Genomic DNA, 57,671 nt, shown 5'->3' with positions numbered 1-57,671 from the left:
AGCCCGGCGTTACCTTCACCTCAAAGAAGATCTTGCAATGGGCCGTTGTTCTTTTGGGCTTCGGGATGAACTTATCCGAAATACTTCGTCTGGGCGCGCAGTCGCTTCCCGTGATCGTCTCTACGATCGCAACGTCGCTTATCATTTCATTTATTCTGTATAAAGCGCTTAAGATGTCGCCGCGTATCTCCACGCTGGTAGGCGTCGGTTCTTCCATCTGCGGCGGCTCGGCGATCGCCGCGACAGCGCCTGTCATCGGCGCAAACGACGAAGAGATCGCGCAGTCCATTTCCGTTATTTTCCTGTTCAATGTAGTCGCCGCTCTTATTTTTCCGACGCTCGGCGGCGCGCTCGGCCTCTCGAACGAGGGCTTTGGGCTTTTTGCAGGAACGGCGGTAAACGATACTTCTTCCGTGACCGCCGCGGCAACTGCGTGGGATGGGATACACGGCAGCAACACACTCGATCAGGCCACTATCGTCAAGCTCACGCGTACACTCGCCATTATACCGATCACATTGGTGCTTGCTTTCGTGCGTACCCGGAAAGAAAAAAAGCTGGACGCAGCGTCCGGCTCCGCGTTCAGCTTCAAAAAAATATTCCCGTGGTTCGTCCTGTTTTTTGTGCTGGCTTCCGTCGTAACGACCGTATTTTCCCTGCCCGCTTCCGTCACCAGCCCGCTGAAAGAACTCAGCAAATTCTTTATTATCATGGCTATGGCGGCGATTGGCCTCAACACCAACATCGTCCGTCTTGTCAAAACGGGCGGAAAACCGATCTTTATGGGGCTTTGCTGTTGGATCGGCATTGCCGCAGTCAGTCTCGGCATGCAGCACGTTCTTGGGATCTGGTAATCATTTTCCGAGCCTCCGCCTTGCTTCCTCCCGGCATTTCTCGCGATGCTGCAGCTGCAGACCGATATGCCCCACCCCAAAAACGGCGGCGAACAAAACCAGCCAGACTACTTTTCCATAAAGTCCGAGCAGGAGAAACGCCGCCGTCGGAAAAACCGCAAGCGGAACCGGTATGCCGCAAAAACTGCGGTACATATTGATCTCCCTCATCCTGCTCCGAAAATAACGGACCCAACAGAACTCATAGAGCGCCATGACGGCAAATGCCAATATCAGCCACAGCGTCCACGGTGTAAACGGCGCGAAGTTAAAATCGCTGAACATCAGCGCGCTGATCGTGCATCCCACTTGCCCTATCCGCTCTAAAAGTAAAAAAATACCGCTTTCAAAGTCCGTTTCATATTCAACGGGGCGATGCCTGTTCCAAAAAAAATTTGGAATGAATACAAGCAGCAGAAAAATAAGTCCTACGTATGAAAACCCCAAATGGCCAAACATGACGGCTCCCCCATTCTACAAAAACAGCTCCGGCTCCCGCCGTCTTGTCAATCCCTCTTCAAGCTGTCTCAAATGCTCCAGATATCCCGGTTCGTCAAAATATTTCGCCCCTGCCGGGCACTTTTTTACACATGCTCCGCATTTGATGCATATCCCGGTGCATTCCCGTATATTTTCATGCCGAATACTTCCCATCGGACATACGTCCGCACACAGCCCGCAGCCATTGCAGGAGCTGCCCGTGCGCGGCTTTACCCTGCGGATATCGATCATTCCCTTTTCGCCGCGCGGCTGATAATAGCCGCGGTATGGAAAGGGCATCCCCGGGAGCTTCGGCCCCAAAAACGTTTCCTGCTTCAGCTTTTCAAAGATACCATCCGCAAACCGCTTCGCACATTCTATATCCTTTTCATCCGGCCGCCCCTTTGCGAGTCTGCGGGAAAACGCGTGCTCCCCGATAAACGCCGCGCCCGCGATGGGCATAAAACCGTTATTCCGGAGAATATCCCGCAGCTCTATAAGCGCGTCGTCAAAATCCCGGTTTCCGTAAACCACAATGGGAACGGCGAGCGCGCCGTTTCCGGAAAGCGTATCCAAATACCTCAGCAATACATTGGGAACGCGGCCCGCATAAACAGGCACGCCGAATAGAATGATATCCTCTTCCGCAAACTCCGGCCATCCGCACCGTGCGGCGGGCAGCGTAAAGTCAAACGCGCGTTCCTCCGCTTGCAGACGGCGGCAAAGCGCCTGTGCAACAGCCGCTACAATTTTTTTCGTCGTGCCTGTCGCGCTGAAATAAACGGCCCATATCTTCATCGCATTCCCTCATAAAATCAGCATTGCATCTCCAAAGCTGAAAAAGCGGTAACGCTCTTCTACTGCCTGCCGGTAAACATCCAATGCTTTTTCCCTGCCCATCAGGGCGCTCACGAGCATAATCAGCGTTGACTTCGGCAGGTGAAAATTTGTAATGAGCGCGTCTACGATTTGAAACCGGTAACCCGGATAGATAAAGATATCCGTATCCGCGCTTTCCGCCTGCACAAGGCCGCCCCTTGCCGCACTTTCGAGCGTCCGCACCGAAGTCGTCCCAACAGCGATCACCCGCCGTCCTTCCCGTTTCGCAGCGTTGATGATCTCAGCTGCCTGCGGACTCACGCTATAATACTCCGAATGCATCACGTGCTGCTCTACCGTTTCTTCTTTCATCGGCCGGAACGTTCCAAGCCCTACATGAAGCAGTATCTTAACGATAGCAACGCCCATTTCCTCTATTTTTTTTAAAAGCTCCGGCGTAAAATGCAGCCCCGCCGTAGGTGCGGCTGCGCTGCCGTCCTCTTTCGCATATACCGTTTGATAACGCTCTTTCTGTTCGAGCCGTTTTGTGATATAGGGCGGGAGCGGCATATTGCCATATCGGTCGAGCAGCTCTTCAAATACGCCCTCATACCGGAATTTCACTTCGCATACTCCATCCTCCTTTTTGCACAGGAGTTCGGCTGAAAGCTCCGGCCCAAAATCCACGACGCCGCCCGGCTTCAATTTCTTCCCCGGGCGCATGATGACTTCCCACGTGTCGAGCGCGAGCCGTTTCAACAGCAAAAACTCAAAATCCGTTCCGCTGCCCCGTTTTTTTCCATATAGCCGCGCAGGCAGAACCTTGGTCTCATTTAAAACAAGCACGTCTCCCTCTCGCAAATATTCCGTCACATCATAAAAATGCCTGTGTATGACCGCTTCCGTTTCCCGGTCATACACAAGAAGCCGCGAATGATCCCGCGGCTCGATCGGTGTCTGCGCGATCAGTTCTTCCGGTAAATCGTAATCAAAATCAGATGTCTTCATATCCTATGCCTTTAAAACAGCCTTGTCTGCCCTCTGTTCTCTGCACTGCGGGGCAAGGGAAGCCCCATGTGCCTATATGCGTTTTCCGTCGCGCAGCGGCCGCGCGGCGTCCTCTGGATAAAGCCAAGCTGAAGCAGGAACGGTTCGACCACGTCCTCTATGGTTCCCGCTTCCTCCCCCGTAGTTGCCGCCAGCGTATCGAGCCCCACCGGACCCCCGCCGAATTTCGTGATGATCGCATCGAGGATCAAACGGTCGGAATGGTCCAATCCCAATTCGTCTACTTCAAGGAGCTGCAGGCCCTGATCTGCCGCATCCCGCGTGATCACCCCTCCGGCGCGCACATCCGCGAAATCCCTCACCCGCCGCAAAAGACGGTTGGCGATACGCGGAGTTCCCCGTGACCTCCGCGCGATTTCCGCGGCGCCCTCCTCATCTACATCGATCTCCAGTATTTTGGCGGAACGCTTTACGATCGCCGTGAGCTGCCCCGCATCATACATCTGCAAGCGTCCCAAAACGCCAAACCGGTCGCGCAGCGGCGATGTCAGCATGCCGGCGCGGGTCGTCGCCCCCACGAGCGTGAACCGCGGCAGGTCGATGCGCATAGACCGTGCGGACGGTCCTTTGCCAAGAATGATATCGAGCGCATAATCTTCCATCGCCGGATAAAGCACCTCTTCCACGCTGGAATTCAGGCGGTGTATCTCGTCTATAAACAGTACGTCCTTATCCGAAAGGTTCGTAAGCAGCGCCGCAAGGTCTCCCGGTCGTTCGATCGCCGGGCCGGAGGTGATGCGGATATTAACGTTCATCTCCTGCGCGATAATGTGGGCGAGCGTCGTCTTCCCGAGACCGGGCGGACCGTACAAAAGCACATGATCGAGCGCTTCACCGCGCTTTTTGGCAGCTTCGATAAAAATCGCCATCTTTTCCTTGATCTTATCCTGCCCGATATATTCTTTCAGAGACTGCGGCCGCAGCGTTACGTCTGCAGTCACGTCTTCATTCAGTTTCATACCCGAAACGATGCGGGATTCCTCTTCCATGCTTTTCTCCTGCCTTATAGACTTATTGTTATTATACACCTTCCTATGTTTGAAAGGAACCTGCTGTTTGTTACAGAAATATCCCCGGAAGCGCTCATTCCTTCCGGGGATATTCCGCTGTTCCTGCGTTTCCCTCAAGCCTGTAAGCGAATCTGATAGGCTGCATCAAGCAGTTTATCCCGTTCCGCTCCCTCTGTCATAACAAGAACGTATGTGGCATCTTTTTTAGCATCATACCACACCGCATATCCCATTTCGCCTTCCGTATAGCTTAGCTGAACCCCATTCTCCGGAATGTCTTCGGGGGTAATTTCCTCTATGTGCTCTAACTCGCCATATAATCCAGCCAATGTCTGTCCGTCCGCTTTTCCGGGCATACCGCGATAAAGATACGCATCTCCTTTCCAGTGGAATGCAACCTGAGCGGTCTTATTCTCTTCCATGACAGAATATTCCGCATCAGAAGCGTCCTCGGGAAGCACGCTCATCGCGATGCCGGTTTTGTCCTGTACCTCCTGCGCATCCGCCGCTTCTGTCCACGGGTTCGCGATCTGTGCACTCTCTTCTGCAGGCTGCGCGGCACAGGCCGTAAATGCCATGGCAAATATTACCGCCATCAGAACTATTGTTATTTTTTTCATTTCCTGTTCCTTTCTGCCCCTGCTTATTTTCCCATCCTCTTGAGCGCAAGGCCTACCAAATCCTCCGCTGTATCTCCAAGGCTGCGGACCGCAGCGATCGCCGCCACAGCTTCCTGCCTGTTGTATCCAAGACCAATCAGCGCAGCGGCCGCTTCCGCAGCGGCATCCTGCGCGATCTCCGTCATATCGGGGCCGCCGCCAACGGCGTCCTCGAAATCCACTTTTTCTTTCAGCTCCAGCACAAGCCGCTGCGCTGTTTTTTTGCCGATCCCCGGCACGTTGGTAAACGCCTTATCGTCATTTGCGATCACGGCTGCCGCGATATCGTTCACGCGCATCACAGAAAGCACGGAAGCCGCCGCTTTCGGGCCTATCCCGCTGATCGAGAGCAGCTTTTCAAACATCGTTTTCTGTTCCTGCGTAGAAAACCCATAGAGGGTCATATCGTCCTCCGCCACTTTCAAATAAGTATATAATCTTGCTGTTTCGCCCGTTCTGATTGCATTGAGCGAAAACGTATCCGTAAAGATCCGGTAGCCTATCCCGCCGACGTCAAGCACCGCATAGGCTGCTGCTTTCTGCACTACTTTTCCCTCTATATACGCATACATAAAGATTTATCCTCCGCTTAAAACTGCGCTCTTATTTGATTTTGGTATTGAGCAGCCCCGCCGTATGCGCGCTGTGCGCATGGCAGATCGCCACCGCCACCGCGTCCGCCGCGTCGTCGGGCTTCGGTATATCCTTTAGAGATAAAATCGTTTTTACCATCATCTGCACTTGATTTTTGTCTGCCCGCCCATAGCCCACTACAGCCTGCTTGATCTGCAAGGGCGTATATTCGTAAAGCTGCTCCGTCCGCTCCGAAGCGGCCACAAGCGCCGCTCCGCGAGCCTGCGCAACGTTGATTGCCGTCGTCACGTTTTTGTTAAAAAACAATTCTTCAAATGCGATGCTGTCCGGCCGATACATATCGATCAGCTGAATGATCCCATGGTTGATCTGCTTTAAACGGATCGGGAACTGTTCTTTCGCGTCCGTCAGGATCGTACCGTAATCGATCAGCTTCAGTTTCACTTTTTCATCGCAGCTTATCACGCCGTATCCAACCGTTGCAAGCCCGGGATCGATTCCCAAAACGATCATACCGTCTCCTCTGTTCCTTTCAATTGTTTTCTTTATACAGTATACATGATTCCCTCTTTTTTCGCAATTTTGCGCTCAAAATAAAAAATTTGAATTTTCCCAAATTTCCTATTGCATAATTATTCATTTTTATGTATAATTATAAACATCGAATGAATGCAACGCACCTGTGTGCGCGGAAAAGGAGTTTTGGATATGAATGCAAAAAAACAGTATAACAAAGTAGTTCTCGCTTATTCGGGCGGCCTCGATACATCTATCATCATCCCGTGGCTCAAAGAGACCTATGGGGTGAAGGATGTGATCGCGGTCTGCGGCAACGTCGGGCAGGGAAAAGAGCTTGACGGCCTGTATGAAAAAGCCATCAACACCGGCGCATCGGACGCTTATATTGAAGATCTCACGGAAGAATTCATCACCGATTATGTCTATCCCACCATGCAGGCGGGCGCAGTATATGAGGGAAAATATTTGCTCGGCACCTCTTTTGCACGTCCGGTCATTGCAAAGCGCTTGGTCGAGATCGCCAAAGAAGTAGGCGCGGATGCCATCTGCCACGGCGCGACCGGCAAGGGTAACGATCAGGTGCGGTTTGAGCTTACGGTAAAAGCGCTTGCTCCTGATATCGACATCATCGCCCCGTGGCGCATCTGGGATATCAAGTCCCGCGAGGAAGAGATCGAATATGCACAGGCTCGGAATATCCCGGTTCCGGTCGATAAAGAGCATAATTACAGCATGGACGCCAACATTTGGCATCTTTCGCACGAAGGCTCCGACCTCGAAGACCCGTGGAACGAACCGAAGGACGACCTCTACATGATCTGTAAAACGCCGGAAGAGGCGCCTGACAAGCCGTGTTATTTTACGATCGAATTTGAGCAGGGTATCCCGGTCTCCATCGACGGACAGAAATACGGTCCTGTGGAACTCATCACTAAGCTGAACAAGCTCGGTGCGGAAAACGGCGTGGGGATCGACGACCTCGTGGAAAACCGCCTCGTAGGCATGAAGAGCCGCGGCGTATATGAAAATCCCGGCGGACGTATCCTCTATACGGCGCACGCAGGCCTTGAAATGCTGACGCTCGATAAGGATACCATGCACTATAAGGAAGGCGTCGCTGCGAAATATGCAGAGCTCGTATACGACGGCAAATGGTTCTGCCCGCTGCGCGAGGCGCTGGCGGCATTCGTGACCGAAACGCAGAAAACAGTGACAGGCACAGTACGTATGAAGCTTTATAAAGGCAACTGCACACACGTCGGCCTCAAATCTCCCTATTCGCTGTACAGTGAAGAATTTGCTACGTTCGGCGAGGACGAGGTGTATGACCACAAGGACGCGGAGGGCTTCATCAACCTGTTCGGCCTGCCGCTCAAGGTGCGTGCACTCGCGCTCAAGGATAAAGATGTTTAAACCGTACATCCTATCCTCCTTATGACCGCAAAGCAAAAGCCGGTATCTGCAAGGGATACCGGCTTTGTTGTTCCTTGAGGGCATTTACGAAAACTGGCTGTTATAGAGGGCAGCATATACGCCGCCTATCTTCATCAGCTCGTCGTGTGCTCCCTGCTCTACAAGGTCCCCGTCTTTCAGGACGAGAATCAGGTCCGCATCGAATATCGTAGACAGCCTGTGGGCGATCTGAAAATTGGTCCGTCCCTCCGTCAGCTTTTTCATCGCATCTGTCATCAGCTTTTCTGTGCGCGTATCAACGGAGCTCGTCGCCTCATCCAAGATCAGTATTTGCGGGTCAGCACAGAATGCGCGTGCGATCGTGAGCAGCTGCTTCTGCCCCGAAGAAAGGTTCCCTGCGCTTTCATCGATGACCGTATCGTAACCGTCCGGCAAAGTGCGGATAAAATAATCTGCATTTGCCATCCGGCACGCTTCCTCCACCTCTTCGTCCGTGGCTTCCGGCCGTCCATATCGAATGTTATCACGAATACTGGCCGAATAGAGCCACGTATCCTGAAGCACCATGCCAAACAGACTGCGAACGTTTTGGCGCGTCATTTCGGCGGCATCCACGCCGTCGATTCTGATCGCGCCGCCATTCAGATCGTAAAAACGCATCAGCAGGTTAATGAGCGTCGTTTTTCCAGCGCCGGTCGGTCCGCATATCCCGACCTTTTGCCCATGCTTTATTTCCGCGTTCATGTCTGTGATCAGAATACGGTCGGGCGAATAGCCGAATTTCACATGCTCAAATGTAATATTCCCCTCAGTTTTTTCGATCCGGACAGCATCCTTCCGTTCTTCGGGTATTTCCGGCTCATCCAAAAATTCAAATACACGTTCTGCCGCTGCAAGCGTACTCTGCATCATATTGACAATATTGGACGTCTGGATGATGGGCTGTGTAAATTGCTGCATATATTGCAAAAATGCTTGGATCGCGCCAATGGTGAGCGAGCCGCCCGCTGTCAGAAGTCCGCCGAGAATACAGATGCCTACATATCCTAAATTCCCGACGAGATTGGTCGCCGGCATCATAATGGAGGATGCGAACTGTGCACGCCGCGCATTTTCGTTAAGCGTATCATTCATTTCGTCAAATTCCCGTTCCGCGCGCTTCTCTCCGCCATACAGCTTTAAGACGTCATGGCCTGCGTAATGCTCCTCTACATAGCTGTTTACAGCTCCAAGCCCCTCTTGCTGGCCTTTAAAAAATGTCTGGGACTTCTTTGCGATCCGCGAGCAAACGAACAGCGCAACAGGCAGAACTACGAGTGCTATCAGCGCCATCTGCCAATTGAGCGTAAACATCATGATCACAATGCCGATGATCGTAAAAAGCGCCGTCAGAAGCTGCGTCATGATCTGCTGAAGCGAGGTCGATATCGTTTCGATATCCGTTGTTGTACGGGATAATACGTCCCCGTGCGTATGCGTATCATAATAGTTGAGCGGAAGCCTCTGTATTTTCCGGTCTACATTTTCCCGCAGGTCAAACATCGCGCGCTGCGCCACCTGCGCCGTAATCTTCTGCTGCAAATAGGTAAAAAGTGCCGAAAGTCCATAAATAGCGACAAGGATCATCAGTACCATCTTCAGTACCGGCATATCGCCCTCATTGAGGGGCGGCCCGACATAATTTCCCTCCGCATCGACATTTTCACGGATCTCTTCTACTCCCGCCAATCCCGGGTCGTTGACATCCAGATCCAATACGCCCGTTTGGTTATACTGCGCGCGCATAGTGATCACATTGGTCGCCGTTCCCAGAACACGCGGGCCGGTGATCAAAAAAATCACGCCTACGACCGCGCAGATCAGCAGCAGGGCAACCTTTTTTCTATATGGCTTCAGATAGCCAATCAGCCGTTTTGCAGCCGAAGTGTTTTCCGGTGACTTTTTTGTCATTTCTTTTCACCTCCCTCGGCCAATTGTGTTTTTGCGATCTGTGCATAAACACTGCATCCCGCGAGCAGTTCTTCATGCGTTCCTTCTCCGATGATCCTGCCTTTATCCATCACGAGTATTTTGTCCGCGTTCATGATGGTTCCTACCCGCTGCGCTACAATAATGACCGTCGCGTTTTGCGTATTCTCACGGATTGCCTGACGCACAGCCGCATCCGTTTTAAAGTCCAGCGCAGAAAAGCTGTCGTCGAATACAAAAATATTCGCGTCTGTCGCCATCGCGCGGGCAATGGCAAGGCGCTGGCGCTGTCCGCCGGATACGTTCGTTCCGCCCTCTGCGACCGGATCGTCGTATCCAAGCTCCTTACGCGAAATAAAATCGTCTGCCTGCGCAATCTGTGCGGCGCGCTTCACCTGCCCGCCGCTCATGTTTTCGTTTGAAAACGCAATATTGGAACGAATTGTTCCCGCAAATAAATTAGATTTCTGCGGAACGTATCCGATCCGTTTCCGAAGCTCTGTGAGGTCATATTCCCGCACATCTATGCCGTCCACCAGAACCGTTCCTCTCTCCGGGTCGCGCAGACGCGGTATCATACAGATCACAGACGATTTTCCGCTTCCCGTTGCGCCGATCAGCGCCGTTGTCTGTCCGGGCATTGCGGTAAAGCTGATATTCGAAACTGCCGGAATGTCTGAATTTCCATAACTGAGCGTCACATCACGAAATTCAACTATTCCCGTTTTCTTTTCCGGCACCTTAGGCTGCTCCGCATTCGTGATGGCTGGTTCTATCTCCAGCACCTCTACGATGCGCTCCGCGCATACGCTGGCCCGCGGCATAAGCGCAAAAATAAGCGACATCATAACGAGCGCATACATGATCAGCATCAGATACTGAATAAGCGCCATCATATCCCCTACCTGAATAACACCCATCGATATCTGCCTGCCCCCAAACCATACGACCGCTACCGTTCCAAGGTTTATGATCAGCATAAGAAGCGGCATCAGGGTGGATACCTTTACCTGCGATCTTGTGGAAGCCTGCGTCATATCCTCGTTGGCCTCCTCAAAGCGTTTTTCCTCACGTTCTTCAGCCGTAAACGCGCGTACGACGCGTACTCCGGTGATATTCTCCCGTATGATCAGGTTTACCTTATCCAGCTTCGCCTGCATTGAACGGAAGATAGGAAAAGCGCTGCGGAGCACCATCACCAAAAATACCACGATGATCGGCATACAGACGACCAGTACCATGGCCAGCTCAGCGTTTTTCTGAAATGCAAGCGTGATTCCCCCAATACACATGATCGGCGCTAATATGATCACCCGGAACAGCATGATCGTAAAGTTTTGGACCTGTAGGATATCGTTTGTAGAACGTGTCGTCAGGGACGACGTTCCGATCCGGTCAAATTCCTCCAGCGTGAACCGGTCGATATGGCGGAACAGCTTTTTACGCGTGTCCGTGCAGAACCCCACCGCGGCTTTAGAAGCAAAATATCCTACTCCAATCGCCGATGCGGAGCCTGCAAGCGTAATGCAGATCATAATGATCCCGGCCGTCACGATAAAATTCATGTCCCCCTGTACAACCCCTCTGTCGATGATAAGAGACATCATAGACGGCAGCATCAACATGGAAAACGCCTGTACGAAAAGCAGCAGGACCATCAAGATCAATTGCTTCGCATACGCTTTCAATCCCTTGTAAAGCTTCAGCATACTGTCCTCCTCTATTTATTTCTTATAATATATCCGGCATAGAATATCCATGTAAAAGCATGAGCGCAAGATAACAGACGGCCGCTCCGACGGCGAGTACGATGCCGGTCACCGAACAAATGCGCTTTCCTTTTTCCGGGCTCCTGCGCCCTTTATTTCCAAGGATAATGGCGGCGGCCGCACAAATAAAGCCTGCCCAGAACCATATTCCATCCAAGAGTACGGTGTACGCCAGCACGCCAAGCGCTACATTTATGCCGGACCATATCTTCATTCCTTTTGTCTGCATGATCTATCCTTTTCAACGGTCTCATCAAAACCATTGGTTCGCGGCTTTATAAAAGCGTTTTGAAACAAGAAACGGCGATGCGCCTTGCCGTCCGGGCATCGCCGTTTTTTCATCCTTTTTTGTCAGGCTACATGGCAAAGCTGTCATCATTTTCTGCAAGCGAGCTTTCCCGAGCATGCCTCCGCAAAGAGTGCTATGCCCCCTACGATCAAATAGATGGCAAAAATCCATTCCATCGTAAACCACCCTGCAATCGGAGCACAGATGATCAGAATACCGAGAATGAGGTTGATGATACCGCTTGCAAGGATCCAGCCTGCTCCCGGCTCTCCCTCTTTCTTAAATGCACCGTATGACGAGATCTGGGTGATTCCTCCGAAAAGGGCAAAGAACCCGATAATAAAGGAGAATGTAGAGATCATATTGATCCTCCCATACATTCCTCCCAGTGCTTCCACAAGTATCAAAATACCGAGAAGCGTAAAAATGATGCCGTTCGCGATCGTCCAGCCATTACGATAGTCAGCAGGCGTGCGGACATAGGCAACGATATCAAAAACACCGTAAATAATGAATCCGATCGTTACAAGATATGCGATCCCAAGCCCCATGATAAGCGGCGCACAAAAGATCAATATCCCCAATACCACCATGCAGACCGCAATCACGATACCAGCCGTTTTATTGCCTCCTGACATTTTGCGCACCATTTCATTCATCCCGGTACGCGCTTTCCTCTTCTCTCCCTGACTGTTTTCCATAACTTATGATACCTCCCTGTATTAAGATTGATATAACTTAAGAGCACAGCATAGGCCGGACATATCTTTTTCCATTTGCTTTCGTACTCTTTTCGGGCTGTTTTCCCTTTTGCCGTTCGTCTTAAAAATTTGAAGTTTACCGGCGCGTTCTATTATAGCAAACCTTGCGCCATCTGAATGCCTGCAGAAAAAATATGACGATTAGCGGACATTTCTCCGCCTGCATCATGGGCCGTATTCTATTACAGGCAGGGGCATGCGCCTATATCGGTATCTGCCTTTCACGTTAAACGATCATATTCTTCAAAGAAACTGCGCATATTTTAGAAATAAAGCTTTTTCCGCCAAGCCCAGCTCTCGTTATCCCTTTACAAAACGTGCTTCTGCAGGGGCACAGCCATTTTTTATTCCTTTCCAAACCTGTTTTCCGGCGAGGCGTTTGTTTTTTAAATATCAAATCGTCTTCCGGAACGGAGACACGTATACCGTTTTTTTTGCTCCGTTCAAGAGCCTATTTTTACAGCCGATTTATTTAATTTCCATTTTTTCTTTTCCGCATATTGACATCTTTGGTTAGCGATGGTAAACTGACATGTGGAAAAGGGTTAGGGAACGCTAACCCATATATTGGTCCATACTATTAGCTTGTGCTAATCGGAAGGAGTGTTTACTATTATGCCTCTTACACTTGCCCCAGCGGGAAAAAGGGCTTTTATCTGCAAAATCAAAGGCAAAGACGATGTGCGTCATTTTTTGGGGAGCCTTGGCTTTGTAGAGGGCGAGCATGTGACCGTCGTTTCCGAAATGGGCGGAAACATGATCGTAAATGTAAAAGATACGCGTATTGCGATCAGCAAAACTATGGCCAACCGGATCATGGTAGCGGAAGCATAAAAATTTTTGCCTGAAACGCCTTTGCGTTCGGAAGTATTGTATTTTTGCGCCTTTTGCGGCGCATACCGGAAAGGAGGAGCGATATGAATCAGGATGTATCCGGAGAAAAAACTCTGCGCAACACGCCGTGCGGACAAACGGTGACGATCACGAGACTGACGGGCTCGGGCGCGGTAAAACGCAGAATTATGGACATGGGCCTTACGAAAGGTACACAGGTCTACGTCCGCAAGGTTGCCCCGCTCGGGGACCCGGTGGAGATCACTGTACGCGGCTACGAGCTTTCTATCCGCAAGGCAGACGCTGAGATGATCCATGTAGGCTAACGTTTTCTAAAAACGGCAGGGTTTCCCCTGCATTTTTTAAGAAGCACTGTTAGCTTCAACTAACTTTTGAAGAGGAGGAAGCAAATGAAACTTGCATTAGCAGGCAACCCAAACTGCGGCAAGACCACGATGTTCAACAATTTGACGGGCGCGTCGCAGTACGTCGGCAACTGGCCGGGCGTAACGGTTGAAAAGAAAGAAGGTAAATTAAAGGAGCATAAGGACGTTATCATTACGGACCTGCCGGGCATCTATTCCCTGTCCCCCTACACACTCGAGGAAGTCGTCGCACGAAATTATTTATTAGAAGAGAGTCCCGACGTTATCATCGACATCGTAGACGCAACAAATATCGAGCGTAACCTGTATCTTACCACGCAGCTTTTGGAAACGGGCGTTCCCGTCGTCATTGCGCTCAACATGATGGACGTCATCAAGAAGCGCGGCGATAAGATCGATATAAAAAAGCTGAGCGAAAAACTGGGCTGCCCCGTTGTCGAAACGTCGGCCCTCAAGGGAACCGGCCTTTCCAAACTGATCGAGACTGCGCTGTCTCTTGCCAAAGCAGTCGAGATACAGCCTATCGTCCATAAATTTGCGGCCGACGTAGAGGCTGCTCTCACCGACATAGAGGGCATTCTTGACGGCGTGGTTGAAAAGAAAAATCTGCGCTGGTATGCCATCAAGCTGTTCGAGCGTGATGAAAAAATAGAAAAACATTTCAAATTCAAGGCAGATACTCGTCAAAAAATCGACGAGATCATCAAATTATGTGAAAACCAATATGATGACGACAGTGAAAGCATCATCACCAATGAGCGTTATACTTATATCCACGGTCTGATGCGTGAATGCGTGAAAAAGCGTGCGGAGCAAATGACGATTTCTGACAAGATAGACCGCGTCGTCACCAACCGTATCGCGGCGATCCCGATCTTCATCGGCGTAATGTTTTTCGTGTATTTCATATCGGTAAGCTGGCTTGGTACTATCGTTACAGACTGGACAAACGATGTACTGTTCGGCGAATATATCTCTGGCTGGGCAACGAGCGGCCTTGAGGCCATCGGCGCGGCCGATTGGGCGCAGAGCCTTGTAGTAGACGGTATCATCGGCGGCGTCGGTGCGATCATCGGCTTTGTACCGCAGATGCTGATCCTGTTCATCCTGCTCGGTATTTTAGAGGACTGCGGCTATATGGCGCGTATTGCGTTCATCATGGACCGTATCTTCCGTCGTTTTGGCCTTTCGGGCAAATCCTTTATTCCGATGCTCGTCGCTTCGGGCTGTGGTGTTCCCGGCGTTATGGCAAGCCGTACCATCGAAAATGAGTCCGACCGCCGTATGACGATCATGACGACCACTTTCGTGCCCTGTGGTGCGAAGCTTCCCATCATCGCCCTTATCGCAGGCGCGATGTTCCCGGAAAATTCATGGTGGCTGGCGCCGTGCGCATACTTCCTTGGCATTGGCATGGTCATCATCTCGGGTATTATCCTGAAAAAGACAAAGCCTTTCGCAGGAGAGCCTGCTCCTTTCGTCATGGAGCTCCCGCAATACCGTGCTCCGGGCGCAAAAGGCGTTCTGATGCACATGTGGGAACGCGGAAAATCGTTCATCAAAAAAGCCGGTACGATCATCTTTGCTTCTACAGTCGTTATCTGGCTGCTCAGCAATTTCAATGCATCGTTCGAGATGGTAGACATCAATGACAGTATGCTTGCCTCGATCGGTAACGCGATCGCTCCGGTCTTTGCGCCGCTCGGCTTCGGAGACTGGCAGTCCTCCGTGGCGACGATCACGGGCCTTGTGGCCAAAGAGAATGTCGTGGCGACGATGGGTGTCCTGCACGGTATCCCGGACGCAACGGAAGAAACGGTGGCTCTGCTCCAGAGCGTGGCCGGCAGCTTCACAGTCGTAAGCGCGTTCTCGTTCATGGCTTTCAACCTGCTCTGCGCTCCCTGCTTCGCGGCGATCGGTGCGATCAAGCGCGAAATGGGCAATGCAAAGTGGACATGGGCGGCGATCGGCTATCAGACTCTGCTCGCTTATGTCGTTGCTTTCATCATCTTCCAGCTCGGCAGCGTGTTCGTTCTCGGCCAGCCGTTCGGCGTGGGTGCTGTGATTGCCATTGCACTGATAGCGCTTATTATATGGCTCATGGCCCGCAAGGGTTACGATCCTTCCAAGAACCGTTCGCTTTCCGCTGTGGAAGCACGTAACTAAGCTTATACCTTATAATAGATTCTCCTAAACCTCGGGCCGGACCTCCCGGCCCAAACAAAAGGCCCCCTATCCGGAGGCCTTTTCCTTTATTTCTTATGTTCTTTCCGCACAATGCGGCGCACATTTATCTGTGGTGCTTCTCTACATATTCCTTGATTTGACTGAATGTGCGGCTGCTGATGATATGCTCGATCCGGCAGGCATCCTGCTCTGCGATATCCGGCTCTACGCCAAGCGTCTCGATCAAAAATTCCTGTATCAGCGTATGGCGCTCATAAATCTCTTCCGCCTTTTGCAGCCCCTTTTCTGTCAGCTCGATAAAGCCGCTCTTATCCATCGTGATATAATCCTGCTTTTTTAAAATACCCATCGCCCTGCTGACACTGGGCTTTGAATAATCCAGCCTGTTTGCAATATCAATAGAGCGTACACAGCCGAACTTTCTTTGCAGAAGCAGGATCGTCTCCAGATAATTCTCTCCAGATTCGCGCATTCCCTATCCCCTCCATGTGTTTGCACCGCTGCCGCGGAGATTATTGTTTTTATTGTAACATACGCTTTGACCGCGTACAAATAAATTTTTCAAATATGCTTGACAAACGGTCGTCCAGATGATAAACTTTAAGCATAAGTTAGTTAATGCTAACTTATATTGTTCGGCAGAGGTTAGCTTAAGCTAATCACCCGAAGTTCACTCCATTAGGCAATGATGGAGCAGGAGCATAAGACATAACGAATGCTCCGCAAGAAAACATACGTTCCCCATACGTACATACTCCTGCAATGTTTTCCGCTGAGCTGTGCATCTCCCGACCTCCGATGCATCGTTCAGCGAAAACAGAGGAGGAAACGGGAACAAAGGAGCTGTTCAAATGAGTTTTGGAGATATTTTCGTGATTGTAGTCGTTGCTGTATTATTTGTACTCGCGGTTCGCGGAATCGTTCGCAGTCAAAAAAGCGGCGGGTGCTGCGGCTCCTGCAAAGGGTGTTCGCATCAGGGTTCTTCTTCCTGTCAGTGCGACCACACACATAAAATTTGACCCCCCATTCTTAAATACAGACCTCCGGAAAAGCGGCCTATAAATACGGCCGCTTTTTCAATCGTTTTTTGGTACTTGACAGTAAAAGTCTCCTTTGCTATAATGCATACGCTGACAACTTGATAATGCAGTGGCGTTATACCGCCGGGTATGCCGCCACGTTGATTGCATCGATTCTTTTTCGTATTGTTAGGCCTGCGGATACGCGCAGGCCTTTTATTTTGCAGAGGTCCGGACGGACGATAGGAGGAAAAATGGAACACACGGCTATTTTAAACAGAAATATTTATAAGACATTCTTCCAATATGTTTCTCTGAATATTCTGAGCATGCTCGGTATTTCATTGTATATCCTTGCCGATACGTTTTTTGTGGCAAACGGCGTAGGCGCGGACGGTTTGGTTGCGCTCAATTTGGCTCTTCCCATTTACAATCTGATCAATGGTACCGGCCTTTTGATCGGCATTGGCTCGGCTACTCTTTTTTCTATTGCGGCGGGAAAGGGTGAAAGCCAGCCGGGGGTCCGCATCTTTACACAGGCTTTCATCCTTGCGGTGTCGGCAGGCGTCATTCTGACGTTATGCGGCATCTTTCTAAACCGTCCTATCGCTGAAATGCTGGGAGCTCAAGGAGAGCATATCATTTCCATGACCGCAACGTATCTCCGCATGCTGATGCTCTTTTCCTGCGCGTTCATCGTCAATAACCTGCTCGTTGCTTTCGTGCGTAATGATGGAAATCCCCGTCTTGCTATGGTTGGAATGCTTGGAAGCTGTCTGTTTAATATCGTATTCGACTATATTTTTGTCTTTCCTCTGCACCTCGGCATCTTTGGCGCAGCCCTCGCGACCGGTATCGCTCCCATTCTGAGCATGATCATTCTTTCTGCACATTTTATACGCAGAAAAAATCATTTCAAGCTGCAGAAAGTGCATTTTCGCGCCCGCGAGCTCGGCAATATCGTTTTTACGGGCCTTCCCTCTTTTATTACCGAGTTTTCATCCGGCATCATCATCTTTCTGTTCAATATCGTCATCATGGGAATAGCCGGAGATATCGGCGTCGCGGCTTATGGTGTAGTAGCCAATCTTGCTCTTGTCTGTATTGCGGTCTTTACGGGCATCGGTCAGGGTATCCAGCCTGTCGTCAGTGTAAACTATGGCGCCTCCCGCATGGGCAACGTTCTCCGCACCTACCTATGCGGAGTAGCCCTTGCATTTGTTCTCAGCCTCCTTTTTTATCTCGCAGCGCGTTTATTTCCCAGCGAGATCGCTTCGTTGTTCAACAGCGGAGACAACGAGCAGCTTCAGACGCTTACACAAAACGGCCTTACGATCTATTTCCTTGGTTTCCTATTTGCAGGGATAAATATTGTCACGACGTCATTCTTTGCGTCTATCGCACGTCCCCGCCCCTCTTTTCTGATTTCTGCGCTGCGCGGCTTCGCTCTTGTCATCCCCCTTCTGTTCCTTTTATCTGCGCTTTTCGGCATAGAGGGCGTGTGGATGACCATACCAGCCTGCGAGCTTCTAACGTTTATGTGCTGTATCGTATTCATAGCTCTCTTTTTCAGGAAGCACCGGGTTTCGCTTGGGCATACGCGCCTGTATCATTGACTTTATCTTTTCGATTTGCTACGATTTAAAATAGCTCAAAGCATGGAAGCATCAGCCGCATCGGTGCGGCAGATAGGCCCTCATTCCGAGAAGCGAGGTAACAGTCATGGCGCAATGGGATTCCGCTTTATATCTGAAATACCGTCATGAACGGACACAGCCGTCGCGCGACCTTGCCGCACGGCTTCCTGCAAAGGGGATCGCGCGTATATTGGACGTCGGCTGCGGCCCCGGCAACAGTACTCATGTGCTGCGCAGGCGTTATCCGGAGGCCTGTATTCTCGGTATAGATAGTTCGGAGAATATGATCGGCAAAGCCCGGCAGTCCTATCCGCAGGAAAACTGGCAGGTCTGTACGGTCCCGGACGGCCTGCGGCGGCTCCCTCATGATTTTGACCTCGTATTTTCCAATGCATGCATCCAGTGGATCCCAGACCATGCCGCTCTGATTTCCTCTTTACTGGGATCATTAAGGCACGGCGGTATTCTCGCGGTGCAAATGCCTATGAATTTTAAGGAGCCCGTCCACCGGATCATCGAGGCCGTGATACGCTCCAAAAAGTGGGACCGTTTCCTATCCTGCAAGCGTATTTTTCATACGCTTGCTCCTGAAGAATACTATTCGCTTCTCTCCGGTATCTCTTCTGAATTTTCTATATGGCAGACCACCTATTACCATATTATGGATTCCATAGAAGATATTATGGATTGGTACCGCGGAACCGGCCTGCTGCCCTATTTGGAGCAGCTTAAACCCGCACAGCGCATCGATTTCGAGGCGGATATCCGTATGCGGCTTCTTCAGGAATATCCACCGCAGCCGGACGGCAAGGTCATCTTCCGGTTCCCCCGTTTCTTCTTTACTGCTGTAAAATAATGTAAAAACCTAAAAAAGTATGGAGTTCCGTACTCTTTTGGGTTTGCTGCCTTTCTTTGCCGGTAAATGGTTACTGGAGTTTCCCATATTCGTTGCAAAGCGGATAGAGCAGTTCTTCGTCTTCTTCTATTTCTGCAAACCGGGAAACCTTTTCATAGAAATAGTTATCCGTATTATCATCGTTAACGGAAGACACTTCTCCTACAATAAGGTCTCCAGCCCCCTGCTTCGCGCCGAATATATGATACATACGCGGCGTGATCGAAACGCTCCCGCCCGGCTCTACAGTAAATTCTTCTCCAGCATTTACTGTTTTCAATATCCCATCCATCAGCACATTAACTGGTTCCTCCCAGTTCGGCTTCCCGTCCGGCAGGGCGTTATAAAGCTTCATATACATTACTCCACCGCCCCGGTTTATAATATCCTCTGTTTTCACGGCGTGGAAATGCATGGGAAGGCGCTGGCCCTCATGCAGCGGAATCACTTTTTCCGCATAAGGAGTTCCAATCTCCTGCCCGACTGCTCCATTCCTGATCGTAAAAAGAACGCTTCCTACTTTCATATAGTCGTTCATTCCATAGTCCGTAATATCCCAGCCGCGCATTGTTTTTAAAATCACATCAATATCTTCCTTGTTTTCACGCCACTCTTTTACTGTCCAGTCCGCGAATTCCGGCAAATAAAAACAATGTTTTTTCAGAATCTCCTTAGCCCACCTGATCTCCCGCTGTATTTCCGACCGTTTCATATTAAAATCCCTCCTCGATCTCTTCCCCGCGCAGGCAGCGCAGTGTATTCACCATAGTCAAATACCCCTCCTTTGGCACATAATCCGGAATAGAATTGCCGGAGCCAAAGGCGATCCCGCCTTGTTTTCCCGCGTTTTCACGGAATACATTTTCTACATAGCCGCGTATTTCCTCCAGAGACTCCCGGCACAGCACATCGGTGTCGATCCCGCCGAAATTGCCGATTTTCCGTCCATATTTTTCGACCCACACATGGAACGGGGCGATCGCATCCTCGTTGGAATGCTTAGCGTCGATTCCCGCTCCGCAGATCAAATCATCCATAACGTCAAAAATGCATCCGCAGCTGTGCAATAAAAATGGTTTTTCAAACGCATGTATCTGTGCAATCAGGCGCTTATACTGCGGTATCAGTAATTTTCTGATATCCGGGGCGGAAAGCAGCGTCTGCGAACGGAATCCGAGGTCGTCGCCAAATCTGCAAACACAATAGCTGTCTGAAAAGCATTCCAAAAATCTCTTCCAAATTTCCATCATCAGATCGGCCGTTTTTTCGAATATCCCGCAATACAGCGCCGGGTCGTCAGCCGCTATATAGCACAGGCCTTCATATCCGCATAGGTCCTGTACGATCTCAAACACCCCATTTCCGGGTCCGCCGATCGCCTTCATACCGTCCGGCATAACCTTTCCGAGGGTCTGAAAGTCGTTGGAAAACGCCTCAAAATAACGGTCTGCAAGTATATCCCATGGATAATTTTTGAACTCTTCAAAGCTCTTGATGGCCGGATCGGCATGGCAATATAACGCCCCGCCGCCCGGCAGTATCTTTGTAATACATTGCTCGAACGAAACCGTGTCATAACCCATCTTTAGAAAAAAACGGGTGTACTGTTTAAAATATTCTTCCTTCCTCTCGTTTTTGATCAGCGAGGCAAAATCAGCTTTTAAAACCGCTTCCATTACTTCATCCGCAATGATATGGTCATACAGCGGAATACGTTTCGGTTTTTTGTTTGTCGCTGCATCGACAATATTATGATAGTCCGGCTGAAACTTCATTTTTCCCTCCTTTGATTGCTTGAATGGTTTTCTTCCCCCTTATTATTTCTCATGCTTACGGGGTATTTATTCCGCAGCCGCTTCGCTCATAGCGACCACATTTTCTATGCTGACATTTTCAAGAAGTGCTTCATGACTGGGAGATACGATATAACGGCTTCCAAAAATATCTTTCAGCCTGTGCACTTCATCCTTTACTTCCTGCGGCGTTCCAAAGGGAAGCAGCTCCTGTGTATCAACCCCGCCGATGAATACCAAATCGTTTTTAAATTCTCTCGCGAGCTTTTCCGGCTGCATATTCGCCGCCTTCGCTTGGAGCGGATGGAGCGCGTCGATCCCAAGATCGATAAGCCGCGGGATAATGTCAAAAACCGCTCCGCAGGAATGCATTGTTACCCTTAAGCCATAAGATTTCATCTGTTCGATCAATTTTTTCATGAACGGCGCAATAAATCTATCAAAAAATTCATTGCTTACGAGAAGCGAAAGCTGACTGCCGAGGTCGTTTCCGAAAAACGCCGATGTCAGCCGATTTCCCATGGCGTCAAAACACCGTTTGTTTGCCTCAAGATAAAATTCTGTGATGCGCTCCGTTGCCGCTAATACGACGTTTGGATCCGTGTGCATTTTAATAAAATAATTCTCCATACCAAAAAAGTCGCAGGCAACGTGGAAAAACGGGCACCACATCCCACCGAAAACGGCAAGCCCCGTTTCAGCCGCATAATCGATATTGCGCATCGTTTGCGTAAAATCCAGATACTTCGGGTCGGGCCAGTCAAAAGCCTCTACTTCCGCAACATCTTCCGTTTCTGCAAAAACGCCGTTCTGCCCGAGACTCATTCTTTTTTCACGAAAACAATCCCACATCGGTTTTCCATCCGGATGCCGCCATGCACCCGGGTCGGTCTCGGGGGAAAACCACAGCAGGTCGCTGTTCAGGGCTTTTGCAAGCTCTATATCTGCCTTTCCGATCTTTTCCGTGGTCAGTACGCTGTTCTTCAAATTCCGTTTTTCGATTTCCGTCAGCGCTTCCTCTCTGATGTCAAAATAAGTACAATAAAGCCGCTTGGCTTTTTCTGAAGGGTTTCCCAGCCAAAAACCGTTATTTTCCGGCTGCCTATCCCGATAGATCGATTCGACTATTTGTTTTCCTCTCATAGTGTGCATTCTCCTCCCACTGAGGTGAGCCGTCATTATTTCAAGGTCCAAAAGCTATTCTAACGGATCTGCGCTACTTACGCATCGCTTATACCCGAGGCCGCTATGGCCGCATAATCTCCGATCGCTTCTCCAAGCTGCGCCGGAACGATCCGGCACACAGAGAGTGCGCGTTCCAGTGCTTCATCTTTCAGGACTGCTTCCATCGGCGGTACAAGAAGATCGTGGCACCGTCCGAATATCCCTCCAAGCACGATTACTTCCGGATTCAGGCAATCTACCAATATGGAAAGCCCTCTTCCCAGATATTCGCCGGCCAGCCGGAATGTTTTGCATGCTGCTGCATCTCCTTTCCGGGCTGCTTCAGCGACCTTTTTAACATCTATGTGCTCAATGCTGTCCAAGCTTTCACAGTATGCAGTGCTCCGCCCGCTTTGCAGATGTTCCCGCGCTACCATACCTGCAAGCTGGGCAATGCCGCCGCCGCTGCAAAAGCCTTCCATAGAGCCCGCCTTTCCATAGCCGACCGGGCCGACTGCGCTTAGACGTATATGACCGCATTCGCCCGCCATATCGTTCGTTCCGCTGTACAGCCTGCCGTCCAGTATCAATCCCGCTCCGCATCCGGTTCCAAAGGTAATAAAAATTGCATTGTTCGCGTTTTGCGCCGCGCCAAACCGCCATTCTGCCAGCGCCCCCGCATTGGCATCGTTTTGTATTCGTACCGGCGCCCCAAAATGGCTCTCTATTCGTTCTGCAATAGGAATACGGTCCCATCCGGGCAAATTAGGCGGCGAAAGTATTACGCCTCTTTTGGAATCGAGCGGGCCCCCGCAGCTGATTCCGGCCGCATCGATATCTTTGTGTGTCAAACCATTATTTTGCAGAATCGCTTCCGCTTCTTCGAGCATCACGCTAATCGCGTCGTCTGCCCCGCTTGTATCCTTCGTCCAAAAAAAACTGCGCCCTAAAAAATCCACGTTTTGTCCTGACACCCGGCCAAGCAGGACAGCACATTTCGTTCCTCCTATATCAAACCCTAAAATGTTTTTCATATATCGTCTTTCTCCCAAAAATGGGCCTCGATCATCCGGCACAACGCATGGTAAACAGGAAGATGCAGTTCTTGTATCAAATAGGTTTCCTTTTCCGGTACGCAGACCGCCGTGTCTCCGATCTCTTTCAGACTTCCACCTGTCTTACCTGTCAGACTGATGACTTTCATGCCTTTCGCTTTCGCTACTTCTGCTGCAAGCGTTACATTCTTCGCATTGCCGGAGGTTGAAATTCCAAGCAGAACATCGTTTTTTCTTCCGTAACCATACACCTGCTGTGCAAATGTGAGCTCCGGGCTGACGTCGTTGGCAAACGCCGTACTGAGCGATGCATTCTCCACCAACGCATAAACAGGAAGCGCCCCTTCCAGAAATTCTCCGTATCTTTGCGCCTCCTTCGGATAGAGCCGCGCAAACTCCTTTCGAAACGCCTCATCTGTTTTTCGCGGCAGGATAAACCGTTTCATCAATTCGCCGGCAATGTGCAGTGCGTCCGCCGCGCTCCCGCCGTTTCCGCAAACAAACAATCTTCCGTCACTTTCAAAACAGTTTATCAGTATCTCATAAGCTGCGAGAAGCTCTTGTTCATTCTCACGCAGTACAGGGTATCTTTGAAGCAGCTGGTCCAGTATATTCCGTATAGATCCTTTCCTGCTCATTTCATTGTTTCCTTCCATATTTTCTTGCTGCATGAAACATCGTTACAATATTTTCCGGCGGAACATCGTCCTGTATGTTGTGCGCCGCCGCAAAAATATATCCTCCATCCCGATCCAATATCTCGACCGTTTGATGGACAGACTCATCAATCTGCGCCGCCGAGCCGAAATTCAGTAACTCCTGTGTATCGATCCCGCCATGGAATACGATCTGTTTTCCGTAATTCTGTTTCAGCCAAGAAGGAGACATTTCCTCCGAAACCGGCTGGATCGGATTTAATATCTCAACGCCGATTTCGATCAGGTCACCGATGATCTTGTAGACGTTTCCGCACGAATGATGCAGAAAATATGCATCGGTATAACGTTTTGTATAGTCTATTCTTTCTTTCAGATAAGGCTTGACCAGTTTTTGAAAGGTTTGCGGCGGCATAAAAAGATCACTCTGCATCGCAAAGTCATCTCCGCTCGAAGTATAGTGGATATAGCCGCCCAATGCTCCATAGTAAAGATCGATCACCTTTTTCTGGTATTCCAGTATTTTATCGAACAGCTTTCTGACAAAGCCTTCATCAAGGAAAAGGCGCATCAGAAAATCGTCAAATCCGCATAACCAACAGCCTAATTCAAATATCCCGTAGACCGGATGCTCCGCGCAGACCACATATTCCCCGCTTTCCCACAGCTTTTTTGCTTCCGCCGCCATAGCGCCGATGAGGCTTCGGTCTATACTTTCGGCGTCCGGGAAAAAATAAGAATCCAAATCATCTGCCGATGCTCCTTTCAGCGGCGGATCCACTACATCCCAATACGTTCCGGTAAATTTGCGCTTGATCCCCCATTCGTCAATATAAGTATCTTCCGTCAGAAACCGGAACTGCGAGTGTTCCGGATGCAAAATTTCGCCTACGGAGCGCGTATCAATATCCATACACTGCAAAATCCTCTCGTCGATTCGGCCGATTTTTCCAAAAAGATACCGTTCCTTCGGCCGATTCGTAAATCCAAACAAATTCATTAAATTTTCATGGCTTTTTCCTTCCAGTCCCGAAAGCGGATTCCCGCCTAAATCCAGTACCAGATCCGACGGCTTTCTGTGCCGCATCGTTTCTCTGAAGTTTTCTATCCGTGACATTTTTGCTCCATTTCTCTTTCTGCTTTTTCCGGAATTAAGGTACACAAAACCAATATGCGTTTCCCGCGCATATTTTTCCGATAGATGCTTTACTGTTTATTTTGTTTTATCGCTGCAATATTTTTCAAAATAGGCTTCGATCGCCAAGGCGACTGCGCCCAAGGCTTCCATTGGTTTTTCTATCGTTCCGGCAAGCACTTTTATATTTCTGCTTTTATCCATAAAAATATTCTTCATCATTGTTTCGCTTGTGCTTTGAACATACAGCGGAAACCTTCGTTCCAGTTCGCCTCCAAGTATGATCGCTCCCGGATTATAAATATTCACGACGTTCGCTAATCCGATCCCCAGCCAGCTGCCGACTCGTTTTAACACTTCTTCCGCAACGGGATCGCCCTGTCCGGCGGCATCCTCGATCGTCTGGAGGCCATAGCCTGCCCCCTCCGCGCTCCCATTCATCATCTTTTCACGCCTGTATTCTTTCAGCAGAGCGTTGATGGAGCAATAGCTTTCCAGACATCCCCTGTTTCCGCAATAGCAATCCCGTCCATTGAAATCAATGGACATGTGCCCAAGTTCTCCTGCGACTCCGCTGTTTCCAACGTCCAGTTTTCCGCCTTTTACCCGTCCCATGCCGATTCCATAATCGGCAAAAATATATAAATAGTCGTCAAGGCTCTTGCCGATCCCATATTCCAATTCTCCCAGCGCGCCGAGCTTTGCTACGTTCTCCACGACTGTCGGCCATTTGAAATGCCCCTTCTCCTTAAAAAAGTCCATCCTTTTTGTGGCCCAATAGGAAAACACATCGTCGCTTGCCTGTTCCGTATATTTAAAGCCCATACCGGGCGTTCCGATCCCAGAATAGGAGATATCATTTTCTGTCAGCCCGCTCATCCGCACAGCTTCTTCCATGCATTGCTCCAGCTGTGCCAATATTTTATCTTCTCCGCCCGAATAATCGATATCGCGCCGATAAGACGAGAGAATGTCTCCTGACATATTCGCAACAATGCTTTGTATGTTTTTCTGGATAACAGTTCCTAAAAAATATCTTCCATTCGGAACAATGCTTAAAAGATTCGGTTTTCGGCCGCCTGTGGAAACCCCTTTGCCGACTTCGCACACAAGACCATCCTGAATCAGTTCTTCCGATATGCGCATGACTGTCGGCATCGTAAGCTTCACTTCCCTTGATATCTCCGCGCGGGAAATCATCTCGCTTCTTTTGATCGTATTCAGGACATTTTTCTTATTGATCGATTTAATAAGTCCTGAGCTTCCAACCACAATGTTGCTTTTTCTTTTTACCATATCGTATTTTTCCGCCCATCGATATCATGATTCTATCCTCAGTATAGCACCTTTCGGCGCTTGTTTCATTATTATTTGAGTTTTATCCTTCCTCCACGATCTTCATCGCTGTTTTCTCCCAGCGGTCGATGTGCGACAGATGATAGGAGACCGTACTCACATCTTTCAGGATAATCTCCACAGGTGTTCCGTTTTCTTTTGCCGCGCAGATCGCTCCCCGAATATTTTTTTCCACACATTCCTCGTCAAATTCCCCTGTCGCAATATAAGACGGATTACTCTTGAAAGACATTACATAATCTGCTCCCATGTGTTCCGCACTCTTGTTTGCGTCCGCCCACGGGCTGACGGATATCTTTCGCACATTACTCAGCTTCCGCACAATATCTATCTTATTCTCCAGCGGCTCACAGCATCCGTAATACAGAAGCCCGAATTTTTCATAAAGCGGCTTTACGAGCTCTATTTCAAACTCATTATGCATATCCGGCGAAACCGTTGAGAATATCTGCGCCATACCGAATGCCCATACATTCTTTGCCATTGCTTTTTCCCCCTGCTGCTTTGGGAGGTCATCTGTATAGGCGCCCGTGCAATGGACATATTGTGCCTCTGGATCCAGAAGCCCCTGTTCTTCGCACTGAGTAAGCGTTGCCTCTGTCAGTTCTACAAATTTTCTGACGATATCCTTCACAAAATCCGGCCGGTCGATAATGTCCCACAGGATCGCTTCAGCAGGCTTCATCTGCGCGATCCTATCCCATACGCCCGCATGGATCTGTACGCCTGAGAACCGCACCGGGAGTATCCCGTCAAAAATTTCGCTGCACCGTTCAAAATGCTCCTCGTCCAGTTTATGGTCTACCCATATTTTATCTGCTTTCAGCATTTCCAGCTTTTCCGGCGTATCGATCTGATCTACATATTTATGGGAAACGATGTCGTTGGATTCGTCCGTTTGCCGCACATCCTCCATGATATGGATCCCATAATCGAGATTGTGTATTTCGTGCGGGATATCCAATCTGTTTTCCACCACCATATCGCATGGAAAATGCCGCCAGCGATAGAGCATTTGCAGCAATCCCGTTTCCACCGTCCGTAAAAACTCATCCTCACACCGGTTTTTCAGTTCATCGCTTTTGCCAAGCTCGTGCCATGGAAGCTGATCGATATATACCATTGGCCGGACTGGCTCAAGGTCATTATTTTTCCGCCACAATTCCTTCTTCTCATTCTGCACCGGCAAATGGGCGATCTCGGCGATCTTCTTTCCGAGCTCCTTTAATATTTTCGCATCATTGTTCATGCCTCACTACCCCACTTCTGTATAATTTCACAAATGTCAAAGATCAATGGATGGCTTTCTCCAGCAGCGCGGCTTCGGAAGCTTCTTCCCTGTTAAACTCTCCTGTGATTTTGCCACTCTTCATGACATATACTCTATCGCACATTCCCAGTATTTCCGGAAGCTCGGACGAGACCATAATGATCGCGAGGCCCTGCCCGGCAAGATCGTTCATCAGCGAATAGATCTCCGCTTTTGCTCCAACATCGATCCCCCGCGTTGGTTCGTCGATCACAAGTACTTTTAGATTTCTTTTCATAAGCCAGCGGGCAAGCAAGACCTTTTGCTGGTTTCCGCCCGAGAGCTTTGGAATAAGCTGGTTCATCGTGGGCGTTTTGATTTTCAGACGCTGTATCATATCCCGAACCACATCTTCCTCTCCCGTTCTTGAAATACTGATCCCTTTTGTCACTTGATTCAACGAAACGATCGTCATATTGCTTTTTACGCTCATATTCGGCAGGATACCGCCTTTTCTTCTATCCTCTACCACGAGGCCCATTCCCGATTCCCGGGCAATCAGCGGAGAATTCGGCGGTATTTCCTTTCCATCCAATACTACGCTGCCTTCTAACCGTTTATCCATGCCGAGAAGCGCCATCGTCATTTCTGTGCGGCCCGCCCCCATCAATCCGGAGAAGCCTACAATTTCTCCGCGTCTCACATGGAATGAGATATCCGTCACTTTCTCTGTTGTCAGTCCCTTTACGTCAAGCAGCACTTCCCCCAGATTTGCGTTACGGTCCGGGAAGATATCTTCCATCTTTCTGCCAACCATCATTTCGATCAGCTGTTCTTCATTCAACTCTTCCGGATATTTCGTTCCTACGACTGCGCCGTCCTTAAATACTGTGATTCGGTCGGCGATCTCAAAAATCTCATCCAGCTTATGTGAAATATAGATGATAGAAACTCCTTTTTCCTTCAGCTGTGCGATGATCTTGAACAGGCTTTCCACTTCTTTCGGGCTCAACGCAGAAGTCGGTTCGTCCATAATAATAATTTTAGCCCCCAAGGAAAGCGACTTTGCGATCTCAACGAGCTGCTGTTCCGCAATACTGAGATACTGTACTTTTGTCCGCGGACTGATCGAAAGCCCTACCATTTCCATATATTTTCGCGACTCGTCATAAAGCTTTTTCCACTGGACCCGGCCGCCCTTTGCGGGAAGACGTCCGAAAAAAATATTTTCCGCCGCCGATAAACTTGATACAAGATTCAATTCCTGATAGATGACGCTGATTCCCTCTTTGATCGCGTCAAGGGGATGACATATCTTCGCTTCTTTCCCATTTATAAGATATTTTCCACGCGAGCGCTGATAGACTCCCGAAAGTATTTTGATCAGCGTCGATTTCCCCGCGCCGTTTTCACCGACCAGTGCATGCACCTCTCCCGCATAGAGGTCGAAGCTGACTCCCTTCAGCGCATGTACGCCCGGAAAAATCATATGCATATCCGCAATTTCAATGACAGGTGTATTTTTCATGCCGCTATTCCCTCTTTTTTCAGATGGTCTTTCTGCTCCTGTACAATTTTCTTTGCCAGCCGCGCTTTACGAACTTCGTCAAGATAAACGGCCAGAATAATCACGATACCTCTTGCGATATTCTGCCAGAAGGATGAAACGTCCAATAGGGTAAGTCCATTTTCCAATACCCCAAGGATCAGCATGCCGATAAACGCGCCTCCAATACCGCCAATCCCTCCGTTCAGTGAAACACCGCCCAAAATGATTGCGGCGATCACCGTCATTTCAAAACCGTCTCCGGCAGATGGCTGTGCCGATGACATCCGTGAGGCAAGCAATACGCCTGCAAGCATAGTGAGTACACCGCTGATGATATATACCGTGATCCTCATGCGGTCCACCGGCAGTCCGGCTAATTTCGACGCTTCCTGATTTCCCCCAATCGCATAGATATAGCGGCCGAATGTCGTATGCCGCAGGATATACCAGATCGCTACAAACAGTATTGCCATGATGATAACACCATTCGGGATCGGCCCTACATAACCTGTACCCAAAGTTTGGAAATCCGGATAAGCTGCCTGTATGGAAACCGCGTCCGTAGTGACCATTGCTACCCCCCTCCAGATCGTCATCGTGCCAAGCGTTACGATCAGAGAATTCATTTTTCCTTTTGCCACTAAGAATCCGTTAAGCGCTCCAACACCGGCGCCTGCTGCAAGCGCCGCAAGAACGGCAAGTGCAATGCTGCCCGTTGCATTCAGCGTAACAACCGAGCAAAGGCCTGCGATCGCCTGCTGCGAACCGACCGAAAGATCGATCTCGCCAAGCAATATTACCATCGTAAGCCCGAATCCACAGACCGCCGTCAGAGATACCTGCCGGAGCATGTTCATAATATTCCGTTCCGATAAAAATACCTGCGATGTCAGCGACATAATGACGCACAGTACGATCAGCGCGATGACAAGGAAAAGAATATCAGAATCCTTTATTTTTGAAAATACACTTTTCGCTGTTGTTTTTTGGCTGTTCATATTTTCATTCCTTTCAGCGGGCTGTTGCCGATGCCGGAACAGCTATTGCCCGGCACCGGCAAGCCCCATTTCTATTGCGATTCTTTACTCTTCAATCAGCGCTTCGATCGCTTCAAAATTGGTGATATATTCCCCGTTTTCTTCCGTGTAATAATCCGAAAAATTGTCGAGTGTGATAATCGTCGAACCAGACCATGTCCGTTCAGAAACCTCTCCTCCGTTCACGACTTCATAAGCCGTATCGACCAACCTCTGCCCCATGAAATCCGGGAACATTGCCACAGCAGCTTTATACGGTCCATCGGCAAGAAGCGCCGTACGGCCTGCAACGCCCTCGAAGCCAAAGCCGATCGCCGTCAGCTTGCTTTCATCAAGTCCCGCTTCCTTATAGGCCGCCATGCCGCCTGTCGTCGCGTTATCGTTGATTCCGAAAATCACATTGATCTCCGGATGTGCCGTGAGCGCATCCTGTGAAACTTCAAGTGACGTCTCCTTCTCCCCTTGTCCATCTACTTCCTGCGCAATCTCATACTGGATACCTGATTCATCCAATGCTTCCTTGAAGCCCTGTACACGCTCCCTGCAATCTTCATTTTGCGGCATGCCTACTACTAATATCTTCGGATCAATATTGTTTTCCGTCGCGTATTCTGCCAGCCATTTTCCTGCCTGACGGCCACCTTCCACGCTGTCAATTCCAACTGTTGTTGTAGCTCCTTCCACTACGTTGGATTCGCAAATAACCGGTACCCCCTGCTCCTTGGCTGCATTAATGACCGTTACAAGCGATTTTGCGTCAACCGGAGTAATCAAAAGCGCATCAACGCCAGATGTCAGCATATTCTCCAACTGCGTAACCTCTTTGCCCGCATCCATCGCAGCATCTGCCGTAACCAGTTCTATGCCAAGTTCTTCTGCCCGCTGCTGTGCGCCCTTTACAATGTTCTGATACCATTCATGAGACATATCGCTGGTAACATAACCGAATTTCAGTGTTTTGCCGTCCGCTCCGTTTTCCTCCGAAGTTCCGTCAGAAGCAGCCTCCCCTGCCGCTTCCGACGGAGTCGACGTATCCGTACCGTTACTTTCCTCCGCCGGAGCCGCAGAACATCCGAAAACCGTTACCATCAGAAGAACCGCTAAGACTAATACCAAGACTTTTTTCATAATTTTCCCTCCCACATGTTATTTTTTCTGACACTGAGCTGTGTCTTATATTGATTAACCGGCTTCGCCGGTATCATCCGTTCGTTCCCGTTTCTCAAAAAAGCATCACGAAATACACCTATACAGGCCTGATTTTCAATTATTGTCTGCTTTGCGTGCGAAGGACCTCCATGCCTCAGATGCGTATATTGGTTTATTTCGGCATTTTTTTGATAGATTTTTGACCACAAAAAAACATGCCTAAAAAGCATGTCAAAACACTTATCTATCAGTAATAATATTGGACAATATCTCTGGTCAAAAATCTATAATTTATAATTCAATATAAATATTTAAGGACTTATTTCCTTTCAAATTTTATTTTTCACTTGCTTTTTTGAATTTGTAAGCTTTGTTTCACTTTACTTTTTAATATTACATAACTAAGTTGTATCTTAATAATATCCTATACATTTTTAAATGTCAATCATTTTTTGTAAAAAAATAGTATTGGTTTAAATATTCTATGCTGAATAAAAATATTATAAAGAGAATAATCCAATCGAAATGTGCCTGTTTTCTGAAAAATAGACGCCTTGACAGGCGGGAGACTATATCATCCGCTTTTTATTTTGCTATTGCCCTCAGACAAAAAAGCCCTGAGTTCAGGGCTTTTTTGCTGATATATGTGTTTCCGGGCACCGCAGCTTCCATCAATCCTGCGACCCTTGCACAAAGGGTATATCGTGCGCTACATCCTCTATGCTCCAATTATCCGTATTTGGGATATCCTGCGGTTCGATATCCGGCCGTTCCTCCGGCAGCGCGGCAAGCACAAGCCGCTCACGGATAGAAGCCGTCACATCATCGTCCGGGTCGCCGTCTCGAACGACACATTCCGTTCCCGGTGCAATATTGAACCAGATCCATTTTGCATCCGGAACTGTCAGACGAATACAGCCATGGGAATCTGCTGTTCCGAGCTTTTCCCATACCTCCTCAATATAGGTAGAGGTATCAAATTCCTCATATAGGATCGTATGGAAATAGATCGCGCCGCGTATCTGCGACCAATACTGTCCGTACGTTTTATCCCGTGCAAACTGGCTGAAGCGTACGCGGTAATTGTCCATTTTAAATGTGCCCTTGGGCGTGCAGTCGTCTTTCCCTGTAGAGCACAGCATATATCTTACCGGAACCGTATACTCTCCGTTCTCATCCTTCGTATAAACCATTGTGACCTGATGTTCAATATCTACGATGATTTTATAGGTTCCCGGCTCCGGGTATCCCTCTGGATATTGATCGCGCGTGCCGTCGTCGCTCATGACCAATTCTTCAAAGCTCATCCCTACCGTAGGGGCAAGCAGCGAAAATGGTTCACATTCCGCTGCATTTCCGGAATAAAGAAGCTCCTGTGTTTCTTCCCCCGCGATCCCATCCGCCTGCAATCCATTTTGGCGCTGGAATGTCACGACTGCGGCGCGTGTCAGCGAGCCATAATAATCCGTTGCTTTGTCCTGCGCAAGATATCCAAGCTCCATCAGCGCTTCCTGAAGCTTCCGTACTGTTTCTCCCTGCGCCCCTTCCCGAAGTTCCGTATAGGGCGTGGGCGTCGGAGACGGAGCCGCCGTGGCTCCCGGCTCTTCTGTCCTCTCGGGTGACGCAGACGGCCTCGGCGCTTCAGACGGCGCAGGTTCGCTTTCCCCCGCGCATCCCGCGGCAAAAACAGCGAAGCAGACCAGTGCGGCAACGAAACAGATCACCTTCTTCGGGCTCATTCTTTCTTCCTCCCCGTCCTGTTCATCTCACATAGTCTGCTCATAAATCTCCAAGCAGCATTTTGGCCTGCCGTATATGCTCGCGCACCATATCCGGAGCCGGTCCTCCCGGTACGCTGCGCATATTGACGCATGTTTCGAGACTGATCGCCTCATAAATATCCTCCCGCGCGTCTGGCGCAAACTGTCTGATCTCATCCAGCGAAAGCTCGTCAATCGCTTTTCCGTGCTGCTCGCAATATAAAACCAGATGCCCTACCACTGCGTGCGCGTCCCGGAACGCCATTCCGTTTTTCACAAAATAGTCCGCTGCATCCGTAGCGTTCGTAAAACCAAGTCCCGCGCCCGCTCTCAGACGCTCTTTGTTCCATTCCGCCGTCTTCAGCATGCCGTTCATCACTTCAAGGCATGCTTTTAAGGTATCTGCCGCGTCGAAAGTGCATTCCTTGTCCTCCTGCATATCTTTGTTATAAGCGAGCGGCAGCCCTTTCATAACTGTCAGCAGGGTCATCAGATCGCCGTATACTCTGCCCGTTTTCCCACGGATGAGCTCCGCCATATCGGGATTTTTCTTCTGCGGCATGATGCTCGAGCCGGTGGAATAGGCGTCCGAAAGCCGGAGCGTTCCATATTCGTTCGTGGAGAACAAAATAATCTCCTCGCACAGCCGCGAAAGATGCATCATGCAGACTGACGACGCCGAGAGGTATTCGATTGCAAAATCGCGGTCCGAAACGGCGTCGAGGCTGTTACGCGTGATACCGGACATACCAAGCTCCCTTGCCGCCATTTCCCTGTCGATCGGATAGGTGGTCGCGCATAGTGCGCCTGCGCCGAGCGGCAGAACATCGGTACGTTTTTTACAGTCTACAAAGCGTTGGATATCCCGGTAGAACATTTCAAAATATGCCATCATATAGTGTCCGAGCGTCGTCGGCTGCGCCTTTTGCAGGTGCGTATACGCTGTCATGATAGTATCCGTATTTTCCTCCGCGATGTCCACAAGCGTACCGCAAAGCTGCGTCAGCTTCCCGATCGTCTCGTCTGCCATACGTTTCATATATAATCTGAAATCCGTGGCGACCTGATCGTTCCGGCTGCGGCCCGTATGCAGCTTCTTGCCCGTGTCGCCGATCCTTTCCGTCAGCAGCCGCTCCACATTCATGTGGATATCCTCATCGTGCACCGAAAATTCCACCCGGCCGGCATCGATATCTTCAAGAATAGATTTCAGCCCTTCTACGATCTGCTCTGCATCCTCTATTGGAATGATCCTCTGTGCACCAAGCATTTTTGCATGTGCAATGCTGCCCATGATATCCTCGCGGTACATGCGGCTGTCAAAGCCGATCGAGGACTGGAAGCCCTCTGCAAATTCGTCCGTACTCTGTTCAAACCGTCCGCCCCATAATTTAGCCATGAATGATCACTCCCGCTCTCTTGATTAATATGGTTTATTATAACATAAAATGCTCCTATGGTATAGAAAAGCCCTTTCTTATCCGTCATGCCATATATATCTTCCTGCTTCACGTTTTTGATCAATGTTCATGCAAGGTATAAATATTAATCAAAAAAGCCGCTTTCAGCGGCTTTTTGTTTTGTCCTGCTATCAGTGTTTTCGTGCGATCTTACCGGAAACCGCCTCTGCCAAAAGCGCGGTCCCTGCCACGATCAGATAAACGCCGAGTACGATCGCAACCGAAACAAGACCGGTAAATGGAAGAAATACCATCAGTATACCGACTGCTGCATTCAATATGCCGCTTGTTAGAAGCCAGCCCGTATCTTTCGCATCCATTTTTTTGAATCTTCCGTATGAAAAAAATCCCATGATACCCCTATATAGCGCAAAAAATCCAAGTACAGTCGTGAATATCCCCATCATGGTGATTTGACTGGCCACATCTCCCATAGAAAACGCTACGATCACCGCTCCCATGAGAATAAATATCACACCACTCGCAAGGGTAGCCTCATTGCGGAAAGACTGCTCTGTCCGAAAAAAGGCTATCACTTCGTATATCCCCATGAGTAAAACGCCTATGGCGACCGTGTAGTTGACCGCAAAGCTTACGCTTTCCGGCATAATCAGCAGCCATATACCAAGAACGATCATACAGCACGCTATCACGCAGCCCATGATCTTATGCTGCCGAACTCTTTTTAAAAATAACTTTTCCGCTTCCGGCTCTAAATCCGGTATCAAAGTTTCATTATCCATTTTGTCGTACCTCCTACCGTATCTGTCCGTCTCCATCGATCACATATTTTGTCGTGGTAAGCTCCGCAAGCCCCATCGGTCCGCGCGCGTGGAGCTTTTGCGTAGAAATACCGATCTCCGCGCCATAGCCGAATTCAAATCCATCAGTGAAACGAGTGGAGGCGTTCACATATACTGCCGCCGCATCTACATCCGCCTTAAAGCGCTCTGCATTGCGGTAATCGTTTGTCACGATTGCTTCCGAATGCCCTGTTCCATGAAGATTGATATGCTCGATCGCCGCGTCTACATCGTCCACGACCTTTACGGAAATAATATAGTCGAGATACTCCGTATCATAATCTTCAGGAGCGGCTGCCGCTGCGCCGTATTTCCGGCACATTTCATCCCCGCGTATTTCCACCCCTTTATCTTTTAGGGCGCGGAACACTTTGGGTAAAAATTCCGCCGCGACCTCCCTATGTACAAGCAGGCTTTCCGCCGCATTGCACACTGCCGGGCGGGAGGTTTTCGCATTGACCGTGATAGAGACCGCCATATCGAGATCTGCCGTTTTGTCCACATAAATATGGCAGTTTCCTACTCCCGTCTGGATAACGGGAATCGTGGCGTTCTGTACCACCGACCGGATCAGCCCGCCGCCCCCGCGCGGAATGAGCACGTCAATCAAATCGTTCAGCTTCATCATTTCGGCAACAGCCTCCCGTGACGTATCTGTAATAAGGCCAACTGCCCCTTTCGGCATGCCTGCCGCCTCGCCTGCGCGTATCAGAATATCCGCGATCGCCGTGTTGGAATGGATCGCCTCGCTTCCCCCCTTTAAAACGACGGCGTTCGACGTTTTGAGGCACAGGCCGACCGCATCCGCCGTAACATTCGGGCGCGCTTCATAAATGATGCCAATCACGCCCATCGGCACGCGCTGCTTCGCGATCAAAAGCCCGTTCGGGCGTTTCGTCGCATGAATGATCTCGCCGATCGGGTCGGGCAGCTCCGCAACGTCCCGAAGTCCCTGCGCCATTGCCTGTATCCTCTTTTTATCGAGCGCCAGACGGTCAATGAGCGCAGGCGTCCTGCCTTTTTCGCGTGCCGCATCTACATCAAGCGCATTTTGCTTCATGATCTCTTCCGTATGGGACAGGAGTCCCGCCGCCATTGCCTCGAGTATCCTGTTCTTTTCTATTGTATTCAGACGGTTCATCGCTGATTTTGCGGCTTTTGCCGCTTCCGCTACCTGTATTACCTTTCCCATCATAGACACCCCTTTTCCGTTTTTTTCAGTATAACACAATGCTCCCGGCCGATACAAGCACGCCGGCAGCTACGCTTTTATTGTTCCTTCTTCTCAAAAAGGACTGTTTGACCCCGTGTAAGCGGCATAATCATCCGCCCGCGGAAAGGAGCCAGTATCCTTGATGTCCGCAATGCATGCGCCGCTTTCGCTCCTGCACTGCCATAATGCATGGGAATCACCATTTTTGCACCCACATGCTCCATAAAATATTCGATCCCGAGCAGCATGCTCTCCTCCAGCCGGGGATCGACGGGAATAAACGCGATATCGATGCGTTTTCCCTGTAAACGTCCGATCTCCGCTTGATAGGCACGGGCCATCTCCGCGTTCCATTGCGGAGCTTCCCCTTCCCAGTGCCACCAGTTGAGATCGCCCGCATGATAGACTGTAAGCCCGTCCGTCTCTACAAGGAACGCAACCCCTTCGTCCGTAGACCGCAGCGTTTCTATCGTCATCCCGTCAAGCGTATGGGTCTCATGCGGAGCAGCCATGAGCGTGCCTGCATGCGGAGCAATATCGTCAGAAAGTATATAGCGGATATCTGCTATCTTCTCTTCCCAATTGAAAACCGCAGGATCATAGTGGTCTCCGTGGGCATGGGAAACAAATACGGCGACCTGCTCGTCCGCAAGCTCCTCCGGAGCGATCACGCCGCCCGCAAGTCCCTGCTTTCCATTCCCCGGCCTCTGGTTCCAGCAGTCGAAAATCAAAAACCGGTGTTTCTCCCTTACGGCGAAGCCGCTGTTGTCAAGATAGGTGATCTGCGCCTGCATAGACTGTTTCCTCCTTATGTCTCCTATTTATCATGATAACCAAAAAACCGTCCTTGCCGGACGGTTTTTGATTTTTTATTTTTCTGCCTGCCATTTTGCGCGGCCATGCGTATAGGTCGGCAGAAGCAGAGGCGATACCTTATCGCTTACGATACCGGCCTCCTCCATTTCTTTTGCATAGGCTTCTATATGCCGGAGCGTCAGCTTGCCGTTCTTTACGGTTTTCGCTTTAGCCGAAGCATTCTGCCCCGCGTTCCGACCGAACACGATCACGTCCAGCAGAGAATTGCCCATCAACCGGTTCCGGCCGTGTATCCCTCCTACAGCCTCGCCCGCAACGAACAGGTTCTCTACACCGCTCTGGCCGTCCACCGTGATATCGATCCCGCCGTTCTGATAATGCAGCGTCGGATAGACGAGGATCGGTACCTTGCGCATGTCGATATCGTATTTCAGATACATACGGAGCATCGCCGGGATACGCTTTTCAAGCGTGCCCTCTCCGTGGATCATATCGATCATCGGCGTGTCGAGCCATACGCCGCAGCCCTCCGGCGTTTCCACGCCCTTTCCACGCGCCTTGCATTCGCGAATGATAGAAGCGGCCGCAACGTCGCGCGTTTCCAGCGGATGCATGAACGCCTCGCCCTCCGAGTTGATGAGCATCGCGCCGAGCGAACGCACTTTTTCCGTCACGAGCGCACCGAATATCTGTTCCGGAAACGCTACGCCCGTCGGATGGTATTGCAGGGTGTCCGCATATAGAAGCTTCGCTCCCACACGATAGGCAAGAATAAGCCCATCCGCCGTTGCCCCATAATGGTTTGAAGTCGGGAAGCCCTGATAGTGCAGCCGTCCCGCGCCGCCCGTCGCGAGTATAACGGTCTTTGCGCGTGCGATCCGGTATTCACCCGTTTCCATGTTCTGCAAAACGGCGCCTGCCGCCCTGCCGTCCTCGTCCAAAATCAGCTCTACCGCCGCCGTAAAATCAACGACGGGAATTCCACGGTTCCACACCTCGTCACGCAGTACGCGCATGATTTCCGCACCTGAATAGTCTCGCGCAGCGTGCATGCGCTTGCGGGATGTACCGCCGCCGTGCGTCGTGATCATCGTGCCGTCCGGCGCTTTATCGAACATCACGCCGAGGTCGTTGAGCCATTTGACTGCCCTCGGCCCCTCTGTCACAAGCTTTTTCAGCAGCTCCGGTTTATTGGCATAGTGTCCGCCGCCAAGCGCGTCAAGATAGTGGATCGCCGGGGAATCGTTTGCCTTATCGGCCGCCTGTATACCGCCCTCCGCCATCATGGTGTTCGCATCGCCAATGCGCAGCTTGGTCACGACCATCACGTTCGCGCCGCCGTTATGCGCTTCGATCGCTGCGGACGCACCCGCGCCGCCGCCGCCGATGATCAGCACGTCCACATCATAGTCAGGACGCTCAAGGTCGAACTCCAACCCTTGGACGCGGCTGTTCGCCTGAAGCAGCGCCGCAAGCTCTTTCGGCACCTTATCTCCCTTATTCGGCCCGATCTGAAGAACATCAAAGCTGTCCATCTTATAATCCGGATGGAATTCTTCAAGCAGCCTATCCTTTTCGTCGGCGGTCATCCTCCTCGGTTCCATGCCGATCCTCTGTGCTCTCGTCGCCTCGACTTTCTTTGCCGAAGCAAGCATTTCCGGTGTAAACATGTATCCGCCTCCTTAATCTTCGTCCGTCGGCGCCGTCGCCGTATCGCTCTCGATTTCCCTATGGTTGTAGAGTTCCTTCAGCTCCTCGATGGGCTTTGCCGCCACATCCTCCAAAAGCTGTGTAAAATCTCCGTGCTCAATATCGCGTACGCGCTGCGTCAAGTGCTTCGCTTCGGGCGCGATATATTTTCCGGTCAGCCGCCGGGCGAGCAGGGCTACCTGCGGGTGAGATATTTCCGCCGGGCAGCGCGCACTGCACGCTCCGCACATTACGCAGTCAAACGAAAGCTCCGCGCATTTCTCATATTCCCCGCGCTGGGCGTGTGCGATATACTGCATGACCTTCAAATCCTGTGTGCAGGCCTTTGTGCAGGCGTTGCACCCAATACATTTATAAATTTCCGGATAAAGCTGCATCATGATCTGCTCGTCCGGGCGTACCTCTTCCATATCGTAAAGCGGCTTTACGATCGGAAAATACGGCAATGTCGCAACATACATCCCATCCTCCACCGTCGTCTGGCACGCAAGGCAGAATTTGAGCGTATTGTCTCCTTTGATGCGGTAGATCGTCGTACACGCGCCGCAGAAGCCGTTGCGGCAGCCACACCCGCGCACCAGCTTATATCCTGCGTATTCCATCGCACCCATGATCGTAAGGCCCGCTGGAACGCTGTATTTCTTTCCAAACAGGAAGACGTTCACCATTTTCTCCATAACCTTCTCTGTCTCTCCTCTCAATCAGTATTCGTCCGGCAGCTCTTCAAGCTCGTCACAGCGGAAAACCGGGCCGTCCTTGCATACATATTTGGAGCCGATGTTGCAGCGTCCGCATTTACCGACTCCGCATTTCATTCGCAGCTCCATCGTCGTATAGACCTGCTTTTTATCAAAACCGAGCTCTGAAAGCGCGCCCAGAACGAATTTGATCATGATCGGCGGTCCGCATACGAGCGCCGTTTTATCCGTAGAAAAGCCGAGCTCCTTCACATAATTCGGAACAAAGCCGACGTGCCCGTCCCAGCCTTCCTGCTCCCTGTCGATCGTAAGATATACGTTCACGCCTTCCGTGTTCGCCCACTCGTTTCTGATTTCGTCGAAATCCACTAAATCGTCTTTGGAGCGCGAGCCGTAAACGATATCTATCTTCCCATAATTTTCACGGTAATGCCGTACATAATTGATGACCGACCGAAGCGGCGCAAGGCCGATCCCCCCCGCAATGAACAGCAGATCCTTTCCCTTGAGCTCCGTTTCCACCGGAAACGCATTGCCATACGGCCCGCGTATCGTGATCTGCTGCCCTACGTCCATCTGGTGCAGCCAGTCTGTCAGACAACCGCATTTTTTGATGCTGAATTCCATATATTCCGTATTGGTAGGCGAGGAAGTGATGGAAAACATCGCCTCTCCCACCCCCGGAATGGAAAGCATCGCGCACTGTCCGGGCATGTGCTGAAAGACAACGCCGCCCTCCGGCGCCACTGCGCGGAACGTTTTTACGTCCGGCGTATCCTTTCTGATATCCGTAATGACCCCGATCTTTGGGATCAATGTGTCCTGTCTCATACTCATCTCTTACTTTCTCGCCTCCGCTCCCAAAGCCTTTGCCACTTTCACGATGTTCATGGAAATCGGGCATTTCGCAACACAGCGTCCGCATCCTACGCACGAATACATCCCGTCGTTGTTCGCCGGAAAATATACGAGCTTGTGCATGAACCGCTGACGAAAGCGTTCTACCTGACTTTTGCGCGGATTTCCGTGCGCCATACGCGTAAAGTCCGAATACATGCAGGAATCCCAGCACCGGTAACGCCTGATCTCCTTTCCGGTATCAAAATCCCGGATATCGTAGCATTGGCAGGTCGGGCATATATAAGTACATGTTCCGCAGCCGAGACACGCGCGAGAAAGCTCCGCCCACTGCTCAGAGCCAAACAGCTTTTCCGTCGCGTTTCCGTCGATCCCCGTCAAATCGAGGTCCTTTAGGGGAAGCCTTTCCATGGTTTCTTCAAGCGCACGGACCGCCGGCTCGATCTCTGCGTCGTTCGCCTCCTCCAAAGGCGTGAGGCCTGCCAAAAATGCCTCTCCTTTTTCTGTGACCGCTTTCAGATAGAGAAAGCCGCCTGATAGCCATGTGGAAACGTCTCCTCCCGGCTGTGCGGGATCGATCCCAAACACGGAACAAAAGCAGGTTTCCTCCGGCGCAGTGCACGCAAGTGTGATCACGACGCCATTTTCCCGCCGCGCCCGGTAATACGTATCTACCGGCTCGGAAAGAAATACCCGGTCCAAAACCTCCATCGCGCGGGCATCGCACGCACGTACCCCGAAAACGGCAAACGGTTCATCCGGCGTGTCCGGCGCATCGATCTCTATCTCTTTTCCCTTCATTTTGAAAGCGACAATATCTTCGCTCTGCGGGAAAAACAGGTCTTTCGGAGATTTCACGGTATGAAGGGCGTCAATGTCCACATCAGCGCCTTCCTGCCATCTTCCGAAATTGACCGCTCCTCTTTTCTTCAAAGGGAGATATAATGCCCGCTCTGCAGCCATTGCGGAATAAAACTCCGAAATGCGGTCCATCGCTATTTTCTGCATCAATTCTTCCCTCCTTCCATTTTGCCCGGTTCCACGTCGTCCTGCGTATAGCTTACGAGAGGCCACGGAGAGCTGTCGTCCGCCCCCGCCTGATATTCGCCGTAATTTTCATTGATATCTTTTATGAATTTGCGGTTCAAAAGATGCAGCGGTATTCCCTGCGGACATACGCGGCTGCACTCTCCACAGTCTGTGCACCGCCCCGCCACATGGAACGCGCGGATAATATGGAACATATTTTCTTCAAACGTATCTACATTCGCTTTGCTGCTGACGCCCGACGCATCGTTGTCGAACACGCACTTCAGACAGGAGCATGCGGGGCATACGTTCCGGCACGCATTGCAGCGTATGCATTTGGAAAGCTCGCTGCGCCAAAACTCAAACCGTTCGTCCGGCGTCATCTGCATAAGCTTTTCCACCATGCCAAAACGGTCGTGCTTGCGCAGCTCTACCGGCGCCGGATCTTCGACCGTATCGTCCGCCGCCATATATTCCGGTCCCTTGCAGGACAGGCAGCGTTCCAGCAAGACGTCGTTTAATTCGCATTCCTTTTCTCCGTACATCGTCTGCACGGTCAGCCTGCCGCCGTCCTCAGCGATGCTTTCGATCCCTTTGATGCCTTTCACATTCAGCTTTTCCACATCTGCTATGCCGTGGCACGGAACTCCCAGCACATAGACCTTCTCCCGGTCGATCCGGTGCTCCTTTATGAGCTGGTTGAAGCTATACGTATCGCAGGGCTTCAAAAGTGCCAGTACTCTGCCCTCTTTTTTACTTTCCGCAATGAGATATTTGCTCAGATTCGCGCCGCAAAAGCTGTTGTACACGAGGCGGTCAATATCCTCTTCCGTAAAAACAGCCGGCGTGTTGTCATAGCAATATTCGCCTTTTTCCCAACCGAGCACCCTGTCTACCGTACCGTCCGCAAGCAGGGCGCGCGCCTTTTCCTTGATTGCCTTTTCTACCGCTTGCATCTCAGGTCCTCCAGTCTCTTGTTCTCACCCAAATGATAAATCGTTTCTACAAATTCGTTCATGACCTGCGCGAAACGCTGTCCTTCCGCAGCAGACACCCATTCCACCCGCGTGCGCCCCTTTTCGATGCCGAGGTATTCCAGCATGCTGAATAAAAGCGCCATGCGGCGGCGCGCATAATAATTCCCCGTCGAATAGTGACAGTCGCCCGGATGGCACCCGTTGATGATCACACCATCCGCGCCGCGCTGGAACGCCCGCAGGATAAACAGCGGATTCACCCTGCATGAGCAAGGCACGCGGATGATTTTCACATTCGCCGGATAATTGAGGCGGCTCGTTCCTGCGAGGTCCGCGCCGGCATAACTGCACCAGTTGCAGCAGAATGCGACGATCAAAGGCTTAAACTCGCCCGTTTCCTGCTTTTCTATCTGCATATCGCGTCCACCTCCGCCATGATTTGTTGATTGGTAAAGCCCTTGAGGTCCATTGCTCCGGACGGGCACGTTACTGTGCACGCGCCGCAACCCTGACATACGGCCTCATTGACCTGCGCCACTCTGCGCGTCTCGCGCACGCCGTGGTCGTTGATTTCTTTTTCCACATATTCGATCGCGCCGTACGGGCACACATTTTGGCAGGCCGAGCAGCCGTTGCACAAAAGCTCGTTGCTCCCTGCCACGCACGGGTTGCACGTCAACTTGTCCTTGGCAAGCAGGCCGATCACCTTTGATGCCGCGGCGCCCGCCTGCGCCACCGTTTCCGGGATATCCTTCGGCCCCTGACATACGCCCGACAGGAACACGCCCGCCGTCGGGCTTTCCACCGGCCTCAGCTTGGGATGCGCCTCCGTGAAAAAGTCGTTGGTATCCATGCTCGCCGTCAGCATCGTTGCCAGCGGCCGTGCGCTCTTATCCGGCTCGATCGCCGCCGCGAGGATCACCATGTCCGCATCGATATGCATCTGCGTACCGCTGATAAGGTCGGACGCCTGCACCTTGAGCACGCCGTCCTCCTCCGCGACCTTCCCGACCATGCCCTTGACATAATTCACGCCATACTGCTCCACTGCGCGGCGCTGGAACTCATCGAAATTTTTGCCCGGCGTCCGTACGTCGATATAGAATACATAAACTTCTGTATCCGGATATTTTTCCCGTACAAGCATCGCGTGCTTTGCGGTATACATGCAGCATATTTTGGAACAATACGGCTTTCCGCAGTCTGTCGTATCGCGCGATCCTACGCATTGCACGAACACCAGCGTTTTCGGATGCTTGCCGTCCGACGGACGGAGCAATACGCCTTTCGTCGGCCCTGCCGCATTCATCAGCCGCTCAAATTCAAGACTCGTCACTACGTCCGGGTTATCCGCATAGCCAAACTCGTCAAAATTCTCCAGTGAGATCGGGTTGAAGCCTGTTGCAGCAATGATCGCTCCATACTGCTGCGTAATGATCTCATCCTGCTGCTCGAAATCGATCGCATGCGACGGACAACTCTTTTCGCACAGTCCGCATTTTCCCGTTTTGTAATGGATGCATGCTTCATGGTCGATCACAGGTATATTAGGCACTGCCTGTGCAAACGGCACATAGATCGCTCCGCGCGTATTCAGCCCCATATTGAATTCGCTCTTTGCTTTCCGGGACGGGCACTTTTCCGTGCACACACCGCAGCCTGTACACAGGTCTTCCTTTACATTCCGCGCTTTTTTGCGGATATCCACCGTAAAGTTACCCACAAAGCCGGATATCTTTTCCACCTCGCTGTAGGTATACAGATGTATTTTTTCATGCTGTGCAGCGTCCACCATTTTAGGCGTGAGGATGCAGGCTGCACAGTCGAGCGTTGGAAACGTCTTGTCGAGCTGCGCCATTTTTCCGCCAATAGTCGGCGACTTTTCGACAATATCTACCTCGTAACCTGCGTCTGCAATATCGAGCGCCGTCTGAATGCCCGCAATACCGCCGCCGATCACGAGCGCCCGTTTTACGACGGGACTCTCCCCTGCCGTCAGGGGCGCGTTCAAATTCAGCTTGGCGATCGCCGCCTTTGCCAGTATGATCGCCTTTTCCGTGCCCTCAGCCTTATCTTTATGGATCCACGAGCACTGTTCACGGATATTTGCGATCTCGACCATATACGGATTCAGTCCCGCTGCCGCTGCCGTCTTGCGAAACGTCGCTTCATGCATCCGCGGCGAGCATGAGCAGACCACAACGCCCGTAAGCCCGTGCTCTTTGATGGCATCCTGGATCTTCGTCTGCCCGACCTCAGAACACATATATTGGTAATCCGTCGCGAGAACGACCCCCGGTTCGTTTTTGACTGCTTCCGCGACCGCCGCGACATCGACCGTCGCAGCGATATTGCTTCCGCACCAGCAAACGAAAACTCCTATTCTCTGCAAATAAATCACTACTCCTTTATCAGCTGATCAGCAGTTCATCGTTTGGGCGCCTGCCCGAAATCCTGACAGGCACTTTGCCAAACGCCGAAAAGCCTAACCGTTTCTTTCCTTTCATACGGCAGTCCTGTCATAACTGCCGTCTTACTTCCCATATTTTCTGAACGCGCTGGTGATCGCCTGCTGCGGTATATTTTCATCCAGCTTTCCCGGAATCTCCTGCGCATTCAGATGATTGTTCCCTTTTTCGCGGATCACGAGCAATCGTACCGCCTCAATGAGCTTCGCCGGCTCCACGCCGCGCGGGCAGCGTTCCATGCACGCAAAGCAGGAAAGGCACTGCCATAAAGACTCCGACCGCATCAGCGGCTCAATATTCCCCTTCTTCACCATCGAGACGAATTGATGCGGGTGATATTCCATTTCGTCATAGGCAGGGCACGTTCCCGAGCATTTTCCGCATGTCATGCATTTGCCCGGATCGACGCCGCTCATTCTGAGCACCTGTTCCTTGAGGTCCTTCTGCGCCTCCGTCACTGCGCTCCGCCTCCTTTCTTAAGCCCCAGCGCCTCTGCAAGCAATTCCGTGAAATAATAGACCGAAACGCCTGTCTCAGCGCTGTTTTCCTCTAAATTATACATGCAAAGCGGACACGCCGTCACAACAGCCTCCGCTCCATGCTTTTCTGCCGACCGCAAAACGTTTCCGCTTTTCTTTTTCGGCGCCTCCTTGTCTTCCACGACTACATATCCGCCGCAGCACTCGTTGCGGTAAGGATATTTTACCGGAGTCGCGCCAATCGCGGCAATAAAATCCTCCAAGATCGACGGATTTTCCGGGTTGTCAAACTGCATCTCCTTTGCAGGCCGCAGCAGCAGACAGCCGTAATATGCCCCGATCTTTCTTCCCTTAAGCGGGGCTGTCACCTTTTTCTTCAGCTCGCTCCAGCCTACGCGGTCGCGCAGCATCTCAAGATAATGCAGTACGGTCGTCTCGCCCGCATACTCTTCCTCAAGCTGCAGATAACGGTTCACCTTTCCGCGCATATCACTGTTTGACTGCATGTCGCCGTTTACGCGCTTTATTACATGATGACAGGCGGAGCAAAGCGTAACCAGCTCGCCGCCTTCTTTTTTCGCGTCCGCAAGCGCCCGCACCGCCGACAGCTTCGTCGCGATCTCGTCGCTCGCCATCGGATAGACCGCGCCGCAGCACTGCCATTCCGGCAGCTCACAGAGGTCTATCCCCAGCGCCTGCGCGGACTCCCGCGCATATCGATCCAGCTCTTTTGCCTTTGTTTTCAAAGTGCAGCCCGGATAATAACTAAATTTCATGTTGCCTCCAAACTCTATCGCTCGCCCCGTCGGGCAGGTTAATCAATTCGAGCCAGCCTCCCTTTATCGGCAGAGCCTGCATCGTCATAAGGCAGATTTTCCGCCCTATACCATAAAGCTCTGCCGTTCCCGGTCATACCATTTCTTCCGGGTGGAACACCTCGTCAAACTTCTCCGGCGTCAGGAAGCCGAGCGCCACACAGGCTTCTTTCAGGGAAATATTTTCCCGAAAGGCCTTTTTGGCTGTTTTTGCAGCATTGTCATAGCCGATATATGGGTTGAGTGCCGTCACCAGCATCAGTGAATTGTGCAGGTTGTGGGCCATTTTCTCCCGATTGGCTTTAATGCCTGCCGCGCAGTTTTTATTGAACGACGCGATCCCGTCTGCAAGAAGCCGCACGGATTGCAGAAAATTATAAATGAGCACCGGCATGAACACATTCAGCTCAAAATTCCCCTGCGAGGCCGCCATTCCGACCGCAACGTCGTTTGCCATCACCTGCACGGCCACCATCGTCATGGCTTCGCATTGGGTCGGATTTACCTTACCCGGCATAATAGAGCTTCCCGGCTCATTTTCCGGGATAAATATCTCACCGAGCCCGCAGCGCGGACCGCTCGCCAGCCACCGTACATCGTTCGCGATCTTCATCAAATTCGCCGCCAGCGCTTTGAGCGCGCCGTGTGCAAATACCAGATCGTCTTTCGACGTAAGCGCATGAAACTTGTTCTCTGCCGTCACAAAATCTTTTTCGGTGAGAATCCCTACCTGCTTCGCGATCTCCTCTGCAAACCCCTCGGGCGCATTCAGGCCGGTTCCTACTGCCGTGCCGCCGAGCGCAAGCTCCCTAAGACCGGGCAGCGCCGCTTTCAGCATTTCCCTCGTCTTTTCGAGCATATTACGCCAACCGCTGATCTCCTGTGAAAATGCGATGGGCGTTGCATCCTGCAAATGGGTACGTCCGCTTTTTACAATGCCTTCGTTTTCTTTTTCAAGGCGCTTCATCGTTTTGATCAGCGCATCCATCTGCGGCATCAGCTTGTCTTCTATCCCAAGCACCGCGGCAATATGCATTGCCGTAGGGAACGTATCGTTCGAGCTCTGCGATTTGTTCACGTCGTCGTTCGGATGCAGCAGCTTTTCTCCTGCGATCTCGTTCCCGCGGTTTGCGATCACCTCGTTCGCGTTCATATTGGACTGCGTACCGCTGCCTGTCTGCCAGACCACAAGCGGAAAATGCTCGTTCAGCTTCCCTGCGATCACCTCATCGCACGCCGCCGCAATCGCGTCTTTCTTTTCCGCGCTGATTTTGCCAAGGTTAAAATTCGCGATCGCCGCCGCTTTCTTCAGTATCCCGAACGCATGCGTGATCTCGCGCGGCATCACCTCGCCGCCGATTTCAAAATTCTGTAAACTGCGCTGCGTCTGCGCCGCCCAATATTTATCCGCCGGAACTTTCATTTCTCCCATCGAGTCCCGTTCGATACGGTATTCCATATAGTTCCCTCCAATCAGATATTGACCTGTTTGATAACGCCTTTAAGGACGTCCGCACTGTGCTGGAGCTTCTCGAGTTCCTGTTCCGTCATTGCGGGAAGCACGTTGCCGCAAATTCCGTCCGGCCCAAAAATAAACGGGATCGAGAGGCATACGTCGTCAATTCCATATTCCCCGTGCAGCATGGAGGATACCGTCATAACGCGGTTTGAGCTTCCGAACAGGCAGTCTACGATATGACATACCGAAATGGCGATCGCATAGAACGTCGCGCCCTTGCGTTCGATGATCTTACCGCCGGATGTGCGGATATACTGCTCGATCTCATCCGGATTGATCTTTGCCTTGATACGTCCCGCAAAATTGAAGCCTCCCTTGTCGTCCAAAATCTCTACGCTGCCTACGCGCGCCGTAGACCACGGCACGAAAGAGCTGTCGCCATGCTCGCCCATAACATAGGCATGGATGCTCTTCTGGCTGAGCCCGAGGTATTCCGCAAGACGCGAACGCAGGCGGGCCGTATCGAGGATCGTTCCCGAGCCAATGATCCGGCTTTCCGGCAGCCCTGATACCTTGCAGAACGTGTAGGTCAGCACATCCACCGGGTTGCTGACAAGAATATATATCGCATCCGGAGCATATTTGACGATCTCCGGCGTGATCTCACGGATCACGTTTACATTCGTCTGCGCAAGGTCGATACGGGACTGTCCGGCTTTCCGCGGTACGCCCGAAGTGATGACCACCACATCGGAGTCCTTTGCATCCTCATAGGTGCCCGCATAAATCGAGATCGGCGAACAAAACGGCGTGCCCTGCCGGATATCCATCGCCTCTCCCAGCGCTTTCTCGGTATTGACGTCGATCATGACGATCTCGGAAGCAAGCCCGTTTACCGCCATCGTATACGTGATCGTGGAGCCAACGCTTCCTGCGCCGATTATCGTTACTTTCCTGCTCATACTACATCCTCCTAAAATATCGCTGCATACTGCAAACCTAAATGGCCGCCGGCCAAATTTCCCGTTTCAAAAAAAGCAGGCATTCCGCACATCAGTTACCCAAGGTGCGTACGCCCTCTCTTTTTGATATTCGATACGAGCCCTTATCCGTGCTTTTCCATGCGCCATACAGTCATACCCAGAACGCAGTCTTCCGCGCTCCTTTTTGTACCTGCATCTCCCACTTCTCAGCCTGCGGATCAGGCGTTCCCCATACGCATCATCCATCAAAAACAAAGTTTGTGTATATTTTAACAAATTATGATGCCCTTGTAAATACTTCCGCATCAACAAAGGCATAAAGTTCATGGTTTTTTAACGCATCATTGTCTTTTTTTTCACAAGTTTACAGTCCGCGCGTAACCTCTCCCTTTATTTTAACATTCTGCTGATAAAGAAAAAGGCCAATAAGAGTTGGCCCTTTTCTTTATGCCTCGTTCTTGGCGGAGATGGCCTGCTTCACCTGCTCTGTAAAAAGCGGCAATATTTTCGTTACGTCTCCTACTACGCCATAATCCGCCACTTCGAAGATCGGTGCATATTCATCCTTGTTGATCGCAATGATGATATCCGAGTCCTCCATGCCCGCAAGATGCTGGATCGCCCCCGAAATACCGCAGGCAATGTAAAGATTCGGACGAACTGTCTTGCCCGTCTGGCCGACCTGCCTGTCCTTTTCCACCCAGCCCGCGTCCACGCACGCACGCGAAGAACTTACCGTCGCGCCGTTTCCAAACGCGGCCGCAAGGTCCTCCAAAAGCTTGAAGTTTTCCGGGCAGCCCATGCCCCGTCCGCCCGAAACGAGCACCTTTGCATCCTGAATATCCATCTTATCGCTGACTTTTTTCACGATGTCGAGTATCTCTACATTGAAGCTTTCCTGCGGAATATCCACTTTATAATTCTCCACCTTCGCGGAAGAAGCCTCCGCCGGATGAATGCGCTGCATCACGCCGGGGCGTACCGTAGCCATCTGCGGCCGGAATTCCGGGCAGATGATCGTCGCCATGATGTTTCCGCCAAACGCAGGACGCGTCATGCGCAGATTCTTTGTTTCCGGATCGATCTCAAGTCCCGTACAATCTGCCGTAAGGCCGGTATGCACGCGCGCAGATACGCGCGGCGCAAGATCGCGGCCGATCGCCGTCGCTCCATAAAGCACCACTTCCGGCTTTTTCTCCCGTATGATCTGCGTCAGAACATGAGCGTACGGCTCCGTCATATAAACTTTCAGCCCCGGATCGTCCGCGAGGATCACATTGTCCGCGCCATAACGTCCGAGCTTTTTTGCCATGTCCCCGATTTCTGAACCAAGGACGACCGCCGTCACCTCTGTTCCGAGGTCTTTTGCAAGCTCTCTCGCCTTGCCGACCAGCTCGAGCGATACGCCCGCAAGCTTGCCGTCCTCCTGCTGTGCGAATACGAATACGCCTTTATAATCCTGTATATTCATTGTATCACCACTTTCCGTCACAGTACGAACTTACTGCGGAGCGAGTCCATCAGGAATTCCACGGAATCCTGAACATCTGTATTCACGACTGTACCCGCCGCCTTAAGAGGCTTCGTAAAGGAACGCCATACCCGCGTGGGCGATCCCTTAAGGCCAATGTTCGTCCGGTCTACGTCAAGGTCCTCCAGCGTCCAGACCGCAACCTCTTTTTCGCGGTACGCATCCCATATCCCCATCGGCGTCATATACCGCGGCTCATTCAGCTCCGCCAGCGCCGTTATGAGGCACGGCATTTTTGCTTTCAAAATATGGTACCGGTCCTCGTACTGCCGTTTTACGATGATGCTGTCTCCTTCCACCTCCAGTTCTTCCGCATAGCTGATATTCGGAAGATGAAGGTGCTCGGCAATCTGCGGCCCGACCTGTGCCGTATCGCCGTCAATCGCCTGCCGTCCTGTGATAATCAAATCAAACGGCAGCTTTTTGAGCGCTGATGCAAGCGTTGAAGATGTCGCCCATGTATCCGCCCCGCCGAATGCCCGGTCGGTCACGAGGATCGCTTCATCCGCTCCCATTGCAAGCGCTTCGCGCAGAGCGAGGTCCGCCTGCGGCGGCCCCATGGAGATCACGCTGACCTTTGCTCCCGTTTTATCCTTGATCCTCAGGGCTGCTTCAAGGCCTGCCTTATCGTCCGGATTGATAATGGAGGGAACTCCCTCGCGAATGAGCGTGCCCGTTTTCGGATCGAGCTTTACTTCATTCGTATCCGGTACCTGCTTGATACAAACAACTATATTCACTCTCTTTTCCCTCCTGCCTTACTTCAGCACCGCACCGGAAATAACCATGCGCTGCACTTCGCTGGTGCCCTCATATATCTCGGTGATCTTCGCGTCGCGCATCATGCGCTCTACGGGATATTCCCGCGTATATCCATAACCGCCCATGAGCTGAACGCATTTTGTCGTCACTTCCATCGCCGTCTCCGCGGCTACGAGCTTTGCAGTCGCCGATTCCACCGAGAACCGATCCATCGTATCTTTGGCGAGCGCCGCCCGGTAAACGAGCAGCTGCGCTGCGTCGATACGCGCCTTGAGGTCTGCAAGCACAAACTGTGTGTTCTGGAATTTGGAAAGAGGCCGCCCAAACTGCTTTCGTTCTTTCACATAGGCCACCGTCTCATTGAATGCGCCTTCGGCAATTCCCAGTGCCTGCGCAGCGATCCCGATACGGCCGCCGTCGAGCGTCGCCATCGCGATCTTGAAGCCCTGTCCTTCCTTGCCGAGCAGATTTTCTTTCGGCACGATGCAGTTTTCCATGATGAGCTCCGCCGTCGCGCTGCCGCGTATCCCCATTTTCAGTTCCTTTTTCCCTACGGAAAAGCCCGGAAAATCTTTTTCGACGATAAACGCCGAAATACCGTGATTTCCTTTGGATTTATCCGTCATGGCAAAAATAATGTACGTATCCGCATAACCGGCGTTCGTAATAAATATCTTTGTGCCGTTTAAAACATAATGATCGCCTTCCAGAACCGCTTTTGTCTGCTGGCCGGAAGCATCCGTCCCCGCCCCTGCCTCTGTCAGGCCGAACGCGCCGATATGTTCGCCCTTCGCGAGCGGCACGAGATATTTTTGTTTCTGTTCCTCCGTCCCGAATTTTTTGATCGGATCGGAGCCTAAAGAGGTGTGCGCCGACACAATTACGCCCGTTGTCGCGCACGCTTTGGAAAGCTCTTCCACACACAGCACGTATGCCAGCGTGTCGCAGCCCTGCCCGCCGTATTCCTTGGGGAAGGGTATGCCTAAAAAGCCGTATCTTTTCAGCTTTTCCACCGTCTCGACCGGAAAGCGCTCCTGTTCGTCCAATTCTTCCGCGAGCGGTTTCACTTCATTTTCAGCAAAGTCCCGAAAGAGGGTCCTTAGCATTTGATGTTCCTTGCTTAATGTGAAATCCATATCGTTCTCCTAATGTTTTGCCCCCGTCTCTGCCGCGGGCAGCCTATACGGCGCGCGCATCCTGCCGGACCGCCGCGCTTCTTCATATTTTTTCCTTGTTCCTGCGGTAGGAAGACGCGATCCCCATCTCCCTGCGGTATTTTGCGACCGTCCGCCGTGCGATCTCGATGCCGCAGCTTTTGATGCGCTCCGCGACCGCGTTATCCGGAAGCCCCGGCTCCGCCGCAAGCAGCTTGCGGATATTCCGTTTAATATAATCCCCGCTCACCTGCTTTTCCGCGCCTGTGATGCCGCGTGAGAAAAGTTTTTTGAGAGGAAGCACCTCCATATCATAAATCAAATGCTTCCCCGCCACTGCTCTGCTGACCGTCGATACATGCACGCCGAGCCCGTCCGCGATATCTGCCATTTTCAAAGGCTCAAGTGCCGCACCGTTCAAAAAATAACCGCTCTGCGCGAGCACGATCTTTTCCGCCGTCCGCCGCAGCATGGTCTTCCACAGGTCCACCGACTGCACAAGCCTCTTTGCAGCAGTCCGCCGTTCCCGAAGATAAGCTGCTGCCCGGCTGTCGGCTCCATCTATCTGATACGAGACATCAACCGCCGGCCGTATGAGCCGCCTTTCGTCCAGATATACACGGAGCGTATCTCCAGTCTTCTCAACAACGATCTCGGGATACACATACTGTGCCGCAGCTTCCTGCGTCACATTCGATACGCCCGGCTTAAGAGAGCGAAGGAACGTGCAATATTTTTTCGCTTTTGCAGCCGATATTCCAAGCGCGGAAGCGATCGCCGCATATTTTCTGCGTGCGAGCTCGTCTAAATAGTTCCTTGCGATCCTGTAGAGCGCTTCGTCTTTCTGTCCGCAGCGTTCAAGCTGCAGGCACAAGCATTCGGAAAGGCTGCGCGCCCCTACGCCCGCAGGTTCAAGCGCTTGTACCGCCGCAAGCGCCCGCGCTGCCTGAGCATCGCTTACCCGGCATAGCTTCGCAATGTCCGCAAGCGGCTCTACGAAATATCCCCGCGAATCCAATGCTGCAATGATCTCTTTTGCAGCGCGCAGGCTGCCTGCATCGAGCCGCCTGAAGTCAAGCTGCTCTGCAAGCCGCTCTGCAAGCGTTCCGGAAGCAGGCTTCTCCCACTCCGTCTGCCGGTATGCCGTACCGGGATATAGCTCCCGCTCCTGCCACTGCGGCTCCCGGACCTCGAGCATAGGATTCTCAAGGGCCTGCTCCCGAACATACTCATTCAATTCCCATGCATTTTTCGGAAGCAGGAACAGCGCCTGCTGCATTTGCTGCGATACTGCCTGCGACTGTACCTGCTTCGTTTCAACCGAAAGCTGCATGTCTTATTTTCCTTTATGCCCAGATCTCTTCGTCTGTCGGGATCTTCTTATCCTTATTGTAAAGGCCGATCTGCGAAATATTGATCAGGTGCGTGTAGTTGAGGTTCTCGGAAATACTGTTGTTGCCCCACGAACCGCAGCCGAGCGTCGTCGTCGGCGAGAATCCGTTCGTAAGCGCGCCGCCCGCCGTTGTCGAAGACGGCTGATTCACAACGATACGGCTGACCGGCATATATTCGCCCACCATACGCACATGCTCCATATCATTCGAATGGATCGAGCAGGTGTGCCCCTTGCCCTCGTAGCAAAGGTTCTCGTAAGCCGCGCTCATCGCATCTTCAAACGTATCGTATGCGATCGCGATCATGAACGGGCACATTTTCTCCTTGCACAGCAGGTCAGCCTTACCGCGTCCGCGCGCCTTGAGAAGCACGACCTTCGTTCCCTCCGGCACTTCTACGCCCGCGAGGGATGCGATCTTTTGTACGCTTTGTCCTACGACGTTCTTGTTGATCACCCCGTCCGGGAAAATCGTCTTAGCAAATTTTTCTACCGTTTCCGCGTCGTCGATATAATACGCGCCGTTCTTCTCGAAGGCTTTGATGACCGTATCATATTCATCCTGCGGGATCATTACACACTGCTCGCCCGAGCAGATGATGCCGTTGTCGAATTTGCGGCCCGCAATGATCATGGAAGCCGCCGCGTCGTAATCGATTCCGCGGTCGATAATGACCTGAACGTTGCCCGGTCCAACGCCGAGCGCCGGTTTTCCGCTCGAATATGCAGATTTCACCATCCCTGCACCGCCTGTCGCCACAACGACGTCCGCCGTTTTCATGACCTCCTGCGTCATATCGAGCGAAGGATGCTCGATCGTCTGGATCAGATCTTCCGGAAGTCCCAGCTTTTTCAGCTCCGCCCGGAAAAGGTCTACCACATATTTATTGAGGTCGCTCGTGCGCGGATGCGGCGCAATTACAATGGCATTTTTTCCCTTGAGCGCAAACATCGCATTGCACATAGGTGTGACGACCGGATTTGTGACAGGTGTTACCGCCCCAACGACTCCTTTCGGCTTCGCCACCTTGATGATGCCCGTTTCCTTGTTTTCCTCAATGATGCCATAGGACTTTTTCCCCTTCAGGCTGTTCCAGATGCACTTCGATTTGCCTTGGCATTTCGCGATCTTATCCTCCACGACGCCCATGCCGGATTCTTCCACCGCACGTTTGCCGAGTTCCTCCGCACGATCGTAAACGACCTTTCCGATCGCCTTCACCGCTGCGTCGACCTGTTCCTGCGTGGCATTCTTCTCGTATTCGGCCTGCGCCTTATGCGCACGCTCGAAAATTTCCGCAATTGTTGCCATTTCTACATCCTCCTAAATTTTTTTATTTCATTAATTTTATATACAGTTTTACCTTTACTATTATAGAGGTTTTTCCAAAAAATTCATAGTAAAGTAAGTAAAAAAAGTTATTTTTATCACAAAGTGATTCCTAAGTTTTGAAACGGATTTTGGGGGATGCAAAAAGGCGGGCGGCAGTGTATAATATAGAATTGTGATAATTGTAACATTGCGCACTGGCTGCGCGCCTGAAACGGAGGGGAATGTTATGCACGAAAGAATCAAATGTGAAAAATATCTCAGCAAGGTCATGAGTGCGGATGAGGCTGCAAAGCTCATCTATCCAAACGCAGTCATCGGCATGAGCGGCTTCACGCCCGCCGGCCATGCCAAGGCAGTGCCGCTCGCGATCGCACGCCGTGCGGAAGCGACCGGCGAGCAGCTGAACCTTACAGTAATGACGGGGGCTTCCGTCGGCGATGAGATCGACGGCGCTCTTACGCGCAGCGGGGCCATGAAGCGCCGCACGCCCTATCAGACGAATTCCACCGTCAGGAATGCGATCAACGCGGGGGAGATCGATTATTTTGATGTTCATTTAAGTCAGGTGGCCGTATGGGCAAAAAACGGCTTTTTCGGGGATATCGACTTTGCCATCGTTGAGATCTCCGGTATCGACGAGGAAGGGCATCTGATTCCCTCCACGTCCATCGGCGCGGCCAATACCTATATTGAATGTGCGAAACACGTTATTTTGGAGGTCAATACGACGCAGCCTGAATCGCTGCGCGGCATTCACGATGTGTATACTGTAGAACGCGTCCCGAATTCAAAGCCGATCCCGATCATCCATGCAGACGACCGGGTCGGCACGGACTATTATCCGTGCGATTTCGATAAGATCGCAGCGATCGTCTATTCCGATATCCCAGACCATGGACGCGCTGTGCAGCCGGTAGACGATATCTCCCAAAAAATCGCAGATAATATCATCGAGCTCATTACCAAGGAAACGCAGGCCGGACGGCTGCCTGTGCCGCTTCCTCCGCTCCAGTCGGGCGTGGGCGGCGTTGCGAACGCCGTGCTCGCCGGCCTCAAGGCATCCGATTTTACAGACCTCAAGGTCTATTCCGAGGTCCTGCAGGACGCTGTGTTCGACTTGATCGACGCAGGCAAGATCTCCTTTGCGTCCGGTACGTCTCTTACGGTATCTCCGGACTTTGAGGAGCATTACAAAGCGAATTTTGAAAATTACAGGGATAAGATCATGCTGCGGCCGCAGGAGATCAGCAACCATCCCGAGGTCATCCGCCGGCTCGGCGTGATCGCCATGAATACGGCGATCGAGGCCGATATCTTCGGTAATGTCAATTCCTCGCACATCAATGGAACGCGCATCATGAACGGGATCGGCGGCAGCGGTGATTTTGCCCAGAACGCGGGGCTTTCTATCTTCATGACGCCGTCCACCGCGAAAAACGGCACGCTTTCCTGCATCGTTCCGTTCGTCACGCATGTAGATCATACAGAGCATGATATCCATTTTCTCGTAACGGAATACGGCTATGCGGACCTGCGGTGCACTACGCCGCTCGAGCGCGCCCGGAAAATCATCGATATCTGTGCGCACCCGGATTTCCGGCCCCAGCTTCATGACTATCTCGACCGCGCCTGCGCGCAGTGTGCGCACAAGCATACGCCGCAGCTTTTAAGCGAGGTTTTCCAAGGGAAGTAAACTGCAATAAAAAAGGCATGGTTCACCACCCATGCCTTTTTTATTGCCATTATAAGCCTTTTTTACGCAAATACACCCGGATTGCAGCGGTACAGCGCGCACGGGCGTCCGCCCGTTTGGTAATTAACAGCCTCTGTAACCTCTCCGGCCTGCCGGAGATAGGAAAGGTACCGCTGTACCGTGATACGCGAAAGATTGACCGTTCCCACGATATCCTCACAGGAAAAGCTCGTATCCGGTCTGCTCGATAGGACCGCGCGTATCGTATTCAGGGTTTTTTTCTGCAGGCCTTTGGGAAGCTCCGGCGCCTTTCCCATGCTGCCGTAAAGCGTATCCGCCTCCTCCTGCGTAAGCACCTCCCTGCCCGCGAGGTCCATGCGCCGCAAAAAACGCTCGACAGCCTGCTCAAAACGGCTCGTATCAAACGGGTCTACAAGGCAATCCGCCACACCAAGCCGCAGCACGCGCCGCAGCGTTTCGCAGTCCCCCTCTGCAATATAGGCTGTCACTTCACTGCGCGCTCCTAATATCCGCAGCTGCTTCAGCAGGGAAAGACCAAGCTCCGGCTTCCGGCATAGATCAAGCAGGATCAGATCTGCCGGATGCGCGAGAAAATAATCCGCCGATATCCCCTCTTCAAGCGGGATCATTTCCGTAATGAACTCACAGCCGCCGATCGTATCCGCCATCGGTGTATGCAGTCTTCTAAGACCATGTTTCAAAACCGTCATACGATACATATCTGCGTTTCTCCTCAAGCCTTCATCAATCAGTACAGTTTCTTGTATATTTCGTATACCTTATCACGCGAAAGCTCCACATAGTTGTTCGCCATGAGCCTCCCCTGCTTTTCCATCACGTTATCCGTAAACGTTTCGAGTTCTTCTTCCTTCACGCCATATTCGTGAAGCGGTTTGCACTGGATGATTTTGTT

Annotated in this window: 55 protein-coding genes (2 of these 55 running past the window's edge); 9 read left to right on the top strand and 46 right to left on the bottom strand. The window is 51.4% G+C overall.

The genetic code is table 11. From position 1 onward, the window contains the following. A protein-coding gene (locus PUP29_RS12385) for a YeiH family protein (protein ID WP_079545380.1) crosses the window boundary here: on the top strand, positions 1–854 show its 3' portion. 163 nt of this gene lie to the left of the window's left edge; the window shows 854 of its 1,017 coding nt (coding positions 164–1,017); its start codon lies beyond the left edge, outside the window; the stop codon is at positions 852–854. Here the strand turns inward: PUP29_RS12385 and PUP29_RS12380 are convergent, their stop codons facing one another. From PUP29_RS12380 to ruvC, 7 genes are all read right to left on the bottom strand, one after another. Beyond that, on the bottom strand, positions 855–1,202 hold the full coding sequence (locus PUP29_RS12380; protein ID WP_353423487.1) for a hypothetical protein: 348 nt from the start codon (positions 1,200–1,202) through the stop codon (positions 855–857). 165 nt (positions 1,203–1,367) lie between these two features. Then, positions 1,368–2,171 carry an EFR1 family ferrodoxin gene (locus tag PUP29_RS12375; RefSeq protein ID WP_353423486.1) on the bottom strand — a complete coding sequence of 268 codons (804 nt, stop codon included), beginning with the start codon at positions 2,169–2,171 and terminating at the stop codon, positions 1,368–1,370. A 9-nt stretch (positions 2,172–2,180) separates the two neighbouring features. Further along, positions 2,181–3,200, bottom strand: coding sequence for a tRNA preQ1(34) S-adenosylmethionine ribosyltransferase-isomerase QueA (queA, locus tag PUP29_RS12370; RefSeq protein WP_353423484.1), 1,020 nt, complete (start codon positions 3,198–3,200; stop codon positions 2,181–2,183). 11 nt (positions 3,201–3,211) lie between these two features. Next, a complete protein-coding gene (gene ruvB / locus PUP29_RS12365) occupies positions 3,212–4,249 on the bottom strand; it encodes a Holliday junction branch migration DNA helicase RuvB (protein ID WP_353423482.1) in 1,038 nt (345 codons plus the stop codon). A 134-nt stretch (positions 4,250–4,383) separates the two neighbouring features. Then, positions 4,384–4,890, bottom strand: coding sequence for a hypothetical protein (locus PUP29_RS12360; RefSeq protein ID WP_353423480.1), 507 nt, complete (start codon positions 4,888–4,890; stop codon positions 4,384–4,386). A 23-nt stretch (positions 4,891–4,913) separates the two neighbouring features. Beyond that, positions 4,914–5,501 (bottom strand): Holliday junction branch migration protein RuvA, encoded by a 588-nt coding sequence (gene ruvA / locus PUP29_RS12355; protein ID WP_079545388.1) that lies wholly within the window; start codon positions 5,499–5,501, stop codon positions 4,914–4,916. 31 nt (positions 5,502–5,532) lie between these two features. Further along, positions 5,533–6,036: a crossover junction endodeoxyribonuclease RuvC gene (gene ruvC / locus PUP29_RS12350; protein WP_079545390.1), complete on the bottom strand. Its 504-nt coding sequence runs from the start codon at positions 6,034–6,036 to the stop codon at positions 5,533–5,535. 195 nt (positions 6,037–6,231) lie between these two features. On the opposite strand from ruvC, the gene PUP29_RS12345 reads away from it, so the two are divergent. Next, positions 6,232–7,455, top strand: coding sequence for an argininosuccinate synthase (locus PUP29_RS12345; RefSeq protein WP_353423478.1), 1,224 nt, complete (start codon positions 6,232–6,234; stop codon positions 7,453–7,455). A gap of 84 nt (positions 7,456–7,539) precedes the next feature. Here PUP29_RS12345 and PUP29_RS12340 read toward each other — a convergent pair whose 3' ends face one another. The 4 genes from PUP29_RS12340 to PUP29_RS12325 all read right to left on the bottom strand — a co-directional run bounded on the left by PUP29_RS12340 (position 7,540) and on the right by PUP29_RS12325 (position 12,182). Beyond that, positions 7,540–9,405: an ABC transporter ATP-binding protein gene (locus PUP29_RS12340; protein ID WP_353423477.1), complete on the bottom strand. Its 1,866-nt coding sequence runs from the start codon at positions 9,403–9,405 to the stop codon at positions 7,540–7,542. After that, positions 9,402–11,132, bottom strand: coding sequence for an ABC transporter ATP-binding protein (locus tag PUP29_RS12335; protein WP_353423476.1), 1,731 nt, complete (start codon positions 11,130–11,132; stop codon positions 9,402–9,404). The genes PUP29_RS12340 and PUP29_RS12335 overlap by 4 nt, the downstream gene beginning before the upstream one ends. Before the next feature lie 22 nt (positions 11,133–11,154). Next, positions 11,155–11,421: a hypothetical protein gene (locus tag PUP29_RS12330; protein WP_079545396.1), complete on the bottom strand. Its 267-nt coding sequence runs from the start codon at positions 11,419–11,421 to the stop codon at positions 11,155–11,157. 146 nt (positions 11,422–11,567) lie between these two features. After that, positions 11,568–12,182, bottom strand: a complete 615-nt coding sequence (locus PUP29_RS12325; RefSeq protein ID WP_079545398.1) for an HdeD family acid-resistance protein — start codon at positions 12,180–12,182, stop codon at positions 11,568–11,570. A 675-nt stretch (positions 12,183–12,857) separates the two neighbouring features. Here PUP29_RS12325 and PUP29_RS12320 point away from each other — a divergent pair. The 3 genes from PUP29_RS12320 (at position 12,858) to feoB (ending at position 15,628) form a co-directional block, all read left to right on the top strand. Then, complete coding sequence (locus tag PUP29_RS12320) at positions 12,858–13,076, top strand: FeoA family protein (protein ID WP_079545399.1); 219 nt, start codon at positions 12,858–12,860, stop codon at positions 13,074–13,076. A gap of 83 nt (positions 13,077–13,159) precedes the next feature. Beyond that, positions 13,160–13,402 (top strand): FeoA family protein, encoded by a 243-nt coding sequence (locus PUP29_RS12315; protein WP_079545401.1) that lies wholly within the window; start codon positions 13,160–13,162, stop codon positions 13,400–13,402. Between the two features lie 84 nt (positions 13,403–13,486). Next, on the top strand, positions 13,487–15,628 hold the full coding sequence (feoB, locus tag PUP29_RS12310) for a ferrous iron transport protein B (RefSeq protein ID WP_353423475.1): 2,142 nt from the start codon (positions 13,487–13,489) through the stop codon (positions 15,626–15,628). A 124-nt stretch (positions 15,629–15,752) separates the two neighbouring features. On the opposite strand, the gene PUP29_RS12305 is transcribed toward feoB, so the two are convergent. After that, on the bottom strand, positions 15,753–16,121 hold the full coding sequence (locus tag PUP29_RS12305) for a metal-dependent transcriptional regulator (RefSeq protein WP_353423474.1): 369 nt from the start codon (positions 16,119–16,121) through the stop codon (positions 15,753–15,755). Between the two features lie 379 nt (positions 16,122–16,500). Between PUP29_RS12305 and PUP29_RS12300 the strand changes: the two genes are divergently transcribed. The 3 genes from PUP29_RS12300 (at position 16,501) to PUP29_RS12290 (ending at position 19,161) form a co-directional block, all read left to right on the top strand. Further along, a complete protein-coding gene (locus tag PUP29_RS12300) occupies positions 16,501–16,668 on the top strand; it encodes a FeoB-associated Cys-rich membrane protein (protein ID WP_079545406.1) in 168 nt (55 codons plus the stop codon). A gap of 254 nt (positions 16,669–16,922) precedes the next feature. Next, the gene (locus PUP29_RS12295) at positions 16,923–18,284 is read left to right on the top strand and encodes an MATE family efflux transporter (protein ID WP_353423473.1); all 1,362 of its coding nucleotides are present in this window, start codon (positions 16,923–16,925) and stop codon (positions 18,282–18,284) included. Positions 18,285–18,390: 106 nt separating this feature from the next. Beyond that, positions 18,391–19,161 carry a methyltransferase domain-containing protein gene (locus PUP29_RS12290; RefSeq protein ID WP_079545410.1) on the top strand — a complete coding sequence of 257 codons (771 nt, stop codon included), beginning with the start codon at positions 18,391–18,393 and terminating at the stop codon, positions 19,159–19,161. 70 nt (positions 19,162–19,231) lie between these two features. Here the strand turns inward: PUP29_RS12290 and PUP29_RS12285 are convergent, their stop codons facing one another. The 32 genes from PUP29_RS12285 to PUP29_RS12130 all read right to left on the bottom strand — a co-directional run bounded on the left by PUP29_RS12285 (position 19,232) and on the right by PUP29_RS12130 (position 55,023). Continuing rightward, a complete protein-coding gene (locus tag PUP29_RS12285) occupies positions 19,232–19,912 on the bottom strand; it encodes a D-lyxose/D-mannose family sugar isomerase (RefSeq protein WP_353423472.1) in 681 nt (226 codons plus the stop codon). A 1-nt stretch (position 19,913) separates the two neighbouring features. Next, positions 19,914–20,975, bottom strand: coding sequence for a uroporphyrinogen decarboxylase family protein (locus PUP29_RS12280; RefSeq protein WP_353423470.1), 1,062 nt, complete (start codon positions 20,973–20,975; stop codon positions 19,914–19,916). Between the two features lie 66 nt (positions 20,976–21,041). Next, positions 21,042–22,136 (bottom strand): uroporphyrinogen decarboxylase family protein, encoded by a 1,095-nt coding sequence (locus PUP29_RS12275; protein WP_353423469.1) that lies wholly within the window; start codon positions 22,134–22,136, stop codon positions 21,042–21,044. Between the two features lie 77 nt (positions 22,137–22,213). Further along, entirely contained in the window at positions 22,214–23,191 is a 978-nt protein-coding gene (locus PUP29_RS12270; RefSeq protein ID WP_353423468.1) for an ROK family protein, read from the bottom strand. Beyond that, the gene (locus tag PUP29_RS12265) at positions 23,188–23,850 is read right to left on the bottom strand and encodes a D-sedoheptulose-7-phosphate isomerase (RefSeq protein WP_353423466.1); all 663 of its coding nucleotides are present in this window, start codon (positions 23,848–23,850) and stop codon (positions 23,188–23,190) included. Before PUP29_RS12265 ends, PUP29_RS12270 begins: the two co-directional genes overlap by 4 nt. Before the next feature lies 1 nt (position 23,851). Beyond that, the gene (locus PUP29_RS12260) at positions 23,852–24,985 is read right to left on the bottom strand and encodes a uroporphyrinogen decarboxylase family protein (RefSeq protein ID WP_353423465.1); all 1,134 of its coding nucleotides are present in this window, start codon (positions 24,983–24,985) and stop codon (positions 23,852–23,854) included. Between the two features lie 96 nt (positions 24,986–25,081). Further along, complete coding sequence (locus tag PUP29_RS12255; RefSeq protein WP_353423463.1) at positions 25,082–26,299, bottom strand: ROK family transcriptional regulator; 1,218 nt, start codon at positions 26,297–26,299, stop codon at positions 25,082–25,084. An 82-nt stretch (positions 26,300–26,381) separates the two neighbouring features. After that, positions 26,382–27,608, bottom strand: a complete 1,227-nt coding sequence (locus PUP29_RS12250) for a hypothetical protein (RefSeq protein ID WP_079545424.1) — start codon at positions 27,606–27,608, stop codon at positions 26,382–26,384. A 43-nt stretch (positions 27,609–27,651) separates the two neighbouring features. Next, complete coding sequence (locus PUP29_RS12245) at positions 27,652–29,136, bottom strand: sugar ABC transporter ATP-binding protein (RefSeq protein ID WP_079545426.1); 1,485 nt, start codon at positions 29,134–29,136, stop codon at positions 27,652–27,654. Beyond that, positions 29,133–30,155: an ABC transporter permease gene (locus tag PUP29_RS12240; RefSeq protein WP_079545427.1), complete on the bottom strand. Its 1,023-nt coding sequence runs from the start codon at positions 30,153–30,155 to the stop codon at positions 29,133–29,135. The genes PUP29_RS12245 and PUP29_RS12240 overlap by 4 nt, the downstream gene beginning before the upstream one ends. An 84-nt stretch (positions 30,156–30,239) precedes the next feature. After that, entirely contained in the window at positions 30,240–31,322 is a 1,083-nt protein-coding gene (locus tag PUP29_RS12235) for a sugar ABC transporter substrate-binding protein (protein ID WP_353423461.1), read from the bottom strand. Positions 31,323–32,014: 692 nt separating this feature from the next. Next, positions 32,015–33,082, bottom strand: coding sequence for a L,D-transpeptidase family protein (locus tag PUP29_RS12230; protein WP_353423460.1), 1,068 nt, complete (start codon positions 33,080–33,082; stop codon positions 32,015–32,017). A gap of 40 nt (positions 33,083–33,122) precedes the next feature. Next, on the bottom strand, positions 33,123–34,502 hold the full coding sequence (argH, locus tag PUP29_RS12225) for an argininosuccinate lyase (protein ID WP_353423458.1): 1,380 nt from the start codon (positions 34,500–34,502) through the stop codon (positions 33,123–33,125). Between the two features lie 192 nt (positions 34,503–34,694). Continuing rightward, a complete protein-coding gene (locus PUP29_RS12220) occupies positions 34,695–35,306 on the bottom strand; it encodes an HdeD family acid-resistance protein (protein ID WP_353423456.1) in 612 nt (203 codons plus the stop codon). 13 nt (positions 35,307–35,319) lie between these two features. Beyond that, the gene (locus PUP29_RS12215) at positions 35,320–36,558 is read right to left on the bottom strand and encodes a glutamate-5-semialdehyde dehydrogenase (protein ID WP_079547765.1); all 1,239 of its coding nucleotides are present in this window, start codon (positions 36,556–36,558) and stop codon (positions 35,320–35,322) included. Between the two features lie 77 nt (positions 36,559–36,635). Beyond that, a complete protein-coding gene (locus tag PUP29_RS12210; protein WP_353423455.1) occupies positions 36,636–37,373 on the bottom strand; it encodes an MBL fold metallo-hydrolase in 738 nt (245 codons plus the stop codon). Positions 37,374–37,448: 75 nt separating this feature from the next. Beyond that, a complete protein-coding gene (locus PUP29_RS12205) occupies positions 37,449–39,065 on the bottom strand; it encodes an FAD-dependent oxidoreductase (protein WP_353423454.1) in 1,617 nt (538 codons plus the stop codon). A 12-nt stretch (positions 39,066–39,077) separates the two neighbouring features. Then, positions 39,078–39,782: a 4Fe-4S dicluster domain-containing protein gene (locus PUP29_RS12200; protein WP_079545438.1), complete on the bottom strand. Its 705-nt coding sequence runs from the start codon at positions 39,780–39,782 to the stop codon at positions 39,078–39,080. A gap of 24 nt (positions 39,783–39,806) precedes the next feature. Further along, the gene (locus PUP29_RS12195) at positions 39,807–40,634 is read right to left on the bottom strand and encodes an FAD/NAD(P)-binding protein (RefSeq protein ID WP_079547766.1); all 828 of its coding nucleotides are present in this window, start codon (positions 40,632–40,634) and stop codon (positions 39,807–39,809) included. A 9-nt stretch (positions 40,635–40,643) separates the two neighbouring features. After that, positions 40,644–41,669, bottom strand: coding sequence for a 4Fe-4S dicluster domain-containing protein (locus tag PUP29_RS12190; RefSeq protein WP_079545440.1), 1,026 nt, complete (start codon positions 41,667–41,669; stop codon positions 40,644–40,646). After that, positions 41,669–42,646 carry a 4Fe-4S dicluster domain-containing protein gene (locus PUP29_RS12185; RefSeq protein WP_079545441.1) on the bottom strand — a complete coding sequence of 326 codons (978 nt, stop codon included), beginning with the start codon at positions 42,644–42,646 and terminating at the stop codon, positions 41,669–41,671. The genes PUP29_RS12190 and PUP29_RS12185 overlap by 1 nt, the downstream gene beginning before the upstream one ends. Further along, complete coding sequence (locus tag PUP29_RS12180) at positions 42,634–43,083, bottom strand: hydrogenase iron-sulfur subunit (RefSeq protein ID WP_079545443.1); 450 nt, start codon at positions 43,081–43,083, stop codon at positions 42,634–42,636. Before PUP29_RS12180 ends, PUP29_RS12185 begins: the two co-directional genes overlap by 13 nt. Then, positions 43,074–45,059, bottom strand: a complete 1,986-nt coding sequence (locus PUP29_RS12175) for a 4Fe-4S binding protein (protein WP_079545445.1) — start codon at positions 45,057–45,059, stop codon at positions 43,074–43,076. The genes PUP29_RS12180 and PUP29_RS12175 overlap by 10 nt, the downstream gene beginning before the upstream one ends. A 141-nt stretch (positions 45,060–45,200) precedes the next feature. Further along, positions 45,201–45,551 (bottom strand): 4Fe-4S dicluster domain-containing protein, encoded by a 351-nt coding sequence (locus tag PUP29_RS12170; RefSeq protein WP_079547767.1) that lies wholly within the window; start codon positions 45,549–45,551, stop codon positions 45,201–45,203. Positions 45,552–45,589: 38 nt separating this feature from the next. Continuing rightward, positions 45,590–46,390 (bottom strand): CoB--CoM heterodisulfide reductase iron-sulfur subunit B family protein, encoded by an 801-nt coding sequence (locus tag PUP29_RS12165; protein ID WP_079545446.1) that lies wholly within the window; start codon positions 46,388–46,390, stop codon positions 45,590–45,592. A 133-nt stretch (positions 46,391–46,523) separates the two neighbouring features. Then, the gene (fumC, locus tag PUP29_RS12160; protein WP_353423453.1) at positions 46,524–47,888 is read right to left on the bottom strand and encodes a class II fumarate hydratase; all 1,365 of its coding nucleotides are present in this window, start codon (positions 47,886–47,888) and stop codon (positions 46,524–46,526) included. 14 nt (positions 47,889–47,902) lie between these two features. Beyond that, the gene (locus PUP29_RS12155) at positions 47,903–48,850 is read right to left on the bottom strand and encodes an L-lactate dehydrogenase (RefSeq protein ID WP_079545449.1); all 948 of its coding nucleotides are present in this window, start codon (positions 48,848–48,850) and stop codon (positions 47,903–47,905) included. 466 nt (positions 48,851–49,316) lie between these two features. Further along, on the bottom strand, positions 49,317–50,342 hold the full coding sequence (locus tag PUP29_RS12150; protein WP_079545451.1) for an electron transfer flavoprotein subunit alpha/FixB family protein: 1,026 nt from the start codon (positions 50,340–50,342) through the stop codon (positions 49,317–49,319). A 17-nt stretch (positions 50,343–50,359) separates the two neighbouring features. Next, positions 50,360–51,142, bottom strand: coding sequence for an electron transfer flavoprotein subunit beta/FixA family protein (locus tag PUP29_RS12145; RefSeq protein WP_079545453.1), 783 nt, complete (start codon positions 51,140–51,142; stop codon positions 50,360–50,362). An 18-nt stretch (positions 51,143–51,160) separates the two neighbouring features. Then, complete coding sequence (locus PUP29_RS12140) at positions 51,161–52,300, bottom strand: acyl-CoA dehydrogenase (protein ID WP_079545455.1); 1,140 nt, start codon at positions 52,298–52,300, stop codon at positions 51,161–51,163. Positions 52,301–52,382: 82 nt separating this feature from the next. Continuing rightward, the gene (gene rpoN / locus PUP29_RS12135) at positions 52,383–53,651 is read right to left on the bottom strand and encodes an RNA polymerase factor sigma-54 (protein WP_079545457.1); all 1,269 of its coding nucleotides are present in this window, start codon (positions 53,649–53,651) and stop codon (positions 52,383–52,385) included. Between the two features lie 13 nt (positions 53,652–53,664). Next, on the bottom strand, positions 53,665–55,023 hold the full coding sequence (locus tag PUP29_RS12130) for an aldehyde dehydrogenase family protein (protein WP_079545458.1): 1,359 nt from the start codon (positions 55,021–55,023) through the stop codon (positions 53,665–53,667). Positions 55,024–55,270: 247 nt separating this feature from the next. Here PUP29_RS12130 and PUP29_RS12125 point away from each other — a divergent pair, with 247 nt between their 5' ends. Next, positions 55,271–56,737 carry a succinate CoA transferase gene (locus tag PUP29_RS12125; RefSeq protein ID WP_079545460.1) on the top strand — a complete coding sequence of 489 codons (1,467 nt, stop codon included), beginning with the start codon at positions 55,271–55,273 and terminating at the stop codon, positions 56,735–56,737. Between the two features lie 62 nt (positions 56,738–56,799). On the opposite strand, the gene PUP29_RS12120 is transcribed toward PUP29_RS12125, so the two are convergent. Next, on the bottom strand, positions 56,800–57,477 hold the full coding sequence (locus PUP29_RS12120; protein ID WP_079545462.1) for a response regulator: 678 nt from the start codon (positions 57,475–57,477) through the stop codon (positions 56,800–56,802). 29 nt (positions 57,478–57,506) lie between these two features. Further along, positions 57,507–57,671, bottom strand: partial view of a 4-hydroxybutyrate dehydrogenase gene (locus PUP29_RS12115; protein ID WP_079545464.1) — the 3' end only. 948 nt of this gene lie beyond the right edge of the window; 165 of the gene's 1,113 nt are visible here — the last part of the coding sequence; its start codon lies off the right edge, out of view — the gene reads right to left on this strand; the stop codon is at positions 57,507–57,509.

Source organism: Christensenella massiliensis (assembly GCF_040409835.1).
Classification (GTDB): Bacteria; Bacillota; Clostridia; order Christensenellales; family Christensenellaceae; genus Christensenella; species Christensenella massiliensis.
The sequence above is the reverse complement of the archived record's forward strand: the minus strand, read 5'-3'. Positions and strand labels throughout refer to the sequence as shown.

What these genes read in the sequence shown, in the direction of transcription:
- fumC (WP_353423453.1), bottom strand. Translation starts at nt 47,888, where the DNA reads ATGGAATACCGTATCGAACGGGACTCGATGGGAGAAATGAAAGTTCCG.
- PUP29_RS12335 (WP_353423476.1), bottom strand. Translation starts at nt 11,132, where the DNA reads ATGCTGAAGCTTTACAAGGGATTGAAAGCGTATGCGAAGCAATTGATC.
- PUP29_RS12230 (WP_353423460.1), bottom strand. Translation starts at nt 33,082, where the DNA reads ATGAGCCCGAAGAAGGTGATCTGTTTCGTTGCCGCACTGGTCTGCTTC.
- PUP29_RS12215 (WP_079547765.1), bottom strand. Translation starts at nt 36,558, where the DNA reads ATGGGAAAGGTAATACAGGTAGCGGAAGCGGCAAAAGCCGCAAAATCA.
- feoB (WP_353423475.1), top strand. Translation starts at nt 13,487, where the DNA reads ATGAAACTTGCATTAGCAGGCAACCCAAACTGCGGCAAGACCACGATG.
- PUP29_RS12170 (WP_079547767.1), bottom strand. Translation starts at nt 45,551, where the DNA reads ATGAGCGGCGTCGATCCGGGCAAATGCATGACATGCGGAAAATGCTCG.
- PUP29_RS12210 (WP_353423455.1), bottom strand. Translation starts at nt 37,373, where the DNA reads ATGCAGGCGCAGATCACCTATCTTGACAACAGCGGCTTCGCCGTAAGG.
- PUP29_RS12245 (WP_079545426.1), bottom strand. Translation starts at nt 29,136, where the DNA reads ATGAAAAATACACCTGTCATTGAAATTGCGGATATGCATATGATTTTT.
- PUP29_RS12375 (WP_353423486.1), bottom strand. Translation starts at nt 2,171, where the DNA reads ATGAAGATATGGGCCGTTTATTTCAGCGCGACAGGCACGACGAAAAAA.
- PUP29_RS12190 (WP_079545440.1), bottom strand. Translation starts at nt 41,669, where the DNA reads ATGCAGAAAATAGCGATGGACCGCATTTCGGAGTTTTATTCCGCAATG.
- PUP29_RS12330 (WP_079545396.1), bottom strand. Translation starts at nt 11,421, where the DNA reads ATGCAGACAAAAGGAATGAAGATATGGTCCGGCATAAATGTAGCGCTT.
- PUP29_RS12295 (WP_353423473.1), top strand. Translation starts at nt 16,923, where the DNA reads ATGGAACACACGGCTATTTTAAACAGAAATATTTATAAGACATTCTTC.
- PUP29_RS12290 (WP_079545410.1), top strand. Translation starts at nt 18,391, where the DNA reads ATGGCGCAATGGGATTCCGCTTTATATCTGAAATACCGTCATGAACGG.
- PUP29_RS12260 (WP_353423465.1), bottom strand. Translation starts at nt 24,985, where the DNA reads ATGTCACGGATAGAAAACTTCAGAGAAACGATGCGGCACAGAAAGCCG.
- ruvC (WP_079545390.1), bottom strand. Translation starts at nt 6,036, where the DNA reads ATGATCGTTTTGGGAATCGATCCCGGGCTTGCAACGGTTGGATACGGC.
- PUP29_RS12270 (WP_353423468.1), bottom strand. Translation starts at nt 23,191, where the DNA reads ATGAAAAACATTTTAGGGTTTGATATAGGAGGAACGAAATGTGCTGTC.
- PUP29_RS12255 (WP_353423463.1), bottom strand. Translation starts at nt 26,299, where the DNA reads ATGGTAAAAAGAAAAAGCAACATTGTGGTTGGAAGCTCAGGACTTATT.
- PUP29_RS12120 (WP_079545462.1), bottom strand. Translation starts at nt 57,477, where the DNA reads ATGTATCGTATGACGGTTTTGAAACATGGTCTTAGAAGACTGCATACA.
- PUP29_RS12275 (WP_353423469.1), bottom strand. Translation starts at nt 22,136, where the DNA reads ATGAGAGGAAAACAAATAGTCGAATCGATCTATCGGGATAGGCAGCCG.
- PUP29_RS12185 (WP_079545441.1), bottom strand. Translation starts at nt 42,646, where the DNA reads ATGCAAGCGGTAGAAAAGGCAATCAAGGAAAAGGCGCGCGCCCTGCTT.
- PUP29_RS12165 (WP_079545446.1), bottom strand. Translation starts at nt 46,390, where the DNA reads ATGAAATTTAGTTATTATCCGGGCTGCACTTTGAAAACAAAGGCAAAA.
- PUP29_RS12265 (WP_353423466.1), bottom strand. Translation starts at nt 23,850, where the DNA reads ATGAGCAGGAAAGGATCTATACGGAATATACTGGACCAGCTGCTTCAA.
- PUP29_RS12340 (WP_353423477.1), bottom strand. Translation starts at nt 9,405, where the DNA reads ATGACAAAAAAGTCACCGGAAAACACTTCGGCTGCAAAACGGCTGATT.
- PUP29_RS12195 (WP_079547766.1), bottom strand. Translation starts at nt 40,634, where the DNA reads ATGAGACAGGACACATTGATCCCAAAGATCGGGGTCATTACGGATATC.
- argH (WP_353423458.1), bottom strand. Translation starts at nt 34,502, where the DNA reads ATGGCTAAATTATGGGGCGGACGGTTTGAACAGAGTACGGACGAATTT.
- PUP29_RS12125 (WP_079545460.1), top strand. Translation starts at nt 55,271, where the DNA reads ATGCACGAAAGAATCAAATGTGAAAAATATCTCAGCAAGGTCATGAGT.
- PUP29_RS12250 (WP_079545424.1), bottom strand. Translation starts at nt 27,608, where the DNA reads ATGAACAATGATGCGAAAATATTAAAGGAGCTCGGAAAGAAGATCGCC.
- PUP29_RS12325 (WP_079545398.1), bottom strand. Translation starts at nt 12,182, where the DNA reads ATGGAAAACAGTCAGGGAGAGAAGAGGAAAGCGCGTACCGGGATGAAT.
- PUP29_RS12150 (WP_079545451.1), bottom strand. Translation starts at nt 50,342, where the DNA reads ATGAATATACAGGATTATAAAGGCGTATTCGTATTCGCACAGCAGGAG.
- PUP29_RS12140 (WP_079545455.1), bottom strand. Translation starts at nt 52,300, where the DNA reads ATGGATTTCACATTAAGCAAGGAACATCAAATGCTAAGGACCCTCTTT.
- PUP29_RS12130 (WP_079545458.1), bottom strand. Translation starts at nt 55,023, where the DNA reads ATGGCAACAATTGCGGAAATTTTCGAGCGTGCGCATAAGGCGCAGGCC.
- PUP29_RS12345 (WP_353423478.1), top strand. Translation starts at nt 6,232, where the DNA reads ATGAATGCAAAAAAACAGTATAACAAAGTAGTTCTCGCTTATTCGGGC.
- PUP29_RS12280 (WP_353423470.1), bottom strand. Translation starts at nt 20,975, where the DNA reads ATGAAGTTTCAGCCGGACTATCATAATATTGTCGATGCAGCGACAAAC.
- PUP29_RS12155 (WP_079545449.1), bottom strand. Translation starts at nt 48,850, where the DNA reads ATGAGCAGGAAAGTAACGATAATCGGCGCAGGAAGCGTTGGCTCCACG.
- ruvA (WP_079545388.1), bottom strand. Translation starts at nt 5,501, where the DNA reads ATGTATGCGTATATAGAGGGAAAAGTAGTGCAGAAAGCAGCAGCCTAT.
- PUP29_RS12285 (WP_353423472.1), bottom strand. Translation starts at nt 19,912, where the DNA reads ATGAAACGGTCGGAAATACAGCGGGAGATCAGGTGGGCTAAGGAGATT.
- PUP29_RS12300 (WP_079545406.1), top strand. Translation starts at nt 16,501, where the DNA reads ATGAGTTTTGGAGATATTTTCGTGATTGTAGTCGTTGCTGTATTATTT.
- ruvB (WP_353423482.1), bottom strand. Translation starts at nt 4,249, where the DNA reads ATGGAAGAGGAATCCCGCATCGTTTCGGGTATGAAACTGAATGAAGAC.
- PUP29_RS12200 (WP_079545438.1), bottom strand. Translation starts at nt 39,782, where the DNA reads ATGGAGAAAATGGTGAACGTCTTCCTGTTTGGAAAGAAATACAGCGTT.
- PUP29_RS12180 (WP_079545443.1), bottom strand. Translation starts at nt 43,083, where the DNA reads ATGCAGATAGAAAAGCAGGAAACGGGCGAGTTTAAGCCTTTGATCGTC.
- PUP29_RS12240 (WP_079545427.1), bottom strand. Translation starts at nt 30,155, where the DNA reads ATGAACAGCCAAAAAACAACAGCGAAAAGTGTATTTTCAAAAATAAAG.
- PUP29_RS12360 (WP_353423480.1), bottom strand. Translation starts at nt 4,890, where the DNA reads ATGAAAAAAATAACAATAGTTCTGATGGCGGTAATATTTGCCATGGCA.
- PUP29_RS12220 (WP_353423456.1), bottom strand. Translation starts at nt 35,306, where the DNA reads ATGGATAATGAAACTTTGATACCGGATTTAGAGCCGGAAGCGGAAAAG.
- queA (WP_353423484.1), bottom strand. Translation starts at nt 3,200, where the DNA reads ATGAAGACATCTGATTTTGATTACGATTTACCGGAAGAACTGATCGCG.
- PUP29_RS12205 (WP_353423454.1), bottom strand. Translation starts at nt 39,065, where the DNA reads ATGTTTACACCGGAAATGCTTGCTTCGGCAAAGAAAGTCGAGGCGACG.
- PUP29_RS12305 (WP_353423474.1), bottom strand. Translation starts at nt 16,121, where the DNA reads ATGCGCGAATCTGGAGAGAATTATCTGGAGACGATCCTGCTTCTGCAA.
- PUP29_RS12235 (WP_353423461.1), bottom strand. Translation starts at nt 31,322, where the DNA reads ATGAAAAAAGTCTTGGTATTAGTCTTAGCGGTTCTTCTGATGGTAACG.
- rpoN (WP_079545457.1), bottom strand. Translation starts at nt 53,651, where the DNA reads ATGCAGCTTTCGGTTGAAACGAAGCAGGTACAGTCGCAGGCAGTATCG.
- PUP29_RS12320 (WP_079545399.1), top strand. Translation starts at nt 12,858, where the DNA reads ATGCCTCTTACACTTGCCCCAGCGGGAAAAAGGGCTTTTATCTGCAAA.
- PUP29_RS12315 (WP_079545401.1), top strand. Translation starts at nt 13,160, where the DNA reads ATGAATCAGGATGTATCCGGAGAAAAAACTCTGCGCAACACGCCGTGC.